The 57,671-nt window shown below is 38.1% G+C and carries 62 protein-coding genes (2 of these 62 running past the window's edge); 54 read left to right on the forward strand and 8 right to left on the reverse strand.

All coding sequences use genetic code 11. The annotated features are described in order from the left end of the window. From ACFPYN_RS10265 to mtnN, 6 genes are all read left to right on the forward strand, one after another. Positions 1–518: the 3' end of a peptidase U32 family protein gene (locus ACFPYN_RS10265; RefSeq protein WP_377733976.1), read on the forward strand. The gene continues 760 nt to the left of window position 1, outside the view; 518 of the gene's 1,278 nt are visible here — the last part of the coding sequence; the start codon falls outside the window, past its left edge; it ends in the stop codon at positions 516–518. Then, a complete protein-coding gene (gene udk, locus ACFPYN_RS10270; RefSeq protein WP_377733977.1) occupies positions 515–1,153 on the forward strand; it encodes a uridine kinase in 639 nt (212 codons plus the stop codon). The genes ACFPYN_RS10265 and udk overlap by 4 nt, the downstream gene beginning before the upstream one ends. Before the next feature lie 109 nt (positions 1,154–1,262). Next, complete coding sequence (gene greA / locus ACFPYN_RS10275; protein ID WP_377733978.1) at positions 1,263–1,739, forward strand: transcription elongation factor GreA; 477 nt, start codon at positions 1,263–1,265, stop codon at positions 1,737–1,739. Positions 1,740–1,826: 87 nt separating this feature from the next. After that, entirely contained in the window at positions 1,827–2,300 is a 474-nt protein-coding gene (greA, locus tag ACFPYN_RS10280) for a transcription elongation factor GreA (protein WP_377733980.1), read from the forward strand. A 224-nt stretch (positions 2,301–2,524) separates the two neighbouring features. After that, positions 2,525–3,313 (forward strand): YrrS family protein, encoded by a 789-nt coding sequence (locus ACFPYN_RS10285; protein ID WP_377733981.1) that lies wholly within the window; start codon positions 2,525–2,527, stop codon positions 3,311–3,313. A gap of 148 nt (positions 3,314–3,461) precedes the next feature. Then, on the forward strand, positions 3,462–4,154 hold the full coding sequence (gene mtnN, locus ACFPYN_RS10290) for a 5'-methylthioadenosine/S-adenosylhomocysteine nucleosidase (protein WP_377733982.1): 693 nt from the start codon (positions 3,462–3,464) through the stop codon (positions 4,152–4,154). A gap of 8 nt (positions 4,155–4,162) precedes the next feature. On the opposite strand, the gene sigK is transcribed toward mtnN, so the two are convergent. Both sigK and pssA read right to left on the reverse strand, forming a co-directional pair. Beyond that, on the reverse strand, positions 4,163–4,921 hold the full coding sequence (gene sigK / locus ACFPYN_RS10295; RefSeq protein WP_377733983.1) for an RNA polymerase sporulation sigma factor SigK: 759 nt from the start codon (positions 4,919–4,921) through the stop codon (positions 4,163–4,165). 85 nt (positions 4,922–5,006) lie between these two features. Next, positions 5,007–5,546: a CDP-diacylglycerol--serine O-phosphatidyltransferase gene (pssA, locus tag ACFPYN_RS10300; RefSeq protein WP_377733984.1), complete on the reverse strand. Its 540-nt coding sequence runs from the start codon at positions 5,544–5,546 to the stop codon at positions 5,007–5,009. 95 nt (positions 5,547–5,641) lie between these two features. On the opposite strand from pssA, the gene ACFPYN_RS10305 reads away from it, so the two are divergent. The 9 genes from ACFPYN_RS10305 to ACFPYN_RS10345 are packed head-to-tail and all read left to right on the forward strand — an operon-like array spanning position 5,642 to position 11,443. Next, positions 5,642–6,424 carry a phosphatidylserine decarboxylase gene (locus tag ACFPYN_RS10305; RefSeq protein ID WP_377733985.1) on the forward strand — a complete coding sequence of 261 codons (783 nt, stop codon included), beginning with the start codon at positions 5,642–5,644 and terminating at the stop codon, positions 6,422–6,424. A gap of 36 nt (positions 6,425–6,460) precedes the next feature. Further along, on the forward strand, positions 6,461–6,982 hold the full coding sequence (locus ACFPYN_RS10310) for a YqeG family HAD IIIA-type phosphatase (RefSeq protein ID WP_377733986.1): 522 nt from the start codon (positions 6,461–6,463) through the stop codon (positions 6,980–6,982). Continuing rightward, entirely contained in the window at positions 6,979–8,082 is a 1,104-nt protein-coding gene (gene yqeH, locus ACFPYN_RS10315) for a ribosome biogenesis GTPase YqeH (protein ID WP_377733988.1), read from the forward strand. Before ACFPYN_RS10310 ends, yqeH begins: the two co-directional genes overlap by 4 nt. Positions 8,083–8,095: 13 nt before the next feature. Continuing rightward, positions 8,096–8,938 (forward strand): shikimate dehydrogenase, encoded by an 843-nt coding sequence (aroE, locus tag ACFPYN_RS10320; protein ID WP_377733989.1) that lies wholly within the window; start codon positions 8,096–8,098, stop codon positions 8,936–8,938. Continuing rightward, entirely contained in the window at positions 8,925–9,224 is a 300-nt protein-coding gene (gene yhbY / locus ACFPYN_RS10325) for a ribosome assembly RNA-binding protein YhbY (protein ID WP_377733990.1), read from the forward strand. Before aroE ends, yhbY begins: the two co-directional genes overlap by 14 nt. 2 nt (positions 9,225–9,226) lie before the next feature. Beyond that, positions 9,227–9,793 (forward strand): nicotinate-nucleotide adenylyltransferase, encoded by a 567-nt coding sequence (locus ACFPYN_RS10330; RefSeq protein ID WP_377733991.1) that lies wholly within the window; start codon positions 9,227–9,229, stop codon positions 9,791–9,793. Continuing rightward, complete coding sequence (yqeK, locus tag ACFPYN_RS10335; RefSeq protein ID WP_377733992.1) at positions 9,786–10,355, forward strand: bis(5'-nucleosyl)-tetraphosphatase (symmetrical) YqeK; 570 nt, start codon at positions 9,786–9,788, stop codon at positions 10,353–10,355. Before ACFPYN_RS10330 ends, yqeK begins: the two co-directional genes overlap by 8 nt. Next, positions 10,356–10,706: a ribosome silencing factor gene (gene rsfS, locus ACFPYN_RS10340; protein WP_377733993.1), complete on the forward strand. Its 351-nt coding sequence runs from the start codon at positions 10,356–10,358 to the stop codon at positions 10,704–10,706. It abuts the gene before it with no gap. Continuing rightward, positions 10,706–11,443, forward strand: a complete 738-nt coding sequence (locus ACFPYN_RS10345; protein WP_377733995.1) for a class I SAM-dependent DNA methyltransferase — start codon at positions 10,706–10,708, stop codon at positions 11,441–11,443. Before rsfS ends, ACFPYN_RS10345 begins: the two co-directional genes overlap by 1 nt. A 144-nt stretch (positions 11,444–11,587) precedes the next feature. On the opposite strand, the gene ACFPYN_RS10350 is transcribed toward ACFPYN_RS10345, so the two are convergent. Then, complete coding sequence (locus ACFPYN_RS10350) at positions 11,588–11,734, reverse strand: hypothetical protein (RefSeq protein ID WP_377733996.1); 147 nt, start codon at positions 11,732–11,734, stop codon at positions 11,588–11,590. Positions 11,735–12,199: 465 nt separating this feature from the next. Here ACFPYN_RS10350 and ACFPYN_RS10355 point away from each other — a divergent pair, with 465 nt between their 5' ends. The 3 genes from ACFPYN_RS10355 (at position 12,200) to ACFPYN_RS10365 (ending at position 15,739) form a co-directional block, all read left to right on the forward strand. Continuing rightward, entirely contained in the window at positions 12,200–12,787 is a 588-nt protein-coding gene (locus tag ACFPYN_RS10355) for a helix-hairpin-helix domain-containing protein (RefSeq protein WP_377733997.1), read from the forward strand. Between the two features lie 73 nt (positions 12,788–12,860). Further along, positions 12,861–13,442, forward strand: a complete 582-nt coding sequence (locus ACFPYN_RS10360; RefSeq protein ID WP_377733998.1) for a ComE operon protein 2 — start codon at positions 12,861–12,863, stop codon at positions 13,440–13,442. 56 nt (positions 13,443–13,498) lie between these two features. After that, positions 13,499–15,739 (forward strand): DNA internalization-related competence protein ComEC/Rec2, encoded by a 2,241-nt coding sequence (locus ACFPYN_RS10365; protein ID WP_377733999.1) that lies wholly within the window; start codon positions 13,499–13,501, stop codon positions 15,737–15,739. A gap of 88 nt (positions 15,740–15,827) precedes the next feature. Here the strand turns inward: ACFPYN_RS10365 and ACFPYN_RS10370 are convergent, their stop codons facing one another. Beyond that, positions 15,828–15,962, reverse strand: coding sequence for a YqzM family protein (locus tag ACFPYN_RS10370; RefSeq protein WP_377734001.1), 135 nt, complete (start codon positions 15,960–15,962; stop codon positions 15,828–15,830). A 166-nt stretch (positions 15,963–16,128) separates the two neighbouring features. Between ACFPYN_RS10370 and holA the strand changes: the two genes are divergently transcribed. Continuing rightward, positions 16,129–17,139, forward strand: a complete 1,011-nt coding sequence (gene holA / locus ACFPYN_RS10375) for a DNA polymerase III subunit delta (RefSeq protein WP_377734002.1) — start codon at positions 16,129–16,131, stop codon at positions 17,137–17,139. Between the two features lie 249 nt (positions 17,140–17,388). On the opposite strand, the gene rpsT is transcribed toward holA, so the two are convergent. Beyond that, positions 17,389–17,637: a 30S ribosomal protein S20 gene (rpsT, locus tag ACFPYN_RS10380; RefSeq protein ID WP_377734003.1), complete on the reverse strand. Its 249-nt coding sequence runs from the start codon at positions 17,635–17,637 to the stop codon at positions 17,389–17,391. 207 nt (positions 17,638–17,844) lie between these two features. Here rpsT and gpr point away from each other — a divergent pair, with 207 nt between their 5' ends. The 26 genes from gpr (at position 17,845) to ACFPYN_RS10510 (ending at position 43,931) form a co-directional block, all read left to right on the forward strand. Beyond that, positions 17,845–18,894 carry a GPR endopeptidase gene (gpr, locus tag ACFPYN_RS10385; protein ID WP_377734004.1) on the forward strand — a complete coding sequence of 350 codons (1,050 nt, stop codon included), beginning with the start codon at positions 17,845–17,847 and terminating at the stop codon, positions 18,892–18,894. A gap of 32 nt (positions 18,895–18,926) precedes the next feature. Then, entirely contained in the window at positions 18,927–19,754 is an 828-nt protein-coding gene (gene spoIIP / locus ACFPYN_RS10390) for a stage II sporulation protein P (protein ID WP_377734005.1), read from the forward strand. A 63-nt stretch (positions 19,755–19,817) separates the two neighbouring features. After that, a complete protein-coding gene (gene lepA, locus ACFPYN_RS10395; protein WP_377734006.1) occupies positions 19,818–21,641 on the forward strand; it encodes a translation elongation factor 4 in 1,824 nt (607 codons plus the stop codon). A 69-nt stretch (positions 21,642–21,710) separates the two neighbouring features. After that, positions 21,711–22,850 (forward strand): radical SAM family heme chaperone HemW, encoded by a 1,140-nt coding sequence (gene hemW / locus ACFPYN_RS10400; RefSeq protein ID WP_377734574.1) that lies wholly within the window; start codon positions 21,711–21,713, stop codon positions 22,848–22,850. Between the two features lie 93 nt (positions 22,851–22,943). Beyond that, on the forward strand, positions 22,944–23,981 hold the full coding sequence (gene hrcA / locus ACFPYN_RS10405) for a heat-inducible transcriptional repressor HrcA (RefSeq protein WP_377734008.1): 1,038 nt from the start codon (positions 22,944–22,946) through the stop codon (positions 23,979–23,981). Positions 23,982–23,994: 13 nt separating this feature from the next. Further along, positions 23,995–24,567, forward strand: coding sequence for a nucleotide exchange factor GrpE (gene grpE, locus ACFPYN_RS10410; RefSeq protein ID WP_377734009.1), 573 nt, complete (start codon positions 23,995–23,997; stop codon positions 24,565–24,567). 36 nt (positions 24,568–24,603) lie between these two features. Then, positions 24,604–26,436 (forward strand): molecular chaperone DnaK, encoded by a 1,833-nt coding sequence (gene dnaK / locus ACFPYN_RS10415; RefSeq protein ID WP_377734011.1) that lies wholly within the window; start codon positions 24,604–24,606, stop codon positions 26,434–26,436. 181 nt (positions 26,437–26,617) lie between these two features. Then, positions 26,618–27,733: a molecular chaperone DnaJ gene (gene dnaJ, locus ACFPYN_RS10420; protein ID WP_377734013.1), complete on the forward strand. Its 1,116-nt coding sequence runs from the start codon at positions 26,618–26,620 to the stop codon at positions 27,731–27,733. Positions 27,734–27,746: 13 nt separating this feature from the next. Further along, positions 27,747–28,694: a 50S ribosomal protein L11 methyltransferase gene (gene prmA, locus ACFPYN_RS10425; RefSeq protein ID WP_377734014.1), complete on the forward strand. Its 948-nt coding sequence runs from the start codon at positions 27,747–27,749 to the stop codon at positions 28,692–28,694. A gap of 6 nt (positions 28,695–28,700) precedes the next feature. Further along, positions 28,701–29,438 carry a 16S rRNA (uracil(1498)-N(3))-methyltransferase gene (locus tag ACFPYN_RS10430; protein ID WP_377734015.1) on the forward strand — a complete coding sequence of 246 codons (738 nt, stop codon included), beginning with the start codon at positions 28,701–28,703 and terminating at the stop codon, positions 29,436–29,438. Positions 29,439–29,621: 183 nt separating this feature from the next. Beyond that, positions 29,622–30,293, forward strand: coding sequence for a deoxyribose-phosphate aldolase (gene deoC / locus ACFPYN_RS10435; RefSeq protein ID WP_377734016.1), 672 nt, complete (start codon positions 29,622–29,624; stop codon positions 30,291–30,293). Positions 30,294–30,394: 101 nt separating this feature from the next. Continuing rightward, positions 30,395–30,568, forward strand: a complete 174-nt coding sequence (gene rpsU / locus ACFPYN_RS10440) for a 30S ribosomal protein S21 (protein WP_016426884.1) — start codon at positions 30,395–30,397, stop codon at positions 30,566–30,568. A gap of 516 nt (positions 30,569–31,084) precedes the next feature. Then, on the forward strand, positions 31,085–32,407 hold the full coding sequence (locus ACFPYN_RS10445) for an NfeD family protein (RefSeq protein WP_377734018.1): 1,323 nt from the start codon (positions 31,085–31,087) through the stop codon (positions 32,405–32,407). Positions 32,408–32,409: 2 nt separating this feature from the next. Beyond that, positions 32,410–33,420, forward strand: coding sequence for a flotillin-like protein FloA (gene floA / locus ACFPYN_RS10450; protein ID WP_377734019.1), 1,011 nt, complete (start codon positions 32,410–32,412; stop codon positions 33,418–33,420). Between the two features lie 35 nt (positions 33,421–33,455). Continuing rightward, complete coding sequence (locus ACFPYN_RS10455) at positions 33,456–33,896, forward strand: hypothetical protein (protein ID WP_377734020.1); 441 nt, start codon at positions 33,456–33,458, stop codon at positions 33,894–33,896. Between the two features lie 51 nt (positions 33,897–33,947). After that, a complete protein-coding gene (locus ACFPYN_RS10460; RefSeq protein ID WP_377734022.1) occupies positions 33,948–34,190 on the forward strand; it encodes a hypothetical protein in 243 nt (80 codons plus the stop codon). Then, a complete protein-coding gene (locus ACFPYN_RS10465) occupies positions 34,190–35,308 on the forward strand; it encodes a sporulation protein YqfD (protein WP_377734023.1) in 1,119 nt (372 codons plus the stop codon). Before ACFPYN_RS10460 ends, ACFPYN_RS10465 begins: the two co-directional genes overlap by 1 nt. Before the next feature lie 2 nt (positions 35,309–35,310). Further along, positions 35,311–36,273 carry a PhoH family protein gene (locus ACFPYN_RS10470; protein ID WP_377734024.1) on the forward strand — a complete coding sequence of 321 codons (963 nt, stop codon included), beginning with the start codon at positions 35,311–35,313 and terminating at the stop codon, positions 36,271–36,273. Positions 36,274–37,349: 1,076 nt separating this feature from the next. Continuing rightward, a complete protein-coding gene (locus ACFPYN_RS10475) occupies positions 37,350–39,455 on the forward strand; it encodes an HD family phosphohydrolase (RefSeq protein WP_377734025.1) in 2,106 nt (701 codons plus the stop codon). Positions 39,456–39,467: 12 nt separating this feature from the next. Then, positions 39,468–39,959 carry an rRNA maturation RNase YbeY gene (gene ybeY / locus ACFPYN_RS10480; RefSeq protein WP_377734026.1) on the forward strand — a complete coding sequence of 164 codons (492 nt, stop codon included), beginning with the start codon at positions 39,468–39,470 and terminating at the stop codon, positions 39,957–39,959. Beyond that, entirely contained in the window at positions 39,946–40,311 is a 366-nt protein-coding gene (locus tag ACFPYN_RS10485) for a diacylglycerol kinase family protein (protein WP_377734028.1), read from the forward strand. Before ybeY ends, ACFPYN_RS10485 begins: the two co-directional genes overlap by 14 nt. A 12-nt stretch (positions 40,312–40,323) precedes the next feature. Further along, positions 40,324–40,734 carry a cytidine deaminase gene (locus ACFPYN_RS10490; protein WP_377734030.1) on the forward strand — a complete coding sequence of 137 codons (411 nt, stop codon included), beginning with the start codon at positions 40,324–40,326 and terminating at the stop codon, positions 40,732–40,734. Beyond that, the gene (gene era / locus ACFPYN_RS10495; protein ID WP_377734032.1) at positions 40,718–41,632 is read left to right on the forward strand and encodes a GTPase Era; all 915 of its coding nucleotides are present in this window, start codon (positions 40,718–40,720) and stop codon (positions 41,630–41,632) included. The genes ACFPYN_RS10490 and era overlap by 17 nt, the downstream gene beginning before the upstream one ends. Positions 41,633–41,650: 18 nt before the next feature. Then, a complete protein-coding gene (gene recO / locus ACFPYN_RS10500) occupies positions 41,651–42,445 on the forward strand; it encodes a DNA repair protein RecO (RefSeq protein WP_377734033.1) in 795 nt (264 codons plus the stop codon). A 567-nt stretch (positions 42,446–43,012) separates the two neighbouring features. Continuing rightward, positions 43,013–43,153 (forward strand): hypothetical protein, encoded by a 141-nt coding sequence (locus tag ACFPYN_RS10505; protein ID WP_377734035.1) that lies wholly within the window; start codon positions 43,013–43,015, stop codon positions 43,151–43,153. A 115-nt stretch (positions 43,154–43,268) separates the two neighbouring features. After that, positions 43,269–43,931, forward strand: coding sequence for a DUF2711 family protein (locus tag ACFPYN_RS10510; protein ID WP_377734036.1), 663 nt, complete (start codon positions 43,269–43,271; stop codon positions 43,929–43,931). A 612-nt stretch (positions 43,932–44,543) separates the two neighbouring features. Here ACFPYN_RS10510 and ACFPYN_RS10515 read toward each other — a convergent pair. After that, complete coding sequence (locus ACFPYN_RS10515; RefSeq protein WP_377734037.1) at positions 44,544–45,926, reverse strand: glycine--tRNA ligase; 1,383 nt, start codon at positions 45,924–45,926, stop codon at positions 44,544–44,546. 334 nt (positions 45,927–46,260) lie between these two features. On the opposite strand from ACFPYN_RS10515, the gene ACFPYN_RS10520 reads away from it, so the two are divergent. The 8 genes from ACFPYN_RS10520 (at position 46,261) to ACFPYN_RS10555 (ending at position 55,148) form a co-directional block, all read left to right on the forward strand. Beyond that, complete coding sequence (locus ACFPYN_RS10520) at positions 46,261–46,899, forward strand: helix-turn-helix transcriptional regulator (RefSeq protein ID WP_377734038.1); 639 nt, start codon at positions 46,261–46,263, stop codon at positions 46,897–46,899. A 12-nt stretch (positions 46,900–46,911) separates the two neighbouring features. Further along, positions 46,912–47,715, forward strand: coding sequence for a pyruvate, water dikinase regulatory protein (locus tag ACFPYN_RS10525; RefSeq protein ID WP_377734039.1), 804 nt, complete (start codon positions 46,912–46,914; stop codon positions 47,713–47,715). 217 nt (positions 47,716–47,932) lie between these two features. Continuing rightward, complete coding sequence (dnaG, locus tag ACFPYN_RS10530) at positions 47,933–49,744, forward strand: DNA primase (protein ID WP_377734040.1); 1,812 nt, start codon at positions 47,933–47,935, stop codon at positions 49,742–49,744. A 29-nt stretch (positions 49,745–49,773) separates the two neighbouring features. Next, the gene (gene rpoD, locus ACFPYN_RS10535) at positions 49,774–50,910 is read left to right on the forward strand and encodes an RNA polymerase sigma factor RpoD (protein WP_024534483.1); all 1,137 of its coding nucleotides are present in this window, start codon (positions 49,774–49,776) and stop codon (positions 50,908–50,910) included. A gap of 286 nt (positions 50,911–51,196) precedes the next feature. Beyond that, complete coding sequence (locus tag ACFPYN_RS10540; protein WP_377734041.1) at positions 51,197–52,336, forward strand: acyl-CoA dehydrogenase family protein; 1,140 nt, start codon at positions 51,197–51,199, stop codon at positions 52,334–52,336. 142 nt (positions 52,337–52,478) lie between these two features. Continuing rightward, positions 52,479–52,847: a cytochrome c550 gene (gene cccA / locus ACFPYN_RS10545; RefSeq protein ID WP_377734043.1), complete on the forward strand. Its 369-nt coding sequence runs from the start codon at positions 52,479–52,481 to the stop codon at positions 52,845–52,847. A gap of 484 nt (positions 52,848–53,331) precedes the next feature. Further along, on the forward strand, positions 53,332–54,033 hold the full coding sequence (locus ACFPYN_RS10550; protein ID WP_377734046.1) for a tRNA (adenine(22)-N(1))-methyltransferase: 702 nt from the start codon (positions 53,332–53,334) through the stop codon (positions 54,031–54,033). Then, positions 54,030–55,148: a Nif3-like dinuclear metal center hexameric protein gene (locus ACFPYN_RS10555; protein ID WP_377734047.1), complete on the forward strand. Its 1,119-nt coding sequence runs from the start codon at positions 54,030–54,032 to the stop codon at positions 55,146–55,148. The genes ACFPYN_RS10550 and ACFPYN_RS10555 overlap by 4 nt, the downstream gene beginning before the upstream one ends. Positions 55,149–55,187: 39 nt before the next feature. On the opposite strand, the gene ACFPYN_RS10560 is transcribed toward ACFPYN_RS10555, so the two are convergent. Next, positions 55,188–56,165 (reverse strand): 4-hydroxy-3-methylbut-2-enyl diphosphate reductase, encoded by a 978-nt coding sequence (locus tag ACFPYN_RS10560; RefSeq protein WP_377734048.1) that lies wholly within the window; start codon positions 56,163–56,165, stop codon positions 55,188–55,190. A gap of 65 nt (positions 56,166–56,230) precedes the next feature. Further along, positions 56,231–56,698 (reverse strand): VrrA/YqfQ family protein, encoded by a 468-nt coding sequence (gene vrrA / locus ACFPYN_RS10565; protein WP_377734049.1) that lies wholly within the window; start codon positions 56,696–56,698, stop codon positions 56,231–56,233. Between the two features lie 125 nt (positions 56,699–56,823). Between vrrA and ACFPYN_RS10570 the strand changes: the two genes are divergently transcribed. Then, positions 56,824–57,671 carry the 5' portion of a DEAD/DEAH box helicase gene (locus ACFPYN_RS10570; RefSeq protein WP_377734051.1) on the forward strand. It continues 454 nt past the right edge of the window, so 848 of the gene's 1,302 nt are visible here — the first part of the coding sequence; its start codon is at positions 56,824–56,826; the stop codon falls past the right edge of the window.

Consider the following 57,671-nt stretch of genomic DNA (forward strand, 5'->3'; position numbering starts at 1 on the left):
CTCGCATGATTGAGCTCGGGATTGACTCGTTGAAAATTGAAGGGCGAATGAAATCGATTCATTACGTAGCTACTGTAGTAAGCGTATATCGAAAAGTAATTGACGCTTATTGTGAGGATCCAGAAAACTTCCTAATCAAACGTGAATGGTTAGAAGAACTTGAAAAATGTGCCAACAGAGGTGCGGCGACTGCTTTTTTCGAAGGAGACCCTTCGTATGAAGAACAAATGTATGGTGTCCATGGCAGAAAAACAACGACAGATTTTATTGGTTTGGTGATCGATTATGATAATGAAACCAAAATGGTCACACTGCAACAGAGAAATTACTTTACAAAAGGTCAGGAAGTAGAATTTTTCGGACCTGGTATTGAAAATTTCCGCATGACGATTACCGATTTATGGGACGACAAAGGAAACGATTTGGATGTCGCACGTCATCCATTGCAAGTTGTACGTTTTAAATCCGAAATTCCAGTTAGACCAAATAACATGATGAGAAAGGAGCTTGTACGATGACATTTAAGCGCCCTATTGTTATTGGTATCGCTGGTGGCTCTGGTTCAGGGAAAACGAGTGTTACTAAGGCAATCTATGACGTATATAAAGAAAAATCAGTTGTAGTGATCGAGCAAGATTACTATTATAAAGATCAAAGTCATTTACAATTTGAGGAACGCCTAGCAACAAATTATGACCATCCTCATGCATTTGATAATGACTTACTTATTGAACATATTAATCAACTTTTGACCCGACATTCAATTGAAAAACCAGTTTATAATTATGAGATTCATACCCGCTCGCCCGAAAAAATTGTAATTGAACCACAAGATGTTATTATATTAGAAGGTATTTTGGTTTTAGAAGATGAACGTTTGCGTGAATTAATGGACATCAAATTATTTGTTGATACGGATTCTGATTTACGTATCATTCGACGGATCATGAGAGATATCAATGAACGTGGACGTTCAATTGAATCTGTAGTCGAACAATACTTATCAGTAGTCCGACCAATGCATAATCAATTTATCGAACCAACAAAACGATACGCGGACATCATCATACCTGAAGGTGGACAAAACCAAGTTGCAATTGATTTGATGGTTACAAAAATTAAAACAATTCTTGAATCTGATATCATTGTGTAATATGATGGTTGCAGACTGACAATATTATCTAAATATTATGCCGCATATTCAGACTCGACAAGGCATACTATTTTTATGAGCTAGTAAGTAGTTGAAGGAGTGAAAGTAATTGGCAACTGAAAAACAATACCCAATGACGATTGCTGGAAAGCAAAAGTTAGCGGACGAATTAGATTTTCTGAAAACTGTAAAACGTAAAGAAGTTGTGGAACGTATTAAAGTTGCACGAAGCTTCGGAGACTTATCTGAGAACTCAGAGTACGATTCTGCTAAAGAAGACCAAGCATTCGTTGAAGGTCGTATTGTAACTTTAGAATCTATGATTCGCAATGCGGTAATTATTGAAGGAAACGAGAAAGACAATGATATCGTATCCCTTGGGAAAACGGTTTCCTTTATTGAAGTTCCAGATGGTGAAGAAGAAACTTATAAAATCGTGGGATCAGCGGAAGCAGACCCAATTGAAGGCTTAATTTCAAACGATTCACCAATCGCTAAAAGCTTAATCGGCCGTTCAGTCGGAGATCAAGTAAAAGTGCTAACACCAGGCGGCGAAATGGACGTAAAAATTACATCAATAAATTAATGTGAATACTTAATCCACTCCCTTCGAACCGGGAGTGGGTTTTTTCAATACGCTGCAGTTATCTTGTTTAGGCTAAGGGAGATATTTATGACAGTTGAAAAAAAACAATCAATCACACAATTTGGTCTGACAAACTTACAAGAAGAGTTGGATTATTTGATATCCATAAAACGTAAGGAAGTAATAGCACGGATTAAATCATCTCGTTGTTTCGGATTAATCGAAAATACTGATTATGAAACCGCACGTGAAGACCAAGCATTCGTAGAAAGTCGCATCTCTGCAATTGAAGCAATTATTCGCAATGCAGTAATTATTGAACCACCTAAACTGGACTCGCAGATTGTCCAAATAGGGAGTACAGTAACCATTCAAGAAATCCCGGATGGGGAACTTGAGACTTACACTATTGTTGGCTCAGCAGAAGCGGACCCACTGGAAGGCCGCATCTCAAATGATTCACCCATCGCTCAACAAGTTTTGGGGAAACAAGTTGGGAAACAAGTGATTGTGAAAATACCGAACGGGAAAATCACTTTTCAAATCATGTCAATCTCTTAATAGTTAGGAGGTAATTGGATCGTTGCAACGAAATCGGCAAAGTTGCAACGTAATTCCTTTTTCCCAAAACACCACGAGGGAGTATTTGGATGAAATCCCAATCTCAAGAAAAGTTAGCTTATTTCACTCAAACTTTCACGAAAATGAAACATTTCTTTAACCTGTTCGTCTAATTTGTCATGACCATTTATGGTATCATGCTGTATATAAGGGGGAGTACGCAGATGGCAAACACACAGCGTCGATATACCTCAAGAAGTAATCGACCACATAAACCAAATCGCACGAACAAAATATTGAATGCACTTATAGGTGTTGTTATCGTTTTGATTGTCATTACTGGCGGATTTATTTTCCTTAGTAAGGATGATTCAGAGCAGGCTAAGTCGAATTCGAAAGAGTCTCAATCAGACGTGAGCAACTCGCAGGATGAGTCTGAACCAGGGACAACAGGCGTTCCAGAGGCGGATGAATCATCAGAAGAAGTGAGTTCAAAAGAAATTGAAACTGATGAAGATGCCGAGGCAGCTAAAGAAGCAGCAGCTAAAGAGGAAGCAGAAGCTAAAAAGAAAGAAGAAGCTAAAAAGGATGAAGTAGCTAAAGAAGAAGCAGAAAAGGAATCAACTGAAGAGGAAGCAGCTACAGAAGATTCAACTACTGGCGGAACCGTTACTTCTACACCTTCAAATGACCCATTAGTTTCTGAAAGAGTAGTAAATACTGCATGGAAGCCAGTCGGTACATCACAATCTGGTCAACATACATCTATCTATAGTGAAGGTCACGTGGATTGGACAGAAAAACTAAACGCGATAGCCTATACAACTGGTTTATCAGCGGATAACATGATTGTATGGCGTATACAAAATGGTGGAGATCCTCAAAAATCCATCGGTGTTGTCTCATCAAACAATAAAGAAGAAAAATATCGTGTGTATTTACAATGGGTGGACGGCGAAGGCTGGAAACCTGAAAAAATGGAAACTTTAAAAACATTAGACGGCGCCTATTGACTTTCGGCGCCGCTTTTATTATTTTTAGGGAAGTGTTTTTGAACGCTAAAAGATAAAGTTTTATCAGCCATTTGTTTTACTAAAATATAAGCTAGCACTTTTGAGTGTGTAATCGGTGTTCTACTAACCAGAAAAGAGGCGGACATAAATGAAAATTGCAGTGATCGGCGCGATGGAACAAGAAGTTGAAGCGTTACGTTTAGCCATTGAAAATCCACAAACTACAGTCATCGCTAATAGTGAATATACAGAAGGTACATATGCAGGTCACGATGTCGTATTACTGAAAAGTGGCATTGGGAAAGTAAATGCAGCGATGTCAACATCCATTTTACTTCATCATTTCAAACCAGATGCAGTAATTAATACAGGTTCAGCAGGTGGATTTGATTCGTTATTAGAAGTAGGAGCAATCGTAATTTCTGATGAGGTTCGTCATCACGATGTGGATGTTACTGCATTCGGGTATGAAATGGGACAAGTTCCTCAGCTTCCAGCAGCATTCATTTCAGATGCTAAACTTCGTAAACTCGCAGAAGAGGCAGTAGAAGAATTAGGACAACATCAATTCGCTTCAGGTCTAATTGCGACAGGAGATTCGTTTATGAGCGACCCAGCACGTGTTGAGAGCGTTCGAACTCATTTCCCTCACATGAAGGCAGTTGAGATGGAAGCAGCTGCTGTGGCGCAAGTGTGCCATCAATTTGACGTGCCATTTGTTGTGATCCGTGCATTGTCGGACATTGCAGGAAAAGAGTCTTCGATAAGTTTTGAAGAATTCTTACCAACTGCAGCTGAACATTCAACACAAATCGTTTTACACGTTATCAGCAAATTATAAAACGTCCATTAAAATTTAGGTTTTTTAGACTGTTGATTGGCGGCTCTTTCGATATCCAGTGAATCGAGAGAGTTTTTTTCATGTTTAAACAATTGATAGAGCTTTACTAATGCTCGTTTTTCAATTCTAGAGACGTAGCTCCTAGAGATGTTTAATTGCTTAGCAATTTGCTTTTGCGTCATGGGTTCGAAATGATGTAAGCCATAACGCCGTTCAATAATTTCGATTTCACGCTTTTCGAGCCGATCCAAATGTCGATATAGCCTTGCCATTTGTTCTTTTTGTTCAAGTGTTTGTTGAGCAGTATCTTCGTCGGTTTGTAGGAGATCTGTAATTTGGAGTGAGTGACCGTCTTTATCGGTCCCGATGGGTTCGTAGAGTGAGACATCTTTTTGTACTTTTTTCTGTGAACGTAAATGCATGAGGATTTCGTTTTCAATACAGCGTGCTGCATAAGTAGCGAGGCGTGTTTTTTTATCAGGGGTGTAACTAGCTACGGCTTTCATTAATCCGATGGTGCCAATTGAAATGTAATCATCAAGTTGCTCGTGTTTTGGATGGAATTTTTTGACGATGTGTGCGACAAGTCGCATATTCCGTTCAATTAATTCATGTTTCGCTTCTTCTTCACCAGCTAAACAACGTTCTACATATATCGCTTCTTCTTCAAGTGAGAGGGGCTTTCTAAACGCCTGACCTTTCAAATACCCAAGAAAAGCAGGGATTTCAATCCATAGTTGCAGGACAGCAGACAGTAAACTACTCATGATGACGTGCACCTCCATGTCGTCTTTTGTCACTATATGATTGAGCTTCTAATTGCATGAAAAAAACGACCGCAATTTGCGGTCGTTAAACTTTTTTCAAAGTGAATGTACTAATCATTAAAATGGCTAAGATCAGCATGAAGAACATATAAAAAACTGGAGAGAATAGGGACAATCCAAAATAAGAAAGCGTAAGTAACGTTCCTGCAGCGGTAATCGGTAGTCCGGTAAAGTAGCCATCAGAATCCATAATGTTAAAGCGCGCTAAGCGAAAAGCTCCACTTGCTATATAAATAATGGTAATGGCCATTCCAGCTGTTCCAAATTCAAATAAATCAACCATATAAATAAGAATCGCTGGCGCAACGCCGAATGAGATAATATCACTCATAGAGTCGAGTTGCTTACCAAGCTCAGATTCTTGACCATATTTACGAGCAACCATACCGTCGAAACGATCGAGTAGAGCTGCAATAAATATAAACAGAACACTATAACTATAAGATTCGTTTAATGTGGTCATGATGGAGGCACCACCAAAAGATAAATTCCCAATGGTGATCATATTTGCTGCATTTGCTTTCATTTTTTTGATTGTGTGATCCAGTCGTTGAAATAGAAACAATGGACGACACTCCTTCGTGTGTACAGTATTAGTTTATTATACTTCTTTCAACTAAAAAAAGGTAGAACATATTTATTTAGAACAGGAGGGATTCCGTGAAACAGAAAGTGTATCAATCGCTTATTGAATTGACGAATGGCAAATGGTCATCCCAAGCGATACAACGATTTGCTAAATCACCAGTGAGTCGAAAAATAATTCCATCGTATATCCGTACATACAAAATACAAATGACAGAGGTTTCACAATCTATTGAAACGTTTCCAACATTACATGATTTTTTCATTCGGAAAATCGATTCTCAACATCGTCCAATCGTCCAGGGTGAGCTGTTTGCAAGTAGCCCTGTAGATGCAAAAGTAGAATCCGTTGGGTCAATTACATCAAACGGGACATTTTTAGTGAAAGAAAAATCATATACTTTGACCGATCTTCTCGGTAATGTTGAACAAGCTTCCAAATATATAGACGGCACATACATGGTGTTTTATTTAAGTCCTGCCGATTATCATCGGATTCATAGTCCGGTTGACGGCCATGTAAAACAACAAGTAACGCTTGGAGAAAAATCGTACCCTGTGAATCAAGCGGGATTAACCTATGGAAAAACACCGATTAGTGGTAATTATCGTCAAGTTACACATTTAGTATGCCCAAATTCCAAAACTTGCGCGGTAGTCAGTGTTGGCGCTATGTTTGTTAATTCAATTCAGATGACTAACTTATCTCGAGACTGGAAAAAAGGTGAAGAAATTGGCTTTTTCACTTTTGGTTCGACAGTTGTGCTACTATTCGAAAAAAATGCTTTTCAATTAGATTCATCTATTATTGCAGGAAGTCGTGTGCGAGTGGGTCAGAAAATCGGTAGTATGTTATAATCATTACAGAAAAAAGGTTGAACGGAGTGTGTCACGGTGTACAAAAAATTTTTACCAAGCGAATTTGTGAAAAGTGTATTCGACATTTCACCAGAACGATTGCTTGAAAAAGGAATTCGTGGAATCATAACAGATTTAGACAATACACTAGTCGAATGGGACAGACCAGAGGCAACGCCAAAACTTGTCAACTGGCTCAAGAGTATGAAGGACGCAGGGATTCAAGTAACAATTGTATCCAACAACAATGAACTTCGAGTTAAATCTTTTGCAGACCCACTCGGAATTCCATTCATATATAAAGCGCGCAAACCAATGGGTAAAGCATTCGTTAAAGCACTTCACACCATGGATGTAAAACGTGAAGAAGTAGTCGTCATTGGTGATCAACTGTTGACGGATGTTGTTGGTGGTAATCGCATAAAACTGCATACAATTTTAGTTTTACCTGTCGCAAAATCAGACGGTTTCTTCACACGATTCAATCGATTGGTCGAACGACGAATTTTTAAAGCATTAAAAAGAAGAGGTTTCGTAACTTGGGAGGAAGAAGTTTGACAACTACACCATCATGTATCGGATGCGGTACTAAAATACAAACAATTGATCCAAAAACACCTGGCTATGCACCACCATCTTCATTAGAAAAAGAAGTGGTGATTTGTCAACGCTGTTTTAAATTGAAAAATTATAATGAATTACAACCAGTGTCGTTAACAGACGATGATTTCTTACGTATTTTAAATAGCCTTGGTAATGAACAAGGACTAATTGTTAAAATCGTAGATATTTTCGATTTCAATGGTAGCTGGTTACCTGGTTTACATCGTTTCGTTGGGAACAATCCAATATTGCTTATAGCTAATAAAGTGGATTTACTGCCTAAATCAGTTAAAAAACATCGCGTCATTAAATGGTTACAACAAGAAGCTAAAAAACTAGGATTGAAACCAGTTGAAGTCATGTTAGTTAGCGCTCATAAAGGCACTGGTATGGTTGAAGCGATGGAAGCAATTGATCGTCTGCGCGAAGGCAAGAATGCCTATGTAGTAGGTTGTACAAACGTTGGTAAATCAACATTCATCAACCGTATTATCAAACAAGTAACAGGTGAAAAAGAAGTAATAACCACTTCTCACTTCCCAGGAACTACTCTTGATTTAATTGAAATACCTTTAGATGATAACCAATCATTATATGATACACCGGGGATCATTAATCACCATCAAATGGCACATTTCTTAGATCCATCTGAACTTAAATGGATTACACCTAAGAGTGAAATTAAACCGAAAATATTCCAATTAAATGCTGGACAAACATTGTTTTTAGGCGGTTTAGCTCGATTTGATTTCATGCAAGGTGAGCGATCGTCATTTACAGTTCATATTTCAAATGATCTAAATATCCATCGTACAAAACTCGACAATGCGGATAATTTATATGCAGAACATTTAGGTGGCATGCTTGCACCTCCATCTGCACAATTTAAAGACCAATTGCCGCCATTAGTTCGTCATGAGTTTTCAATTAAAGCTGGGAAGACGGACATTGTGTTTTCAGGCTTAGGTTGGATTACTGTCAATCAACCAAATGTGGTTATAGCAGCCTATGCGCCTAAAGGTGTGGAAATTCAAATCCGTCCATCACTTATCTAGGAGGCATCTGATTTTGAAAAAATGGTACGCTGTAATCGGTGATCCCATCTCTCATTCGATGTCACCAAGTATGCATAGTCAGTGGTTTTCCGATTTAACAATCGATGCCACTTACATTCCTGTACATGTCAAAAAAGAAAATTTGGCTGAAGCTGTTGAATCATTGAAATCATTAGGGGCAAGTGGTTGGAATGTAACGATTCCACATAAAGAAGCCATTTTGCCGTTATTAGATAAAATCGATTCATCGGCGGAACAAATGGGCGCTGTGAATACAGTCGTTGTTGAAGCGAATGGAACATTAACTGGGTACAATACGGATGGAATTGGCTTCGTTAATTCTTTAGAAGAAGCAATGGGGACAAACCTTAAAGAATTGTCTATTTTAATCATTGGTGCTGGTGGTGCTGCCAGAGGAATTGCTTTTGCATTAAAAGAGCAAGGCTATGTAAATTTAGTTTGTGCAAACCGCAGCTTTTCAAATGCACAACGTTTAATCACTGATTTGAAAAGTGGTCGTGCCTTAACACTTGATCAAGCAGAAGCCCAACTTGCAGACTTTCAAGTCATCATACAAACAACGCCAGCGGGCATGATAACATCAAATGTCGATATGCCGTTGTCACTAAAAAATGTAACATCTTCAGCAATTGTTGCAGATATTGTGTATAATCCATTATTGACGCCATTTTTGGCTGAAGCAAAAGATCGAGGAGCACGTTGTTTAAATGGAGTCGGCATGTTCGTGCACCAAGGTGCATTGTCGTTTCAAAAGTGGACAAATCGCAAACCAGATACGAAGCAAACTATAGAGCAAGTCGAACAACTACTAGGAGGTCCACATGTTAACAGGTAAACAAAAACGTTTTTTACGAAGCGAAGCTCATCATTTGTCAGCTATTTTCCAAGTTGGAAAAGGCGGAGTAAATGAACATTTGATTAAACATATTGAAGAGGCTATCGAAACTCGTGAATTAATCAAAATTAGCATTTTGCAAAATTGTGAAGACGATAAACAAGAAGTAGCTGAACAATTAGCAAAAGGTACAAAATCACAACTAGTTCAAGTGATTGGTTTAACGGTTGTATTGTATAAGCAATCAAAAAATAATAAAAAAATCGTCTTGCCAACTAGAGGCTGACGATGAAAAAAGTGTGCATTTTTGGTGGAACCTTTAATCCTCCACATATTGGACATTTAATTATGGCAAATGAAGTGTATCATGCACTTGATTTTGATGAAATTCGATTTATGCCGAATGCAAAACCGCCGCATAAAGAAGCGACTCAGTTAGCTACGGGTGAACAACGACTTCATATGTTGGAGCTTGCTGTTGAACCATTCTCGTATTTTACTGTAGAATCGCTTGAGATCGTGCGTGGTGGGTTGTCTTATTCGTTCGATACGATGATGGAATTGCAAAAGCAAGAACCACAAACGCAATTCAGTTTTTTGATTGGTGCGGATATGATTGCCTATTTAGATCAGTGGTACAAGATTGATGAGCTTGTGAAACATATTCAATTGATTGGTGTTCGTCGTCCAGGATACGATGATAAGTCAGCATATCCTGTTACTATAATCGATGCACCTTTAATTGACTTGTCATCAACGATGTTACGTAATCGTTTACAACAAGGAAAAGATGTCTCCTTGCTTATTCCTGAAAGTGTACAATCTTATATTCGTCAGGAGAAGTTGTATGAATAAAGATGATTTGTTAAATGCCATACGTACAAGAATGCCTGAAAAACGTTTTGTCCATACTATAGGTGTCATGGAAACAGCTATTCAATTAGCAAAAGTGTATGAAGTAGATGAAAAAGAAGCAGAACTTGCTGCTATTTTACATGATGTCGTGAAATTTGCAGATCGAGACTGGATGAAACAGACCATAATCGAACAACAAATGGAGCCAACACTTTTAACATTTCACCATGAATTGTGGCATGCTCCTGTGGGGGCATTCGTAGCTCAGCAGGAATTTGGGGTAACCAATCAAGATGTCTTAAATGCAATTTGCTATCATACCACTGGTCGTAAATTTATGTCCAAACTGGAGAAAATCATTTATTGTGCTGATATGATTGAACCGAATCGAAAATTTTCAGGTGTCGATGAATTAAGACAGCAAGCTGAACAAGGACTCGAATTATTAATGAAGGCTTGTGTAAAACATTCCATTCAATTTTTAATAAAAAAAAATCAACCGGTATATCCGGATTCCATTCATTGTTACAATGATTTGGTTACACGAAAGGAAAATGACTGAATGACAGAACCAACTTTATTAGAAATCGCTTATAAAGCAGCAGATGACAAACGCGCAGAAGACATTATCGTATTAAATATGCAAGGTGTATCTTTGATTGCCGATTATTTTGTTATTTGTCACGCAAATTCTGATCGCCAAGTACAATCTATCGCACGAGAAATGGCAGATCAAGCAGGACAAGCAGGCTACGATGTAAAACGTTTAGAAGGATTTGACGCAGCACGTTGGGTATTGGTAGATATGGGTGACGTTGTTGCACATGTATTCCATAAAGACGAACGTCAATTTTATAACTTAGAACGTTTATGGGGAGACGCACCAATAATCGAAGTAGATTTAGAAGCGTAATGTCTAGCTATAAAGAGTTTGCTTACATTTATGATGCGTTAATGACGGACATACCTTATGACAACTACGTTCATAAGGTTGTTTCTTATGTTGAAAATGTTAAAGGTAAATCTTTATTAGATATTGGCTGTGGAACCGGAGTCCTGTCTGCAAAATTTGCAGAGCAGGGTTTTGTTGTTCAAGCTGTCGATTTGTCTGAAGAAATGCTAGCGATGGCATCTGATCGTTTTCAAAAAGAGGGGTATCATATCCCGTTATTTCATTTATCAATGACAGAATTAGAAGGCTTCCATGATATGGATGTGGCTATTCTTGCTATTGATTCATTGAATTATCTTGAAGATGAAAAGCAAGTTCTCCAAACATTACAAGGCATCTATCAGTCATTAACACCAGGCGGTCAGTTATTCTTTGATGTTCATTCAATTTATAAAATGGATGAATTGTTTTTAGATGGACCTTTTACATATGAAGATGAACAAGTTGCCTACATTTGGCATACGGAACAAGGAGAGCATCCTCATTCTGTTTATCATGATTTAACTTTTTTCATGAAAAATAAAACGGGTTCTTATGACCGCTTTGAAGAAAGTCATTTTCAACGTTCTTTTGAGATCGATAGCTATCTTGCTTGCTTACATCAAGTCGGTTTTTCGCAAGTTAAAGTAACTGCAGACTGGACGAATGAATCACCCAAGAACAATAGCGAACGTATTTTTTTCCATGCAACGAAGTAACTGTTGCATGGGATTTTTTTAGTTAAATGGCTCTGATCTTCCGTTAAAGCGGAAGATGATTTAGTTGTAAATTTAGCGAGTTTAGTTGTAAAAATGGGATATTTAGTTGTGATTTTTGCCGATTTAGTTGTAAAAGTCACGAGTTTAGTTGTAATAGTAAAATAATAGAATAATAAAGAATGGTGTCACCAATAGAAAAGGCTTTTGGCGGAGATAGTAGGCATCTACTGCTTCTTTATATCGGGGTGATACATCTGTAAATGAAGATGTACATGCAAGTGTCGAAGCCATACGTTGAATCCCTCGTCATGATGATTAGGAAACGGGATGTTATACAGTTTCCGTTCACCATGAAGTGTGCAGAGGATATATAGGATTGGCGCATTTTCTGTAATTTTAGTTGCTGTATTTTGTACGATGGTTTCTCTGATAATATAGTAGGAAGCAATGACAGATGATATGGACTGAAACGGAATTTATCGCTCGGATCCATTCTATTGATTTCTTTTTACAGCGCATTATCATGTTTACAAGCGACGAGGAAACTTGGCGCACGTCATGGGAAAGTGTAGCAGTTTAGAGGATTATCAAGAAACAATTCTTAAGATAATAGAAGAAAAACTTTCCAAATATTCGCAATTCGTTTATAGTATGGGTAGCTCTATAAGAACTGCTCCCTGTAGGAAAGGATGACCCAATCTGAATCCTGCATGGTTAAAAAAACATTCAACTAAACTCGTGCTGATAAGTGCTGTAGTGATTTTGTATGTTGCATTATTTAAACCGTTTTCCCACAATCCGGCACCCCCAATTGCCGGTACGCTTGAAACCATCCAAAACCCAATCGCAAGTCCAATCCCAACAGAAGAACAAGTTGAAACAAATCCAACCGAGACAGAAATAAATGAATCCGTTGTCGTCGATGTAAAGGGACAAGTCCATACACCAGGCGTTTATACATTACCTGCTGGCAGTCGAGTGTTAGATGCACTTCAACTCGCAGGAGGGATACTCCCAACTGCAGAAGAAAAAGCATTGAATTTTGCTGCGAAGTTAGTCGATGAAATGGTCATTTATGTTCCTTTAATTGGTGAAACTGAAGTACCACTACCTATTGCAACGAGTCCAAGTACTTCTGAATCTCAATCTGCACTCGTCAATATTAATACGGCTGATGAAACGACTTTAATGAGCCTCTCGGGTATTGGTCCCTCTAAGGCTAAAGCCATTATCACGTATCGCCAAGAAAAGGGGCTTTTTACATCTATTGAGGATATTAAAGACGTAACAGGTATTGGTGATTCTACATTTGAAAACTTGAAAGAATTTATTTCGGTCAATTAACACCACAATCAATTGACGTAAGAAACGTGTACCTACTAAACTAAAGAAGAGTTTACAATCAGGGGGCGTTTTTATGGAGCGAATAACATGGGATCAATTCTTTATGGCACAAAGCCATTTACTAGCACTGCGAAGCACATGTACAAGGTTAGCTGTAGGTGCGACAATCGTTCGTGATAAACGAATAATGGCAGGGGGTTATAATGGTTCCATTTCTGGTGGAGATCATTGTATTGACCAAGGATGTTACGTTGTAGATCATCATTGTGTCCGTACGATTCATGCGGAAATGAATGCCTTACTTCAATGTTCGAAATATGGTATTTCAACGAATGAAGCTGACCTTTATGTGACTCATTTTCCTTGTTTGCCTTGCACGAAATCAATTATTCAATCAGGCATTCGACGTTTATATTATGCGAAAAATTATAAAAACAGTGAATATGCGATTCAATTATTGGCGCAAGCAAATGTAGAAGTCGTCCATGTTCCTTTTGATGAACGAAAAATCGATTTCTTAAGCGATAAAAAAATCACTTTGTATTTAGAAATGCTTCAAAAATTAAGAGAGAATGGAGTTTCTGCTGAAGAATTGGCTTCATACGAAGCGCAGGTGAATGATCTATTTGGCAAAACTATTGGAATCAACGTGTAATCTATTTAGCAATTGCAGCCATCGTATCGACTAGCTCGATCATTGGGTCAATGCTTATGCTATTTGTGCATGTTTTTATTATGATGTTATTTATTTGGAAACGGTGGCCGGTCGTATTTATTTTGAGTTATGTACTGACGGCTATTTTTTTCTTCTTTTATTCAGAAGAAAAATTGTCATCTGTTCATCGTGAAGTTGTCCAAGACAGCTTGTTTAAATGGACTTCCACTTATTCTATTAATGGTTCAAAATTACGGGGTTTTGCATTATCTGACGAAAAGGACAAGTGGTATATTACATACACGTTTGCGTCAGAAGAAGAGAAGTTGATGTTTCAACAACAATCCTTAACAGGTGCGACATTTAAATGGGCTGGACAAGCGGCAGAAGTGCCTCTGCGAGCTCATGATTATGCGTTTAGTATGTCAACGTGTTTAACTAGCCACGGGGCTGTGGGGATGTTGTCAGCTGCCTCCTTAATAAAAGTGTCAGAACCAAGTGGCGTTCTAGGTTGGATAGCCAGTAGACGCTTTCAAATGGAAAAACAAATTGAAAGCTATTTTCCACTTTCCCTTCAACCAGAAGCAAAATCCTTATTACTTGGCTTGCGTGATGACGTGGATCCACAACAGACACGCGCCTATCAAATACTTGGAATTACTCATTTATTTGCTATTTCGGGATTACATGTGGCGTTTTTAACATTCATTTTTTACCAATCCTTGTTAAGACTTATGATTAGGAAGGAACGAGCGATTTGGTGTTTGTTAATTTGTTTACCGATTTATGCATGTTTAGTAGGTGGTGCACCATCAGTATGGCGGGCGGTAGGAGTAGTTGAAATTCTGCTTCTGTCTAAGCAATTGAATAAACGACTATCAATTGAAGACGCATTTGGGCTTAGTTTATTGATATTTATTACTATACAACCAGGCGTAATTTTGCAAATTGGTTTCCAACTATCTTACGTTGCCGCAGCCGCTTTGCTTTTTTCTTCGCCTTTCTTAAAAACTCAAACGACTGTTCTTAAACAATCTTTTTGGATTACCTTTCTTTGTCAGATTGGGGTATTCCCGATACTCCTCTTTCACTTTTACGAAATTTCACTATCCTCTTTTGTCGTCAATTTAGTTTTTGTTCCACTCTTTTCAGTTATTATTTTACCCATCAACTTATTTTTGTTTCTTCTTTCATTTGTCATGCCTTTCTTTTTAGATTATCTGTTTATGATGTATGAACCTTTACGCTTGGGTTTAACAACTGTCATCTTAAAAATCGCATCGATTCCATATCAACTATGGAATCCTGGAAAACTATCCAACTGGCAGCTTATTGTGGCCTTTTTAGGCGTTGTCAGTTCGTTCTTAGTACTAGAACTACAACATCCCATGCGAAAACTGTTTGTAACGCTTGGCTTACCTATTGTTATTATTCAAGCAACGCCATATCTTGATCCATCCATTGAAGTGTCATTTTTAAACGTTGGCCAAGGTGATGCGACAGTTATTGAACTTCCACATCAGCAAGGCGTCATCCTGATTGACGCAGGTGGGTTACTACGTTTCGACCAAGCTTTTTGGAAACAATCAGATACGGCTTTTGAAATTGGGCGAGAAGTAATTGTGCCATTTCTAAAAGGTCGTGGCATTAACCGTATTGATACTTTTATTTGGACACATGCAGATAGTGATCATATTGAAGGGGCAGAAGAAATTTTAGAAGAAATAAAAGTGGAAGAAATCCATGTGACTCCTGGTGCAATTTATGAATCCACTTTACAAGAAGCCTTTCAAACAGCAATCAACCAGAACATTGTAATAAAAGAACAAATGGCAGATACTAATTGGCAAGTTGGACATACACAATTTATGTATGTTTCCCCTCAAGATACCAAGTATGAGGGAAATGATGATTCACTCGTTTTGTATATGAAGCATGGTTTATTTACAGCTTTGTTCACAGGTGATTTAGAAAAAGATGGGGAAGAGGACATGCTAAGAAAGTATGAAGGGATGCAAAATGTAACTATCTTAAAAGCTGGGCATCACGGCAGTAAAACGTCAAGCTCAATCGAATTGATTAACCAATTAAACCCTGAACTCACCATTTTTTCTGCTGGGAAAAACAATCGCTATGGCCATCCTAGTCAAGAAATTGTTGATAGGTTTAAGGAAAAGAACATCCCAACACTGACAACGGCAGATGTTGGTTCTGTGCATATTCGGTATGATAAAGAAGAAATGACGACACGAACCACTTTAGAAAAAGGCATGAAAAAAAGAGACTTATCGCAATGACGAGTCTCTTAGATAATAAAATTAAGCAGTAAAAGAAAGACATCAGCTTGCGCCAATAAGGATGCAAGCTGTGTGTTTTTCTAAATACTTATGTTGTAATGAAGTCAATTACAGTCGCAATGGTGAAAATCGCTGCAAAGAAGACGAAAGATACAACGAAACCAATACCTGAGTCAACTACATCGTTACGTCTAGATTGGACATTTTTTTCAAATTCGTTCATTGCTACCCCTCCTATATTCAAATTAATTATAAGTGATTACTTAAAAAAAATCCATAAACAACGAGTTTTTTTCCGCAATTTCAATTGGAAGACACATTTTGTTCAAACCCCAGCGTAATAAGATTTAAGGTATACTAGTAAAGCATGTGTTATTAGGAGGTTTATTATGTTTTCAAAAGTATGGAAAAAGATTCAACAAGGTGATTTCAGTCCTATTTATCTACTTGTCGGCACAGAGCATTACTTTTTCGACGAAACGGTTCGTCGTATAAAAGAATCGCTCAATAAAGATGGAGAAACGGATATCCTATATTTTGATTTAGACGAAGTCCCAGTTCAACATGTCATAGAAGAAGCAGATACCGTTCCTTTTTTTACGGACCGAAAATTAATTATCGCTAAAAATGCCTCATTTTTAAAAGCAACGGAAAAAGGGAAAGAAAAAATAGATCATGATTTAAAAGCTTTCGAAAGTTGGGTGCAACATCCTTCAGAAACAGCGATTACTATTTTTATTGCACCTTATGAAAAACTCGACGAACGAAAAAAAGTAACGAAACTCATGAAAGACAAAGCTTTATTACTTGAAGCAAAACCGCTCGATGGTAATGATTTAGTGGTGTGGGTTAAATCTACAGTTGCGAATGAACAAAAAGTGATGACAGACGAAGCGGTTGGACGATTAATTGATACCGTTGGCCAAGATCTTGTTCAATTGCAGTCGGAAATACATAAAATGGCTACCTATGTGGGAGAGCAACAAGAAATCACCAAAAGTGATGTTGAATTATTGATGACACGTACATTGGAGCAAGATGCATTTCAGTTATTGAATGCTTACTTACGTGGGGATACGACAACTGCATTAACGGTTTACCATGATTTATTGCGACAAAAAGAAGAACCAATTATGCTAACAGCATTACTTGCTTCTCAAATTCGTTTAATGTCGAATGTGCGCTATTTACAGAAAAAAGGATATCACGCTCAAGCTATTGCAAAACAATTAAAGGTAAATCCATATCGAGTGAAATTAATTGTGGAGAGTAGACAAAAGGTCGGAGAAGACCGTTTACTCGATGTTTTACACAGACTTGCTAGCGCGGATTATCAATTAAAAACAAGTAGCGGCAAACGAGAACGAATATTAGAATTGTTTTTAATGAATAGACTATAACGAAAAAGGATTTGAATCGCTATATTGGCGAATCAGGTCTTTTTTTATTTTGAGTGGGTAGGAATTAGGAGGAAATTGGATAGTTGCGACAATAATGATGAAAGTTGCGACAATATCGGAAGAAGTTGCGATGATAACGAGGATAGTTGCGACGATATCCAAGAAAGTTGCGACGATATCGAAAAAACCTTCCGATTAGTACATATAAAAAAGACTGGATTCGAATTTCGAATCCAGTCTTTCATATATTTAAGCTTTTTTCATTAACTGTGACTTTTTACGAGCCGCAGTGTTTTTATGCATTAATCCTTTAGAAGCTGCTTTATCTACTTGCTTGATAGCAGTAAGGATAAGGTCTTTTGCGTTTTCTTCATTGTTAAGAGAAGCAGATTCAGCTTTCTTAACTGCTGTACGCATTGCAGATTTTGTGTGAGAGTTTTGTGCGTGAGCAGAAGCATTCGTTTTTACACGTTTGATTGCAGATTTGATGTTTGGCATGTTCTTCACCTCCTAAAAAAGGTCCGAGATACGTAGATTCTCGAGTTGAAACTTTGCGCAATTAATTAGCGCTGTTTGCTATAAGTATTAGATAATATTCTCAATACAACAAGCATTATAATATCAAATCAAAAGTTAAATTGCAATAGATTAACGCAAAGAATATTTACTTGACACCTTGGGCAAACTTTTTTTGAGGTGATATGGATGGATAAATTAAATTTAATGCGTACAGATTTAATAGATGAAGCAACCGAAGTGGTTCAACATCGAACAGAAAAAGAGAAAGATACTTTATATGAATCACCAGGAATTCAAATGAATGAAGAGCGTAAAGGGAGAGTGATTATAACGCATATCGAAACAGATGCCAGTGGTGCTGAAACAATCGGCAAAAAGGAAGGAACGTATATAACGTTATCTGTGCCCACGTTGACAGCAGAAGACGCCGATGGATTTGAGCAACTTGAACAACAATTTATTTTATCATTGCACGATATTCATCATCAGTTACATTTAACTCCACAGTCAAAAGTTCTAATTATTGGTTTGGGAAATCGTACTATTACGCCGGATGCAATCGGCCCGCTTGCTATTGATCGTTTCCATGAAGAGATGTTTTCATTACCATTTGAACATGGTCAAGTTGTTTTTTATGCACCTGGTGTTACTGGTCAGACCGGTTTAGAAACGGGTGAATTTGTAAAAGCGATTGCCGATAAAGTAAAACCCGATTTAATACTGGTCATTGATGCGTTAGCTGCACGGAATCAAGATCGTTTATGTAAAACCATTCAACTCACAAATACAGGGATACACCCAGGTTCAGGCGTAGGAAATGCCCGTAATGAGATATCATTCGAATCTCTAGGTGTTCCAGTAACAGCAATTGGAGTGCCGATGGTTGTCGATGCTCCAGTACTTGTGGTAGATGCAATCGAAACTGTGTTTAAAGTTATTTCTAGCCAAATTGGGGAAGCGACTAAACCATCATCCGCTTTATCAGTGGGATCTTGGTTAAGAAGTACAGAGGCGCCGATTAATGTAGAGGCGATTAAGCCGATTTTTGGTGAATGGTCAGGGTGGTCATCTGAAGAAATACGTGCTTTATTACAAGAGGTATTACCGCCTCATCATCAACAATTATTTGTAACGCCAAAAGAAACAGATACTTGGGTGACTAGACATGCTGACATGATTCAGTCGGGTGTTACGAAATGGTTGCAAGACGATGTTTTTAGTTCTATCTCTCCTTAATCCTACGTACGTTGTAGGAGGAGGGGTGAAGAATGCGCAAAACAATGCAGAAGGTCATGAGTTTCTATCTTTTTTTATTTTTACTACCTATATTGCTAATTAAACTCCCTATGCTCGCGTTTGGAGTAGATGCACCGAAACAAGTTGAAACACAACCAGTAGCATACGCTGCAAATGTGACCAAAGAAATAACCAAAGAAATACCTGTCGTGGAAGAAACGTCGCCGTTAAACGTTTTATTATTATTCACGCATTCTCATGAAGCTTATCATCCCATTGTTAAAGGGGTAATTGGAGTAAATACCAATTATGACCCGTCAACGAATGTTACAGACATAAGTGATTTGGTTACTCATCACTTACAGTTAAATAATGCACAAGTTGACGTTCTGCCATACGATAATATGAAAGAAATGAAAGTGACAAATCGACCCTTTTATCAAGCGTATGCAGCGATACGCCCAATCTTACAACAACAAATAAATGCTAAATCATATGATCTAGTTCTAGATATCCATCGAGATTCTGCCAACCATAAAGTAACATCACTTAAGTCGAATAATGAGTCTTTCGCGCGAATTGCATTAGTAGTTGGTACTGAACATGCAAACTATAAGTTAAATGAGGCGTATGCAAAAGCACTATCGGTAGAAGTGAATCGACTAGTACCGAATATGTCTCGTGGTGTCATGAAAAAGACCAAGGATGATGGCAATGGCATCTATAATCAAGACTTGTCACCAAAGTCAATTTTAATTGAATTAGGTGGAATTGAAAATACAGAAGAAGAAATCAATCGGACCCTTGCGGTAATCGCAAAAGCGATTTCAATCGTATTTGAAAATAACACTGCAACCTAACATTGAAGTAAAGCGTGTTCACTGCTATAATTTTAAGTAGTTTAATTAGGAGTGGACATACGCATGAATCGAGAAGAACGCAATAAACGCCAACAAAATATTAGAAACTTTTCAATTATCGCCCATATCGATCACGGTAAATCAACATTAGCCGATCGAATTTTAGAACAAACGAAAGCATTGACTTCAAGAGAAATGAAAGCACAACTTCTCGATTCAATGGATTTAGAACGTGAACGTGGAATTACGATTAAATTAAATGCTGTACAATTGAACTATCGAGCGAAAGATGGCGAAGATTATACCTTACATTTAATTGATACACCTGGACATGTCGATTTCACATATGAAGTATCTAGAAGTTTGGCCGCTTGTGAAGGCGCTATTCTGGTAGTTGACGCTGCACAAGGTATCGAAGCACAAACACTAGCTAACGTTTATTTAGCTTTAGATAATGAGCTAGAAATCCTGCCTGTCATTAATAAAATTGATTTACCTGCTGCTGATCCAGAACGTGTACGCGCTGAAATTGAAGAAGTGATTGGTCTTGATGCTTCTGAAGCAGTACTTGCATCTGCAAAATCTGGTATCGGTATTGAAGAAATATTAGAGCAAATCGTAGCTAAAGTACCTGCACCTACTGGGGATCCTGAAGCACCATTAAAAGCACTTATTTTCGATTCGCTTTATGATCCTTACCGTGGTGTAGTCGCATATATCCGTGTAATGGAAGGAACAGTTCGTCCAGGAGATAAAGTTCTGATGATGGCAACTGGAAAAGAATTTGAAGTAGTTGAAGCGGGTGTGTTTACACCTAAAGCCACTCTTCGTGACGAATTAACAGTAGGTGACGTAGGGTTTTTAACTGCGGCAATTAAAACTGTTGGTGATACGCGAGTTGGGGATACCATTACTGGTGCTGCAAATCCTGCAACAGAATCTTTACCAGGTTATCGACGATTGAACCCGATGGTCTATTGTGGACTTTATCCAATTGATAATACGAAATACAATGATTTACGTGATGCACTTGAGAAACTTGAATTAAATGATGCTGCGCTTCAATTTGAGCCAGAATCTTCTCAAGCACTTGGCTTTGGTTACCGATGTGGTTTCTTAGGATTACTTCATATGGAAATTATCCAAGAACGTCTTGAACGTGAATTTAACATTGACTTAATTACCACTGCACCAAGTGTTATTTACGATGTTCATATGACCGACGGCACTGTTAAAAAAGTGGACAACCCTTCTATGATGCCGGATCCACAAAAAATCGATCGAATTGAAGAACCTTATGTTAAAGCAACAGTTATGGTACCTAATGACTTCGTAGGTGTTGTAATGGAACTTTGTCAAAAGAAACGTGGGAACTTCATGAACATGGATTATTTGGACAAAACACGTGTTAGCATCATTTATGAAATTCCGCTTTCTGAAGTAGTCTATGATTTCTTTGATCAATTGAAGTCAGGTACCAAAGGGTATGCTTCATTTGACTATGAGTTAATTGGTTATAAACCGTCTAAACTAGTGAAGATGGATATATTATTGAATGCAGAGCAAGTCGATGCATTAAGCTTTATCGTGCATAATGAATTTGCGTATGAGCGTGGAAAAATTATTGTTGAGAAATTAAAGAAATTAATTCCAAGACAACAGTTTGAAGTGCCAATCCAAGCAGCGATTGGGCAAAAAATTGTCGCACGTTCTACAATTAGTGCCATTCGTAAAAACGTACTTGCTAAATGTTACGGAGGAGATATTTCACGTAAACGTAAACTTCTTGATAAGCAAAAAGAAGGTAAGAAACGTATGAAACAAGTAGGCTCAGTCGAAGTTCCTCAAGAAGCATTTATGGCTGTTTTGAAAATGGACGAAGATTGATCATATATTTGAAGTAAAGGGGGCTGCTAGTTGGCCCCTTTTTTCTATAAGGAAGAAGGAATGAAACCTATGATTAAAGGAGCTTATATTCACATTCCTTTTTGTCATCAAATTTGTCATTACTGCGATTTCAATAAAGTGTTCTTTAAAAATCAACCAGTGGACGAGTATATTGAAACGCTAGGAATAGAAATGGAAATGTTTGTAGAAAAGTATCGTGATCAATTACATATTGAAACTATTTTTTTAGGTGGAGGTACACCTACTGCACTAAGTGCTCCACAATTGCAGCGTTTATTTGAACTTATTAAGCAACATCTTCCTCAAACTCACCTTCAAGAATTCACGAGCGAAGCAAATCCTGACGAGTTAACCTATGACAAATTAGTGGTGATGAAAAATAATGGAATCAATCGCTTAAGTTTAGGTGTTCAAAGTTTTGACGAGGATATTTTAAAGCGTTTAGGACGTACTCATTCAAATGAACATGTTTACCACACCATTCAAATGGCAAAAGATATAGGCTTTACGAATATTAGCATCGATTTAATGTATGGATTGCCAGGTCAAACGATGGAACAGTGGAAACATACATTAGAAAAAGCCCTTGAACTAAATTTGCCACATTACTCCGCCTATTCATTAATTGTCGAGCCGAAAACGGTTTTTTATAATTTAATGACGAAGGGTAAATTGATTTTGCCTGGAGAAGATTTAGAAGCCGATATGTATGAAGTATTAATGACGGCAATGGAATCTAAAGGGATTCATCAATACGAAATCAGTAATTTTGCACAGCCAGGATTGCATTCAATGCACAATAACTTGTATTGGGATAATGTTTCATATGCAGGATTTGGTGCCGGTGCTCACGGCTACGCGAAAGGCAATCGTTATGCAAATATTGGACCAATCAAAAAATATATGGATGCAGTCACAGCTGGCGAATTCCCAATCAATTCAAGTCATGAAGTTACAGCAACGGAAAGCATGGAAGAAGAAATGTTCTTAGGCTTGCGTAAAGTAGCTGGAGTGAATAAGAAACAGTTTGCAGAAAAATTTGGTGTATCTCTAGAAGATGTCTATGGACAAGTACTTTCAAAGTATATGGAAACCGGTTCAATTCACAGTAACGAAGATGCAGTCGCCTTAACAAAAAGAGGTAGATTTATTGGCAATGAAATTTTTCAATCTTTTTTAATTGATTAGCCAATCGTATTCGTTGACTTTTGCCCATGGATTTGATAATTTATGTATAGTATTAGCACTCGCAAGTGATGAGTGCTAACAGAGGTGATAAACTTGTTAACGAATCGACAATTGCTTATTCTACAAGTAACAGTAGATGATTTTATTCAAACTGCTCAGCCTGTGGGGTCACGACAACTTTCTAAAAAAGTGGAAGTTCCATTTAGTCCCGCTACTATTCGTAATGAAATGGCTGATTTAGAAGAAATGGGTTATTTGGAAAAAACGCATACGTCGTCAGGTCGAATTCCGTCTGAAAAAGGATATCGATTTTATGTTGATCATTTATTAACGCCTCAACTTGCATCATCCGATGACATGCTACAAATTCAATCTGTATTCCAAGAACGCATTACAGAGACCGAACAAGTAATTCAAAAAACGGCCATGATTTTGTCCGATTTAACGAGTTATACGTCGATTTTGCTTGGACCAGATGTTCGTAAGCATCGAGTCAAACGATTTTCGATTGTTCCATTGTCGAATGATTCGGCAGTAGCCATCATTATTACTGATTCTGGACATGTTGAAAATCGATTGTTTGAATTACCACAAGGATTAACAGCATCAGATATTGAAAAAATGGTTAATATTTTAAATGAACAGCTGACCGGTGTTCACTTGCATGAACTTCAACGTGCTCTTGAAAAAGAAACGGCCGCTTTACTAAAGCAGCATATTGGTCGTTACGGCGAACTCATGTCTTCATTTGGGGCAGCAATCTCAAGTCCTCAAGAAGAAAAAGTATTCTATGGCGGCAAATCCAAATTACTTCATCATCCGGAGTTTAAAGACTTGCAAAAAGCACGTAGTTTAATCACGATGATGGATCAAGCAAACCAAATATCAACGTTGTTTTCACCGAACCAAGCGGGTATTCATATTCGCATAGGTTCTGAAAATACCTTATTGGCAATGGAAGACTGTAGTGTTATAACAGCATCCTATACCATAGGGGAAGAACAAATGGGTTCAATTGCAATTATTGGACCTACAAGAATGGATTATCGACGAGTAGTCACTTTATTAGATTTAATGAGTGGCGATTTGTCTCGTGAGTTAACACGGATTCTGCGTGGTTCACGATCATAAGGAGGAATTAAATTTGTCACAATCTGAAGAAAAAGAAACAGTTTTAAACACTGAGAATCAGCAAACTGCAACACTTACTGAGGAACAAGATAGCTCTTCTATTGAAGAAATTAGTCAAGAAGCAGGCACAGAAGAACCTAATGAGCTTGAATTACTTCAACAACAATTAGATGAAGAAACAAACCGTCATTTACGCTTACGTGCTGACTATGAGAACTTTAAACGTAGAGTGCACTTAGATCGTGAAGCGGCTGATAAATATAAAGCACAAAATTTGCTTTCAAATTTGTTGCCAGTACTTGATAATTTCGAGCGTGCTATGCAAGTTGAAACGGAGTCTGAAGAGTCACAATCTCTTCGTAAAGGCTTAGAAATGGTTTACAAAACACTTATAGAAGCAACTGAAAGAGAAGGCTTGCAAGTGATTGAAGCAAGTGATGTAGCATTCGATCCGAATCTTCATCAAGCAGTTATGACTGAAACTGATGACTCTAAAGAATTGGGTATGGTTTTACAAGAGCTTCAAAAAGGGTACAAATACAAAAATCGTGTGCTTCGACCAACAATGGTAAAAGTAAACGAATAACATAAACTTTCAAACATATTAGGAGGAAATTATAGAATGAGTAAAATTATCGGTATTGACTTAGGAACAACAAATTCATGTGTAGCAGTTCTTGAAGGTGGAGAACCAAAAGTAATTCCAAATCCTGAAGGTAACCGTACAACACCATCTGTTGTAGCGTTTAAAAATGGCGAACGCCAAGTAGGGGAAGTTGCTAAGCGTCAATCAATTACGAACCCTAACACAATTCAATCAGTTAAACGTCATATGGGTACAGACCATAAAGTAAAAGCTGAAGATAAAGAATACACACCACAAGAAGTTTCAGCTATGATTCTTCAATACTTAAAAGGCTACGCTGAAGATTATTTAGGCGAAAAAGTAACAAGAGCTGTTATTACTGTTCCTGCTTACTTCAACGATGCTGAACGTCAAGCAACAAAAGACGCTGGACGTATCGCTGGTCTTGAAGTTGAACGTATCATCAACGAACCAACAGCTGCTGCACTTGCATACGGCTTAGACAAAATGGATCAAGACCAAACAATTTTAGTTTATGACCTTGGTGGCGGTACATTTGACGTGTCAATTTTAGAACTTGGTGATGGTGTATTTGAAGTTAAATCAACTGCCGGCGATAACCGTCTTGGTGGAGATGACTTTGACCAATTACTAATGGATTATTTAGTTGCTGAATTCAAAAAAGATAACGGTATTGATTTATCTAAAGATAAAATGGCGATGCAACGTTTGAAAGATGCTGCTGAAAAAGCGAAAAAAGATCTTTCAGGTGTAACTTCTACTCAAGTTTCATTACCATTTATCACTGCTGGTGAATCAGGTCCCCTTCACTTAGAAATTACATTAAGCCGCACGAAATTTGATGAATTAACGGCTTCATTAGTTGAACGTACAATGGTACCTACACGTCAAGCATTGAAAGATGCAGCGTTAACACCTGCACAAATCGACAAAGTTATTTTAGTTGGTGGATCTACACGTATCCCAGCTGTACAAGAAGCAATTAAAAAAGAAACAGGAAAAGACCCACATCGTGGCGTTAACCCTGATGAAGTAGTAGCAATGGGCGCAGCAGTACAAGGTGGCGTATTAACTGGAGATGTTAAAGATGTTGTTCTTCTTGACGTAACTCCACTGTCACTTGGTATTGAAACAATGGGTAACGTGTTTACGAAGCTAATTGAACGTAACACAACAATTCCAACGTCTAAATCTCAAACATTCTCGACAGCTGCAGATAACCAACCAGCAGTAGACATTCACGTTCTTCAAGGTGAACGCCCAATGTCAGCAGATAACAAAACATTAGGTCGCTTCCAATTAGCGGATATCCCACCAGCACAACGTGGCGTTCCTCAAATTGAAGTAACATTTGATATTGATAAAAACGGTATTGTAACTGTTAAAGCAAAAGATTTAGGTACTCAAAAAGAACAAAACATCACGATTCAATCAAACACAGCTTTAACTGACGAAGAAATTGATCGTATGGTAAAAGAAGCAGAAGCTAACGCGGACGCTGACAAAACTCGTAAAGAAGAAGCTGAATTGAAAAACGAAGCTGATCAAATGGTCTTCATGACTGAAAAAACGTTAAAAGATCTTGAAGGCAAAGTTACTGAAGAAGAGCAAAAAGAAGCTGAAGATGCTAAAGCTGAATTATCAGCAGCACTTGAAGCAGGTAACTTAGAAGACATTCGTACGAAAAAAGACAAATTAAACGAAATCGTTCAAGCATTGACAATGAAAATGTATGAACAAGCAGCAGCTGATGCTCAGGCAGCAGAAGGCGCTGAAGGTTCTAAAACAGATGACGGAGTCGTAGACGCTGAGTTTGAAGAAGTTAACGACGAAGAAGTTAAAAAGTAATTTTTGACTAAGACAACCGAAAAGTCAAAGCCTGGATTTCCAGCTTTGGCTTTTTCAATGTCTTTGGCATTGGAGATAACTGCGTGTTACAATATGACGTATCGTGAATTTAATGTGACCCAAATGGTTGCGACTAATCTAGTCAGCAACTAAAGTGAAAGTTTGAGCAGGAGTGTGACGGATGAATAAAAGAGATTATTATGAGGTACTTGGACTAACGAAAAGTGCTTCCAAAGAAGAGATAAAAAAAGCATATAGAAAATTGTCAAAACAATTCCATCCTGATATTAACAAAGAAGCGGATGCAGTTGATAAGTTTAAAGAAATCGCAGAAGCATATGAAATCTTAAGTGACGATCAAAAGAAATCACAATATGATCAATATGGTCACGCGAATCCTAATCAAGGATTTGGCGGCGGTGGAGCAGATGGTTTCGGATTTGATGATATCTTTAGTTCATTCTTTGGTGGTGGAGGTTCTCGACGACGTGATCCAAATGCACCGCGTAAAGGAGAAGACCTTCAATATTCAATGACGATCGAATTTGACGATGCTGTTTTTGGTAAAGAAACAGAAATCGAAATTCCGAGAGATGAAACATGCGAAACATGTAAAGGAAATGGCGCTAAACCTGGTACTACTCCTGAAACTTGTCACCACTGTCAAGGGACGGGACAACTGAACGTTACTCAAGATACTCCGTTTGGCCGTATGGTTAATCGCCGTGCGTGTCATCACTGCCAAGGTTCAGGAAAACTGATCAAAGACAAATGTGTGACTTGTCATGGTAAAGGTAAAATCAATAAACGTAAAAAAATCAAAGTTACGATTCCTGCAGGTGTAGATGACGGACAACAATTACGCGTCACAGGACAAGGTGAACCAGGTAAAAATGGTGGCCCTGCTGGTGACTTATATGTCGTATTCCGTGTAAAACCACATGCTCGATTTGAACGTGATGGAGATGACATTTATTTCGAATTGAAATTAACATTCCCACAAGCATCTTTAGGTGATGAACTCGAAGTACCTACTGTGAGTGGTAAAGTAAAATTAAAAATTCCAGCTGGTACTCAGTCTGGTACGACTTTCCGATTAAAAGGAAAAGGCGTGAAAAATGTTCATGGTTATGGCATTGGTGATCAACATGTAGTAGTGAAAGTTATGACACCAGCTAAACTTACTGAAAAACAAAAACAACTACTCCGTGATTTTGCTGAAATAAGTGGCGATATTCCGGAAGAACAAAGTAGTTCGTTGTTTGATAAAATTAAACGCACAATTAAAGGTGATTAAGGGGTTGACGCAGGTGAAATGGTCAGAGCTATCTATTCATACGACACATGAAGCAGTTGAAGCAATTTCGAATATTTTGCATGAAGCAGGAGCGAGTGGCGTTGTTATTGAGGATTCAATGGAATTTGCACGGGAACGTCAAGACATGTTCGGTGAAATTTATGCATTAGATCCAAATGATTTCCCAGCAAAAGGAGTTATTCTAAAAGCTTATTTACCTGTTTCTAGCTTCTTAGGAGAAACTGTGGAAGAAGTGAAGCTCGCGATCAAAAACCTTAGCACCTATGGTATCAACGTTGGCGAAAATGAAGTTGCGATTAGTGAAGTCAACGAAGAAGACTGGGCGACTGCATGGAAAAAATACTATCACCCAGTAAAAATTTCAGAACGCTTTACAATCGTACCTACTTGGGAAACGTATGAACCAGTTTCGACCGATGAGCTCATCATTGAACTGGATCCAGGGATGGCGTTTGGTACGGGTACTCATCCTACAACGGTGATGTGTTTACAAGCGCTTGAAAAGACAGTTAAATCAGGAGACTACGTAACTGATGTAGGTACTGGATCTGGCGTGTTAGCTATTGGTGCAGCGTTACTTGGGGCTAAACATGTGCATGCATTAGATTTAGACGAAGTAGCTGTGCGTTCTGCAAAAATTAATGTCAAACTAAATAATGTTGAGCATATTGCCGATGTTGTTCATGGCAACTTGCTAGATAATGTGGAGCAAGAATCGGACGTTGTTGTTGCAAACATATTAGCTGAAATTATAATGTCATTTACAGATGATGCATTCCAAATTGTTAAAGAAGGCGGAATGTTTATCACTTCTGGCATCATTGGAGCTAAAAAAGAAGATGTTAAACAGTCACTTGAAACTGCTGGATTTATCATAGTAGAAGTTATGATGATGGAAGACTGGGTTACGATACTTTCAATGAAGCCTTTAAAGGAATAAATAGGTATGCAAAGATATTTTATTCCCCAACCATTTAATGATGGGATTTCAGTAATTTCAGGTGATGACGCGAAACATATTCAAAAAGTGATGCGCATGCAAGTAGGCAATACCATAATTGCAGTGTCAGAAGGTCAAGCATTTGAAGCGAATATTGAGGCATTTGAAGGCCAAGATGTACGGATTAAAAAATCATCAGAGCCTTTACGTTCAAATGAATTACCGAAAAAAGTCACCATTTGTTGTGGATTGCCAAAAGGTGAAAAACTAGACTTGATTACGCAAAAAGCGACAGAACTTGGAATGTATGAACTGATTCTCTTTGAAGCTGAACGGTCCATTGTAAAATGGGATGCACAAAAAGGTAGTAAAAAACAACAGCGCTTGCAAAAAATAGCTAAAGAAGCTGCAGAGCAATCACATCGAAATGTGGTACCAAACATACACGATATTTTGTCGTTCAAAGAGCTCCTACAGCAGTCAAAAAAATACGATGTATTGTTTGTGGCTGATGAAGAAGATGCAAAACAAGAGAAAAGAACTCGTTTTGTAGACATGTTAGCGAAAACACATGATCAACAATCCATACTTGTCGTATTCGGACCCGAAGGTGGGTTATCAAGAAAAGAAATAGACGCACTTATGAAGCATGGTTTTCATTCGATTTCTTTAGGGCCACGTATACTAAGAGCTGAGACAGCACCACTCTATGTGCTCTCTGCGATGTCTTATGAATTTGAATAACAGTGCCTTTGAATAATCCAATCCAAATGTAGGTAGGCTTAAAATGGATTGAGTGATCAAACTACAAGTCGTAAAGAGAAATCAATCCAGTGCATTCTAGTGCACTGGATTTTTTTAATGAAAAGAAACTTGAATCATGGTAAAATAAAGAGGTACGGACAACTTCCGAAAGGGTGAACCCATTTGACTACAAATATTGCGTCAATGATCGATCATACATTATTAAAACAAGATGCTACAAAAGAGCAAGTTAAAAAATTATGTGCAGAAGCGAAAGAATATACATTTGCATCTGTCTGTGTAAACCCAACTTGGGTAAAGATTTCTGCTGAACTTTTAACAGGCACTCCTGTAAAAGTATGTACAGTTATTGGTTTCCCTTTGGGTGCATCTACACCTGAGACAAAAGCATTTGAAACGACAGATGCCATCAACAATGGCGCTGGGGAAATCGATATGGTTTTAAACGTAGGGGCTTTGAAGTCACAAGACCTTGAATTAGTTAAACGCGACATCGAATCAGTGGTAAATGCAGCAAAAGGAAAAGCAATCGTAAAAGTAATTTTAGAAACTTGTTTGTTATCAAAAGAAGAAATTAAAGTTGCAAGTCAACTTTCTAAAGATGCTGGAGCAGATTTTGTTAAAACATCAACTGGTTTCTCTACAGGTGGAGCTACATTTGAAGACGTAGCATTAATGCGCGAAGTAGTAGGACCAGACTTAGGTGTGAAAGCATCTGGTGGCGTTCGTAGTTTAGAAGACGTTCAAAAAATGATCGAAGCGGGTGCTACTAGAATTGGTGCAAGCTCTGGCGTTCAAATCATGCAAGGCTTAACTTCTAATTCAGACTATTAATTAATGATTATGTATTGACCTTAATGATATGATACGATATAATTTTGGAGTACATAACACTAGGTTATGTATGACGTGTGTTCGGAGGGAGGGAAAAAGAGATGTCAAAAACTGTCGTTCGCAAAAACGAATCGCTTGAAGATGCTCTTCGCCGCTTCAAACGTACTGTTTCTAAAAGTGGAACAATACAAGAGGTAAGAAAACGCGAGTTTTATGAAAAACCAAGTGTTAAGCGTAAAAAGAAATCAGAAGCAGCGCGTAAGCGTAAATTCTAATTTAATAACTTTACGTTGCTTGAATCGCGATTTTCATGGTAACCAAGCGTAAGCGTAACAAGAAATCAGAAGATGCGCGTAAACGTTAGTGATCAATTCCTTTAATCCCTACGTTCATAACACGTACTACTTGATGACTAAAGTAAGTTAATATGTAAGCCAAGAAATCTTTTGATTTCTTGGCTTATTTTATTTTGTCTTGAAATCAAGTTAAATTCGAAAATCTGCTCGAATGGCCAGGAATTCAAGTTGAGTGGACGAAAACTAAGGTTGGGCGGACAGCAAACCAATGCATGTGGACAAAAAGTCCATGTGAATAGACGCAACTCAATCATTAAATCATCGTTCTAATTTTCGCAGCTTTTCCGCTGTCCTCTTCTTTTCTACTCATCGCACTACGCTTTCTTCTCTAATCGCCAATAATCATTTATATTTTAAATTATTATGAAACTTTTTATCTAGTCATCCGTACATACTAAGGGAAGCCGATTTGTCACATAGATAAGGAGGATCGTTATGAAGTGGACACGGGTTATAAGTGGATATCTATTACTTTTAATTTCTGTTCTATTAATTTTGCCTAGCTTGCCCGTTAGCGCATCAGAAGTTTACCGTATTCCAATAAAAGATGAAGTCGAAAAAGGCTTATACGCATTCTTGCAACGAGCTTTTGAAGAAGCAGAAGAAGCGGGTGCAGAGGTCGTTATATTAGATATAGACACACCTGGTGGGTTTGTAGATACTGCTGGTGATATTGCGAAGTTAATGGATGAAACTCCATTAAAAACGATTGCTTTCATTAATAGTGATGCATTATCAGCGGGTGCTTTTATAGCCTTACATGCCGATGAAATTTACATGGTGCCAAGTGGACGTATTGGTGCAGCGGCAGTTATTGACGGTGCAGGAAATGCGGCTGAGGATAAAGCGGTAAGCGCATGGTCAGCTGCGATGATAACGGCAGCGGAGTCTTCTAATCGAGATCCTCAGTATGCCCTTGCCATGGCCGATAAATCAGTTGATTTACCTGAATATCGTGCGCCAGAGGGGAAACTCTTAACATTGTCAGCGAATGAAGCGGAAAAAGTGAAATATTCAGAGGGAACTGTGGCTTCTTTCGAAGAATTAATTTCGACATTAGATCTTTCCGAGGCGACGGTCACTTCATTAAATGAAACACTTGCAGAAAAAGTGGCTCGTTTTGTGACCAATCCAATTATCGTTCCTATTCTATTGTCAATTGCGAGTTTAGGACTGATTGTTGAGTTATATTCACCAGGTTTCGGAATAGCAGGAACCATGGGATTATCCGCTATGGGATTATTCTTCTTCGGACATTTGGTTGCAGGCTTGGCTGGTTATGAATCGATCATTCTCTTTATCATCGGTGTGGCGTTTATTATAGCCGAACTTTTCCTTCCAGGAGCAATTGCGGGTATAATAGGTTTAGCATTAATTATTGGTAGTATACTTCTTGCGGGAGGCAATGTGGTTCACATGGGAATCTCCGTGTTAATCGCGTTATTCGTCGCAATTGTAGGAATGGTGATTATCGTGAAATTCTTTGGAAAGAATATGAAGTTCTTTAACAAGATTATTTTGAAGGATGCGACAGATACAGAGCATGGCTATGTATCCAACATCAACCGTTACGAATTAATAGGCAGAATAGCGGTAAGCATGACACCTCTTCGTCCTTCGGGAACGATTATGTTAGATGGTGAACGAATTGATGCAGTCACTGAAGGTGGCTATGTTGATTCTAATAAAGCAGTAAAAATTATTAAAGTTGAAGGCTCTCGTACTGTGGTACGTGAGGTCAAAGAAGGGGAGGAATAAACATGATTGAAGGAATTACAGCAGGCACAGTCGGTATTGTAGTGGCCATTATTGCCGCATTTATTCTTTTGTCGATTTTCTTAACGTTTGTACCAATCGCGTTATGGATTTCTGCAATTGCAGCTGGAGTAAAAATAAGCATATTAACATTAGTGGGGATGAGACTACGTCGAGTTATTCCATCTCGTATCGTAAATCCATTAATAAAAGCACATAAAGCAGGAATTACTGTTACAAATAATCAACTGGAAAGCCATTACTTAGCTGGTGGTAATGTTGACCGAGTTGTAAACGCTTTGATTGCAGCTCATAGAGCGAACATCGAATTACCATTTGAACGTGCCGCTGCGATTGACTTAGCTGGTCGTGACGTATTAGAAGCTGTTCAAATGTCAGTAAATCCGAAAGTAATTGAAACACCATTTATAGCAGGTGTAGCAATGGATGGTATTGAAGTGAAAGCAAAAGCACGTATTACTGTTCGAGCGAACATTGATCGTTTAGTAGGTGGTGCTGGTGAAGAAACAATCGTAGCCCGCGTAGGTGAAGGGATTGTTTCGACAATCGGTTCTAGTATTAACCATAAAAAAGTGCTTGAAAATCCAGACATGATTTCTCAAACTGTTTTATCTAAGGGTCTTGACTCAGGTACTGCATTTGAAATCTTATCCATCGACATCGCGGATGTGGATATAGGTAAAAATATTGGTGCAGAACTTCAAACAGAGCAAGCTGAAGCTGACAAAAAGATTGCACAAGCAAAAGCTGAAGAACGTAGAGCAATGGCAGTTGCAACTGAACAAGAAATGATTGCTAAAGTTCAAGAAATGCGTGCAAAAGTTGTAGGTGCTGAAGCTGAAATTCCACTTGCAATGGCCGAAGCATTACGTGAAGGAAATATCGGTGTAATGGACTATATGAATTACAAAAATCTACAAGCTGATACAAGTATGCGTGATTCAATCAGTAAAATCGGTGGCGAAAAATCAAAAAATGATCTAACTAAAGATTAATCCTGATTAGGTAGCCCTTGAAGGAGGAATTTAAAGTGGAAGTTATAATTTTTGCGATTATTGCATTTATCATTAGTGCGATTTCTAAACGTAAAAATCCGAATGATGGTGGCGACAAAACGAAGCCTTTCATGCCAAATCAGCCTAATCAACGACCTGCAAAAAAACTCGAAGATTACGCAAAGGAAATTTACGGAGATGTGCAAAAACAAATTTCTGATAGACAGGCTCGAACACAATCAAAACCTGATGTGATAAGTCAAATGGAGCAAGTCAAAGCTTTACCGTCAAAACAGCAGTTGAAAGATGAACAACGAGCTGCTAGACGTCCAGGAAGACTCTCAACACATCAGTCAAGTGATGTTGTTCGTATTTCGGCATCGGATCAGGACTCGCTTGTGCCAACGACTCAGAACCAATTGCGTCAGGCGATTATTTTCTCTGAGCTCTTAGCACCGCCAAAATCTAAACGATAACTCATGACCTCCTCACTATCAGCATATGCTGATGGTAAGGAGGTCTTTTATTTGTTAAACAATCATCTTCAATTGACTCCATTTATACATATTGACAACTTTGATAACATTCGTGTTAATGGACCTTTTGAATTAATCCTTTTAAGTCCTCATTCATGTCAACTAAGTGGAAATGGATATACGCTGACAATTGAATCTACTGACACGACTATTAACTCCATGAATGTAGAAGAAATTACGATAAAGGTCCGAGACTTGATAAGACTTGAGCTGCGGAAAATGGATATGGTCTAATGGCAATGAACAGTCGGAAAATCACTTGCCATATGAAGACTCACGAGCACCTATATCCATTTATTCATGCATTAAAAGATAATGGAGTTTACATAATAAAATTATCTCCTAATAAAACAGGTGCCACGTTTACCATCTATGAAAAAGATTTAGCCATCGTTCGGCGGATACGGAAAAAATATAAGTTACCTATTCACTTTACGAGGCCGGATGCAAACCACATCATCCATTTTCATTGGAGCATGCTTTTGGGTTTGCTAGGATTTATCATTATTCCTTATATATGTTCCTTATTTTTGTGGCAAATTTCCATTGATGATCTCTCGGATGAAAGAAAAGTTAGACTGGAACAAGAATTACATGATTTAAAAGTAGATGAAAGAAAAATGTTAACTAGTCTTGTTAGTGATGCTGATATTAGACAAGTGCTGCTAGCGAATAATCATGATCTTTCATGGATTCATATTAAAAGGACTGGCTCTAAAATGAATATTACTTCTGTGCCAGCTCCTATCGTCATTCGAGAAAAAATCGATAATCAGGTACCTTCAAATTTAGTCGCGTTACGAAGAGGTGTCATTACACATTATGATCTTCGCTCAGGTGAGCGTTTAGTGCCACTTAATCAGACTGTGAAAAATGGAGATATGCTTGTAACTGGAGTTTTGAAACAAGGAAAAAAATATTTACTTGTCGGTGCAGAAGGTCAAGTGTTTGCTGATTTTTGGCTCGAAACTTCTTTTGAAATACCAACGAAAATTGTCTATGACAAATTTATATCGAAACAAGTGAAAATATTTCAAGTTCAATCACCATGGAAAAAGTTCAAGAAAGAACCAAGCAAAGATCATCTAGTCAAGTTAATCCAAAGTGTTTTTGAAATTGAGCATCACACGATTGTAGAAAAATCTACAGTGACCGTAAATGAACAATGGATTAAAGAAGCGTTTTTGCCAATGTTAAGAATGAGAACAGCTTCCAGTCTGTCTCCAAAAGGGAAGATTAAGGATGAAAAGATTTTACACATGACGTGGTCAAATGATACAGTAAAAGGGAAAGTATTGTATTACATGAATGACAACATCGCAGGCAAAAGACCGATTCATCAAGGAGACTGAGTATGCAGGAAGAACAATTGACGGAATTACACGTTCAAGACCCAAATGAAGCCATCTTACTGCTCGGAATTTCAGATGGTAATATGAAGTTAATCGAACATGAGCTAGGTGTTAAAGTCATCACTAGAGGCGAATCAATTCGTCTAGTTGGAGAAGTAGAAAATACAGCGAATGCGAAGATATTAATTGAACAACTATTAAAAGTGATTCGAAAAGGAATAAATATTAATCAACGTGATGTTAGTACAGCACTTGAAATGAATAACGCTGGTACTTTAGAGTATTTTGCCGAATTATATGATGAAGAAATTGCAAGGAATGTAAAAGGTAAAGCGATTCGTGCCAAAACAATTGGCCAACGTGAATATATTCAAGCTATGCGTCATAAAGACTTAATCTTTTGTATCGGTCCTGCTGGTACTGGTAAAACTTATTTAGCGGTCGTACTTGCAACACAAGCATTAAAAAATGGTCATGTAAAACGAATCATCTTAACTCGTCCAGCAGTTGAAGCAGGAGAGAGCTTAGGGTTCTTACCAGGCGACTTAAAAGAAAAAGTGGATCCTTACTTGCGACCTTTGTATGATGCACTACATGATGTGCTAGGAACTGAGCAGACAGCTCGATTTTTGGAAAGAGGCACCATTGAAATTGCACCCCTTGCCTATATGCGCGGTCGTACTCTTGATGATGCGTTTGTCATTTTAGACGAAGCTCAAAATACGACTAAAGCTCAAATGAAGATGTTCTTAACTCGCTTAGGCTTTGGCTCTAAAATGGTCATCAACGGAGATAAAACTCAAATCGATTTGCCCCCACGTATGGAGTCCGGGCTTAAAGTGGCTGAGAAAATTTTGCATAACGTTAGTGGCATACACTTCCAAACGCTCGAGCAAGGTGACGTTGTCCGTCATCCACTCGTTGCGAAAATTATTCAAGCATACGAGGAACAGCAGTCTGAATAAGGCTGCTGTTTTTTTCTGTTTAATAGCTCAATTAAACTATCCTGTTGTTTTATCGTGCATTTGCGCTTGCGCTTACGGCATGCTCCACATCCAGTGTTTCAGGTGTTTTGGACAAAAAGATGATTCATTAATATTGTTGATTTCCGTTTCAACGCCCTTTCATGTTTCGAAGCTAGCGTAGCGATGCAGAAACAGGCGGACGCTTTCCGCGGGGCGGGCGGTGAGCCTCCTCGGTCGCTTCGCGATCTGCGGTGTCTCACCTGTCCCGCTGATCCCGCTGGAAAGATAGTGGACGAACTGTAATTCGTCCAATATCTTTGCGACGAGTAACCGCAGGAGCATATGTTTTCACACCGCCTTCCACTACAATCCATGAAGTGTGTAGTAACCAACAAGAAAATCTATCAATTGCTTATTGCTAAGACACGAATAAATGATTCTAAGTTAAGCTAGATTTAAAACCAACCTATAATCTTTAGTTGCCATCTAAATTAGTTGATTGAAGTGGAGGTGGCGACTTCTGCGGGAATAGCAGATGTTTTCTGCACCGAAAGCGAAGCGACAGGTGCATGAGCTGAAGACCCCAGGAAAGATACTGGTCAAAGCCAGTATCTTTGCGACGAGTAACCGCAGGAGCATATGTTTTTGCAGTGACGAGGAGACTGAAGCCATGCCCGCGAAAAGCGTCCACCGTAGCGGAAATCAACAGTCCACTATGGTTACTCTTCTTAAAAGGACCGGGCGCACTTTGCCCGGTTTTTCTTACGGCCCGTTAACGATCTCTTTTTTTATTCAATATCAGCACCAGTATTATCGTTTCATTTCTTTAGATTCAAGTTAATTGTGGTTAGATAGTAAGGGAACTGCGGAAAACCTCTGATCCTGTCTTTGCATTGCGTGATTAGTCGGAAATGGAGCATATTCCCACTTTTTTATTTAAGGGTCTAAAAATTATCTCGACTGCTTCTATGTATAAATAGAAGTGATATATTGCGTATTTCTTGAATGTTTTACAATATTCGGTGTAATGATTGAATATTCTTGATATGATAGGTGGTAGAAGATGGGGTGATACAGTGAATAGCTGGTTTAAAAAAATGCAGTCACTAGTGGGCTACCGAACTTTTAACTATTTAACGATTGTGATTACGGCCTTACTCCTTTTCTTGCTCCTTATAAATGGTGTGCGTCCTGAAAAATATGACATTCAGCAGTTTAATCCGTCGAAAGATACCATTCGTTCTATAAAAACAGTGGAAGATCCTGTTAAGACGGAAGAAGAGCGAGAACGAGCGGCTTCAGAAGTGACAAGTGTCTATCAATTCTCAGAAGAAGTTGGAGAAAATCGTGCAGCCATCGTTACTTCCGTTTTTGAATATGTGATGGAAGTGCAAGGAGAATCAGAAGGTGAAAGATTTACAATCGAAGAACAAGTAGATATGTTGAAGGAAGACTTACGTGTTCTCGAAACAGAGGGAGAAGGTATTCGTTTTTCAGACGACGCCTTAACTACATTACTTAATGCAGATAGTGATACATTAACCAATGTACGAGACTCCATTACAACATCAATACGAGATATTATGAGCAAACAAATTCGTTCTGAACAAGTAGCAACGGCAAAAAATGAAATCGAAAAACGAATTCGTAGTAATTCAGCAATTCCAGCAAACATTTTACAAACTGCCGTGTTGATCGGTCGTTATGGTATTAATGAAAATGAAATGTTAAACGAAGAGTTAACTCAAGCTCGTATCGCACAAGCTAGAGAGAGCATTGAGCCAACCCGCATTCTGCAAGGGCAATTAATTGTTCAAGAAGGCCAAATCGTCGATCGGGAAGTGTATCGGCAACTTAAACTCTTGGGAATGTTAACTAATCAGTCTTCGTTAAAACCCATTTTTGGACTAATTCTTTTCATATCGCTTTGTATGTGGCTCGTACATATGCAGGTATCTAAATGGAGAACTGACAAAGATGAGCGTCAATCTGCGTTATTAGTCGTCATGCTCGTATTTATTCTTTCAGTCATTGGCATGATACTAATTAGTTTGGTGTCAGGTAACTTTGAGGTCACCATTGCTTTCTTGTTTCCAACTGCTCTAGCACCGATGCTTGTCCGTTCTTTAATTAATGAACGCTTTGCTATTTTAATCGCATTTTTAACAGCTTCTGTAGCAGGTATTGTGTTCCAAGAAGGATATTCAGTTGTGTTGCAAATGGAAATTACCTTGTATATTTTATTTGGTGGGTTGGCAGGCCTATATGTGATTCAAGGTGCTGAGAAACGGTCACACTTATTACAGACAAGTATGACTGTGGCGGGTGTAAATGTTGTATTCATGGCATTTTATTTACTCATGACACAATCAGATTACGGAGTTAGTGAGCTTCTCTTTTACGGCATCGCTGCTTTCACATCTGGATTGTTATCAGGAGCTTTGACGATTGGTTTATTGCCTTTCTTCGAATCAGCTTTTGGGTTGATATCTGCTATGAAACTTATCGAACTATCAAATCCGAATCATCCTTTGTTGAAAAAAATCTTAACTGAAACACCAGGAACTTATCATCATAGCGTAATGGTTGCAAATCTAGCCGATGCAGCTTGTGAGTCTATTGGAGCAGATGGGTTACTAGCCCGAGTTGGTTGTTACTATCACGATATTGGAAAAACCAAACGACCTGGATTTTTTATCGAGAATCAGATGAGTCATGCGAATCCTCATGATTCCTTACCCCCTGAAACAAGTAGAGATATTATTTTAGCCCATGGAAGTCATGGAGCAAAATTACTACAAAAGCACAAAATGCCGAAAGAAATTATTGATATTGCACAACAACATCATGGAACTACTTTATTAAAGTATTTTTACCACAAAGCAAAAGAGGATGGCAAATTAGTAAAAGAAGAAGAATATCGCTATGCAGGACCAAAACCTCAAAAGAAAGAGACCGCCATTATAGCGATTGCAGATAGTGTAGAAGCTGCAGTGCGCTCAATGAAACAGCCTACCGCAGAGAAAATTAAAGAGATTGTGCAGTCAATCATTAAAGATAAATTGCATGATGGACAGTTCGACGAATGTGATTTAACGTTAAAAGAGCTTAAAACTGTCGAACGCGTTTTGTGTGAAACGTTAAATGGTATTTTTCATTCACGGATTGAATACCCACAATAAAGGAGAATATGTATGCACTTAACCTTAGATTTAAACGATCAAACAGAATCTTTATCATCGGAAAACTTGCAATTAATTGAAAAGATGTTGCATCATGCTGCAGAGGATCAAGGTATTGAAGCAGGTAGTGAATTGTCTGTTACCTTTGTAAATAATGAAGAAATCCAACAAATAAACAACGATTACAGAGGCAAAAATGTGCCAACGGATGTCATTTCATTCGCCATGGAAGAACTGGGTGAAGGTGAAATTGCTATCAACGTGCCAGGTGCACCACGTATGCTCGGAGATATTATTATTTCAGTCGAACGAGCAAAAGAACAAGCAGCTGATTATGGACATAGTGAAGAGAGAGAACTAGGTTTTCTAGCCATTCATGGCTTCTTGCATTTACTCGGTTATGACCATATGGAAGATGAAGATGAAAAAGAAATGACTGAAAAACAAGAGGCGATTCTGCAGTCTTTTGGATTGAGACGTGAACAACAGGATGAAAAACAATAATTTTATCTCTTCATTCAAATTTGCTGTTGAAGGAATCATTCATGCGGGTAGGGGAGAACGTAATTTCCGCTTCCACTTATTTGCAGCCATAATAGTTCTTGTTGCTGGGATTTTCAGTCAAGTTTCATTGATTGAATGGATGATTTTAATTTTATGTATTTCAGTCATGTTAAGTTTAGAATTAATCAACTCTGCTATAGAAAGAGTGGTTGATTTAGCATCACCCGAAATTCATGATTTCGCTAAGCAAGCAAAGGATATGAGTGCTGCTGCAGTTCTTGTATTTGCCTGTGCAAGTGCTATAATCGGAATACTCATCTTTTTACCTAAGTGGATGGAAATATTTAATTGAGGTGTTTGAACAGTGGAAAAGATACAATTAATGGAAGAATCTAAAATCGCACGCGAAAATGCGTACGTACCATATTCGAAATTTAAAGTTGGCGCTGCTTTATTGACAAAAGAAGGAAAAGTTTACCACGGTTGTAATATCGAAAATGCAGCTTATAGCATGACGAACTGTGCAGAACGTACAGCAATGTTTAAAGCAGTTTCTGAAGGCGAACGTAACTTTGCTTCTATGTCAGTTGTAGCAGACACAGACGGCCCCGTATCGCCTTGTGGAGCTTGCCGACAAGTAATTGCCGAGTTTTGCGAACCGAACATGCCTGTGTATTTAATTAACTTAAAAGGAGATGTACAGGAAACGACAGTTGCACAATTGTTGCCTGGTGCATTTTCTCCGGAGGATTTAGCTTATGCTGGAAGCAAATAAAGGATACAAATCAGGATTCATCTCAATTATTGGACGTCCTAACGCTGGTAAATCAACGTTCTTAAATAAAGTGATCGGACAAAAAATTGCGATTATGAGTGATAAACCACAAACAACAAGAAATAAGGTTCAAGGTGTTTTAACGACAGATAAACAGCAAATTATTTTTATCGACACACCAGGGATTAATGAACCTAGACATAAACTAGGCGATTTCATGTTAAAAGTAGCTAAAAACACACTACGTGAAGTGGATGCCATTTTATTAATGGTGGATTCAGTAGACCGAATTGGGAAACAAGATCGATACATTTTAGAGATGTTAAAAGGCAATGAAACTCCAGTATTTTTAGTGATGAATAAAATTGATTTAATTCATCCAGATAAATTATTGAGTGTCACGGAAGCGTTCCGTAAAGAATTTGATTTCGCAGACGTAATACCAATTTCTGCATTAGAAGGAATCAATATTGATGGATTACTTGAAGTGTTATCAAAACATTTACCAGAAGGACCTCAATATTATCCTGCTGATCAAGTAACAGATCATCCTGAACGATTTATCATTTCGGAATTAATTCGTGAAAAAGTGCTTCACTTAACTCATGAAGAAATTCCTCATTCAGTTGCAGTAGTAATTGAAAAAATTAAAAGAGAAGAAGATAGTGAAAAGATTCGAGTAACCGCGACTATCATGGTTGAACGTGAATCACAAAAAGGGATGGTTATCGGTAAAAAGGGAGCACTTTTAAAAGAAGTAGGGGTGCGTGCTCGTAAAGATATAGAAATGTTATTAGGTAGCAAAGTATACCTAGAGTTGTGGGTAAAAGTTCAAAGAGATTGGCGTAACAAACAAGTCCATTTACGTGATTTTGGATTCCGCGACGACGAGTATTAATAAGGAGCGTGTGGGCAGTTGCTGAATCGTATAGAAGGCATTGTCTTAAAAACGCAAGATTATGGGGAAGCCAATAAAATCGTTACTCTTTTCTCTCGTGAAGGTGGCAAAATTACAGCAATGGCCAGAGGTGCAAAAAAACCTGCAAGTCGCCTAGCAGCTATTACGCAACCTTTCACGCATGGTTCTTTTCTTATTCAACAGGGCCGCGGAATGGGAACGATGCAACAAGGGGAACAACTGGAGTCTTATCGACACATTCGGTCAGATATTGAAGCGACTGCTTATGCGAGTTTTGTCGTGGAGCTCATTGATCGAGCTGTTGATGATCGTACTCCACAACCTTCCATTTTTAATTTGCTGCAACAAGCGCTACATGCCATTTCAGAAGAATATGACCCTGAAGCAATTGCTTTATTCGTCGAATGGAAGATGTTGCCGGTTACTGGAATTTATCCAACCCTACACCAATGCACGAATTGTGGTGCTACGGAAGGTGAATTCGCATTTTCTTTTCAACAAATTGGTTTCTTATGTCACAGATGTTTTAGCATAGATCGCTATATTATTCGGTTAACTCCTGCCCAAGTAAAGCTCATTCGAACCTTTTACACAGTTCCGATTGAGCAAGTAGGGAAGTTAACCTTAAAAAAAGAAACGAAAACATTTATTAAAAAAATTGTACGAACTATTTATGAAGAACAGACTGGTATTCGTTTAAAGACACGATCTTTTCTCGATCAACTTGATCGTTCACCAGAATACTTTCCTAAAAAGGAAAATCCGTCTACGTCTCCTGAAGAAGGAGTGTAGACGGATTTTTTTAGGCTCTGTTAAGTATTACGTTAGATTACCAATGTTTGCTCAACTTGACTAATCGTATGCAAAAGAAGGGGATGTTTAATAAGTCACTAATATAAAATAAATGGGGAGGAATGTAACGGTTTCTGTTTACGAGTACACTAAATTACCACACCAATTCGCAGTCCAATTCAGTGCGGACTATACTTTTTTGTTGATTTGTAGGGGGTTTTAAACCTAATTGAGTGTAAATTAGAACCCCCTTAAATAGATTAATAGGAGTTATTGTCATTGTGCGAATTCGAATGTTAATTTTGATGCTAATAGAGGTTTTAATTGTAAGAAGTTTAATGGATATTTATGTTAAATTAAAAAGAAAACTAAATGAACTAACGCGGCAGGTTAGTTCGATTACAATTTATATAAACACCACCTTTAGAGTTCCATCCGATACAAAACTTTGGGAAGGTTCACAAAAAAGAAACAAACCTATTCTAAGAAGTTAAATCTCATTAGTAGTGCCTTCGAGGTGGTACATTTATAGTTGAATTGGCAACGTGTCCAATAGAAGGTGTAACAATGAATTGCGGAGTAAAAATCCCACCTAACAAAGTTTCTGCTCATCATCTAAACAATCGATTTAGATTAGGAGCAAAATCAGTAGATGAAGATGGTTTGATTTTGAAAATGCAAAAACAGAAGACGATTTTGAGGATATAGCTTCAAGTGTTGTGGGTTTATTAAATACATCAAACCGTTTATGGATTTCTATGTTATTGAATTAACCATTTGTTAGTTGAACAATATAACAAGTTAAAGGAGAATTAGAATTTATATGCTGGAATATATAGGGTTAGATGACTCACCTATTTTAAGCCAAATACCGAATCAATTTAGATCAGCAGCTTTTCTTCTCCATCCATTTGTTCATATGCCTGATGGGTGGGAAAAAAGGAAACGGGAAAGACCTTTTCAACACATCTATCCAAGCGACGAAGAAATATTAAACATTGGCAAACCAATTCCGTGGAATCATATCAGTCAGCAAAGCGGCTTAACCTTGCACGAGGTAGGAATAGCACTACACGATCATCGAGATAATAGACCTGATTTAACGAATCAACTTCTCGTCTGCTTTGATACTGATTTATACTTCCCTATGGAAGACAAGCTCTCGGTATTTTTACTAAATGATATCTCGAAGGTCCTTGGTTCCAATGGAGCTGATTTTGTATTATACTCTGAACCGATTGATGGCAGAAAAGGTAGGTTGAAAATAGAGGAAATAAAACCAGAAGAGGTGTCAGATTTAACACCTTCGGTAATTATGCTTATGGATGAAAACCTCGAGTTCGCTTTTATAAGTGAATATGATACCTACACTACGTTATTCTTAACGAAAGATGATAATATTGCTGAAATTATACGAAGGATGAATTGGGAAGCGATCATTTGTGATAATAAAACAACTCCTACTTGGTTTTTACAAAAAAGTTAGTTGTATTATTTCTTAAGCTATTTTGTTTGGAGTCTAGGTATTCGTATTTTCAAAGAACAATGTCTTAGTTCAAACAATTTCCTTTTTAAGCTAACGGGTTTAGTTCAACAATGTCCTATAAGTAAAAGGCTTGGAGCCATATGTCTCCAAGCCTTTTCTGTGCTAAGTTGCTTTCCAAACAGCTTACGAATCTTAATGAGAATTTAAATGCTAAAAGCACGGTTAATTCGATGGTTGTCTTTCAAATGTGAACCCGTTAATAAAAATGAGTCTTTTTATTTGCACTACATTCGAACACTGTAAACAGTAATAATTATCTGTTTTGCATCTGATTAAGGAGTGGAAAACGGCGACTCCAGCGGGAATAGCATGAGCTGAAGACCCCGCAGACAACAAGTTGTGCATTTTTTTGCACAACTTGTTTGCTCGTCGAGGAGGCTGAGGCCATGCCCGCGGAAAGCGTCCGTTTGGAACGGAAATCTACCTCTATTAAATATAAAAAAGAACTGCCCCTTAGTCATATTTCATGACTTTTAGGACAGCTCCTTCCTTCATAAATTTATAGACGTGCTGAGCGCCTGAAGCACTCAGTAGCTTCAAAACTTTAATAAATTAAAATTCTAAGTGTTTTTCAATGTAAGCTTTAACATCAACGATTGGCATACGTGTTTGTTGCATAGAATCGCGGTGACGTACTGTTACTTGACCGTCTTCTACTGAATCAAAGTCATACGTAATACAGAAAGGTGTACCAATTTCATCTTGGCGACGGTAACGTTTACCGATCGATTGAGAATCATCATAATCCACCATGAACGATTTGCTTAAATCAGCAAATACTTCGTTAGCACCTTCAGCTAATTTTTTAGATAAAGGCAAAATCGCTGCTTTTACAGGAGCTAAAGCTGGGTGGAAGCGTAAAACGGTGCGTTTATCATCGCCTTCAAGAGCTTCTTCTGCGTAAGCATCACACAAGAATGCAAGTGTAACTCGGTCAGCGCCTAGTGAAGGTTCAATACAGAAAGGCACATAGCGTTCGTTTGTTATAGGATCGATGTAATTAAAATCTTCACCTGAATGTTCCATATGTCGTTTTAAATCGAAGTCCGTACGATCTGCAATGCCCCATAACTCGCCCCAACCGAATGGGAATTTATATTCTACATCTGTTGTAGCAGAAGCGTAGTGAGACAGTTCTTCAACGTCGTGATCACGCAAACGGATATTATCTTCAGTTAAACCTAGGTTTAATAACCAATTCTTACAATAATCGCGCCAGTAAGCGAACCATTCTAAGTCTTCACCTGGTTTACAGAAGAACTCAAGTTCCATTTGCTCAAATTCGCGCGTACGGAAAGTAAAGTTACCTGGTGTAATTTCATTTCTAAAACTTTTACCAATTTGTGCGATACCAAAAGGCATTTTTTTACGCATTGAGCGCTGAACATTTTTGAAGTTAACAAAAATCCCTTGTGCTGTTTCAGGACGTAAGTAAATATCATTTGATGAAGCTTCCGTAACACCTTGAGAGGTTTTAAACATCAAATTAAATTGACGAATGTCTGTATAGTCCTGTGCTCCGCAATCCGGGCAAGTAATCGTATGTTCTTTAATTAGTTCTTCCATTTTTTCAAATGGAAGGCCATCAACGATTAGCTCAATTCCTTTTGCGTCAAGAGCATCTTCAATTAATTTATCGGCACGATGACGTGCTTTACATTTTTTACAGTCAATCATTGGGTCATTAAAGTTCCCGATATGACCAGAAGCAGACCATACTTTAGGGTTCATTAAGATGGCAGCATCTATTCCCACATTGTATGGAGATTCTTGAACGAATTTGCGCCACCATGCTTTTTTAATATTGTTCTTAAGTTCGATTCCTAGTGGGCCATAATCCCATGTGTTGGCTAAGCCACCGTAAATATCAGAGCCAGGAAAAACAAAACCTCTGTGTTTCGCTAAACTAACTACTTTTTCCATTGTAATTGTCATAAAAATCCCTCCAAAATAAAAATAGCACTCGTCCCCGGACAATTAATGTCCGGGGACGAGTGCATTATACCCGCGGTTCCACCCCAGTTGATTGCACAAACTTCTGCAATCCACTTTCATAAATCATGACTCCAGGACGCCTTTTCATGTCCGATGCAGACTTTCACTATCTCTGCTCGCTTCAGTGAACATTACTTATTTTCCTATCTTCGTCTATATAATTGAGTACATCATAGCATAATCATTTAAAAAGTGCTACTCAGGCTAGACACTAGATAACAAGTCTTAAATAGTATATAATATTTAACATTGAGTATAACACATTTTTGAGGCGGTGAGTCCGATCGAACTCAACAAACGTCAAGAGGAAATTTTGGTAATTGTTAAAGGAAATGGTCCGATTACGGGAGAGCAAATTGCAGAACGATTGCATTTAACAAGATCTACACTACGACCGGATTTAGCGATTTTAACGATGGCTGGATTCCTAGATGCAAGACCACGTGTAGGATATTTCTATTCAGGTAAAAAAACAGGTCAAGCTGTCACGGATAGCATGATGAATATGAAGGTAAGAGACTTTCAATCGATCCCCGTCGTAGTAGCGGAAGATATGACGGTTTACGATGCAATTTGTCATATGTTTTTAGAAGATGTAGGCACTTTGTTTGTTGTTGATAAAAATGCGTATTTAACAGGCGTATTATCAAGGAAAGATTTACTTCGTACGAGCTTAGGTCAACAAGACTTGAATAAAATTCCTGTTCATATTATTATGACCCGGATGCCAAATATAACGTTTTGTTTCAAACATGATTCATTGCTTCATGCTGCGAAGAAGTTGATAGATAAACAAATAGATGCTTTACCGATAGTGAAAGAACATCCAGATGGATTTGAAGTTATAGGTAGACTGACGAAAACTAACATTACAGGTGCTTTTCTATCATTAGCTGAAAATCACGATTTGTGAGGTGATAAAACCATGAAAAAACTGCATATATTTATTGTTTCCGATTCAGTAGGAGAAACAGGAGAATTAGTTGCGAGAGCAGCAGTTAGCCAGTTTAGACCTGGTTTACAAGACACATCATTAAAACGCTTTCCACATATAGAAACGATTGATCATGTAATTGAAATCGTGTACTTAGCAAAAATGCAACATGCTATGATTTTATTTACACTCGTTCAAAAAAATATGCGAGCGACGTTAAAAAAAGAATGTGCAAAACATGGTGTTCGGTACATTGATCTAATGGGTCCATTAATGGATTCGCTTGAAGAAGAATTAAATGAGGTTCCATTTGAAGAACCAGGTCTTGTGCGAAAACTTGATGACGATTATTTTAAAAAAATCGAAGCTATCGAGTTTGCAGTAAAATATGACGATGGACGTGATCCACGAGGGTTACTACTGGCGGATATCGTCTTAATAGGGGTATCGCGTACGTCGAAAACCCCAATGTCTCAATATCTAGCGCACAAACGCTATAAAGTGGCAAATGTCCCACTGGTACCAGAAGTAGAGCCACCGGAAGAGTTATTTTTAGTAGATCCTGCAAAATGTTTTGGTCTCGTTATTTCTCCGGATAAGCTAAATTCCATTAGAAAAGAACGCTTAATTGCTTTAGGATTAAATGATGATGCGAGCTATGCAAAATTAGAGCGTATAAAACAAGAAATCGTGCATTTTGACAAAATTGTTGAACGCATTGGTTGTCAAGTCATTGATGTAACGAATCGCGCTGTAGAAGAAACAGCAAATGTGATTTTAAACAAAATCCAGTAAGTGAAAAACCATCCCGTCGTTGGGAAGGTTTTTTCTTTTGAAAAGGTAATTATTTTGTAGATATTTTTCTGAAAACGTTTTATAATGAAAATTTGTGGTAAAAATATTCAATAAGAGTTGTCATTTCTCAAGTTTTTAAATTCTTTGTCGAAACTTGCAGGATTTTCTTCAACTATCTCGAATTCAATATATAGCCTATAAAGATGGTGATGACTACGTGCAACGAATTCCTGAAGAAACAATTGAACACATTCGCACAAGTAATGATGTAGTGGATGTCATTAGTGAATATGTTCAGTTGACAAAACGTGGACGCAACTGGTTTGGTCTTTGTCCATTTCATAGTGAACAGTCTCCATCTTTTTCTGTATCTCAAGACAAGCAGATTTTTCATTGTTTTGGATGTGGCGCTGGAGGAAATGCCATTACTTTTGTAATGGATATCGACAATCTTTCTTTCCAAGAAGCTGTCAGTAAGTTGGGTTCACGTGTGGGTGTTGATATCGATATTGAACCACAAACTGGTGAAACCACCATGATTTCAAAAGAAGAAACGCGAATGAAAGAAGCACACACATTTGCGATGAATTATTATCACCACTTGCTACTAAATACCGAAGAAGGAGAAAAAGGCCTTCATTATTTAGAAGAAAGAGGATTTTCCCGTGAGCTTATTGAACAATATAGAATTGGCTGGTCTCTTCCTAATTGGGATGCATTAACTACTTTACTTGAACGTAAAGGATTTAATTTAGCTGAAATGGCTCAGAGTGGACTGGTTATCCAAAAAGAAAATAAAAATGAATACTTTGATCGATTCAGAGAACGGATTATGTTTCCAGTTCGAGATGAAGCGGGGAATGTCATTGCATTTTCTGGGCGAGTATTGAATAAAGACACGCAAGATGCTAAGTATATGAATAGTCCTGAATCTCCCATTTTTCAAAAGAGCAAAGTTCTATACAATCTAGATGTTTCTCGACCGATTATTCGGAAAAAACATAAAGTGATTGTCATGGAAGGATTTATGGATGTTATAGCAGCGGCAAAAGCGGGTATCATGAATACTGTAGCCACAATGGGTACTGCACTCACAAAAGAACATATTAATAAGTTGAAACGTTTAACTGATTCAGTCACTATTTGTTATGATGGAGATTCTGCAGGTTTTGACGCTGCTAAACGAGCTGCACAGCTTTTAGTACAAGTTAAAATGAAAACCGAAATTGCGCTGTTACCCGATCAGATGGACCCTGATGACTTTGTTCAAAAAAATGGGGCTGAGGCCTTTGAAAAACAGATCATTGACCGTCCACATGCATATTTAGCCTTTATGATGATGGTAGCAAGACGTAACAAGAATTTTCAATTTGAAAATGATACGTTACAATATGTGCAAGAAGTTCTCGAACATTTTGTAGGAAATTCTTCACCTGTTGAACGAGATTTATATATTCGGCAATTAGCAAAAGAAACCAATATTTCTGAAGAGGCGATTTATCAACAATTCAGAAAAATTGAAGGTAAAACAATCAAGCAAAACTCGAGACAACAAGCTCCATCAGTTGCACAAAACCTGCCTGTCAGTAAAAAGCTGGTACAAGCAATTGATAGGGCAGAAAAATTGTTGCTCGCCCATATGTTATACGAAGTTGATATTGTCGATCGATTACATCAAGAGCATGGCCTTCACGTATTCATCCACGATTCATATGAAGCGATATTTGTTCGTCTCATAGGTTTCTACGACACATATCCTCAAGCAGATACACATCGTTTTCTAGAAATTTTAGAAGACACAGATTTACGTAAGTTGGTAATGGAAGCAACGTTAACAGAACGAGACCCGGAACACGCACGTGAAGAAGTCTCAGACTGTTTACGACAAATAAATAAACACAGAATTGAGCTTCAAATTCAAATCAAAATGCACGAGTCGAAAGAAGCAGAAAGAATGCAGGATATGACGAGTGCTTTAGCGTTAGCAAAACAAATAATCGAATTAAAGAAATCGTTATCAACGATGTAACTTGATTGGTTTTTAAAGGAGGAAGACTTATGGCGGACAAGTCTGAACGTTCAAATTCAAAAGAGGCTGAAACTGAGGTCAGATTAGAAGAAGCAAAAAAATCTCTTCTCGAGATGGGTAAAAAAGCGGGAGAGTTAACGTTTGCTGACATAGCTGAAAAATTATCTGTATTTGTATTGGAATCCGATCAAATAGAAGAATTTATAGAACAGCTAGAAGCACAAGGTGTAGAACTAGGTCGAAAAGATGGCGATGAAGAAGACTTAGAAAAGTTAATGAAAAAAGGGCAAGAAGAAGAAACATTCGACTTAAACGATTTAAGTGTACCACCGGGCGTTAAAATTAATGATCCTGTGCGTATGTACTTAAAAGAAATTGGTCGTGTTGACTTACTTTCTGCTGATGAAGAAATCGCACTTGCTCAACGAATTGAAGTAGGCGATGAAGAAGCGAAAAAACGTTTAGCTGAAGCAAACTTACGACTTGTTGTTAGTATTGCAAAACGCTATGTTGGACGCGGAATGTTGTTCTTGGATTTAATTCAAGAAGGTAATATGGGGCTTATTAAAGCAGTTGAGAAATTTGATTTCCGTAAAGGATTCAAATTCAGCACCTATGCGACTTGGTGGATTCGTCAAGCGATAACTCGTGCTATTGCTGACCAAGCTCGTACAATTCGTATTCCAGTTCATATGGTGGAAACGATAAATAAACTGATTCGAGTACAACGTCAGTTGCTGCAAGATTTAGGTCGCGAACCTTCTCCAGAAGAAATTGGAGAAGAAATGGAGTTACTAGCTGAAAAAGTGCGTGAAATCTTAAAGATTGCACAAGAGCCTGTATCACTTGAAACACCGATTGGTGAAGAAGATGATTCACACTTAGGTGACTTCATTGAAGACTCGGATGCTCAATCTCCATCTGATCATGCTGCGTATGAACTATTAAAAGAGCAGTTAGAAGACGTTTTAGATACATTAACAGATCGGGAAGAAAATGTACTGCGCTTGCGCTTCGGTCTTGATGACGGCCGCACACGTACGTTAGAAGAAGTAGGAAAAGTATTTGGCGTAACTCGTGAACGAATTCGTCAAATTGAAGCGAAGGCTTTACGCAAATTGCGTCATCCTTCTAGAAGCAAACGTTTAAAAGACTTTTTAGAATAGAATTAGTCAGAGACATTCACTTCTGTGAATGTCTCTTTTTTTAGAAATAGAAGTATAAGTTTGGAGTGCCTGACACTATTCACTTTTTCACTGATGATTGTAACAAAGGCTGATAATGAATGAAGTAGAGTGTGGATAATGTAGGGTTAAAAATATTTTTTCTATCTACTTGTGAGATATTATGAGATTGCTATACGTTTAAATAAGAAAAATAGTTGTTAATGTGAGAATATTACCTTTATAATGAAAATTGAAAGCGTTTTATAAATTAAAGGGGTTGAATGTAGTGAATTTTGATTTATCGCAAGAACATCAGATGATTCGCAAGACAATGAAGGAGTTTGCGGATAAAGTTGTAGCACCAGGCGCGATAGAACGTGACCGCACGAAAGCTTTCCCTAAAGAAATCTTTAAACAGTTAGCCGACATGGGGATGATGGGCGTACCGTTTTCAGAAGAATATGGCGGAGCAGGTTCAGATACGATTAGTTTTGCTATCGTTACAGAAGAATTAAGCCGTGCTTGTGGTTCTACAGGGATTACCTATTCAGCACATATTTCATTAGGTGGAGCTCCACTTAATTTATTTGGAACAGAAGAACAAAAACATAAATACTTAGCACCTATATGTTCAGGAGAGTCTTTCGGAGCTTTTGGCTTAACTGAACCAAATGCAGGGTCAGATGCGGGTGGTACACAAACACGCGCAGTTGAAGATGGTGACGATTTTATTATTAACGGCAGCAAAGTATATATTACGAATGCAAGCTACGCGAAGCATTTAGCGATTACGGCAATTACAGGTATGAAAGATGGTAAGAAAGAAATTAGTGCAATCATCATACCTACTGATGCTGAAGGGTTCACAGTGATCGATAATTATGAAAAAATGGGCTTGAATGCTTCTAATACAACTGAACTTGTACTCGAGAATGTGAGAGTACCGAAAGCGAACTTATTAGGGAAGCGTGGAGAAGGCTTCCAACAGTTTTTAATCACTCTTGATGGTGGTCGAATTGGTATTGGGGCAATGGCAGTTGGAATTGCACAAGCAGCCTTTGATAAAGCATTACGCTACTCAAAAGAGCGTCAACAATTTGGCAAACCATTGGCTCATTTCCAAATTACTCAATTTAAATTAGCTGATATGGCTATGAAAATCGAGTTAGCTCGTACAATGGTTCATAAAGCGGCTTGGTTAAAAGATCAAGGGCGACCATTTACAAAAGAAGCATCGATGTGTAAATTGTATGCGTCAGAAATGGCAATGCAAGTTGCCGATCAAGCTGTTCAAATTCATGGTGGCTATGGCTATATGAAAGAATATGAAGTAGAACGCTATATGCGTGATGCGAAATTACTAGAAATTGGTGAAGGAACTTCTGAGATTCAACGAATGGTTATTGCTCGTCAAATTGGATGTTAATATTCATTAAATTGTCGAATTTCTGACAATCCACGAAAACTTCTGTGATAAGACTTTTCGTTTGAAGTAGAATGCAGTACAATAACAGTGTTGACTGATTCTATTATAGAAAAAGAATGAACGAAAAGAAGGAGGTTACATGATGCAAAAAAACCCAATCGTACCTTTCATATTAATTATGGCATTTGGTATTGGTCTTATTTTCTTCTTATCAATTCAAGGTGCTGATAAGAAAGAAGAAATTGCTGCTGGACATGAAGAAGGCGCTAAAGAAGAAGGCGGCGAAACTGCAGAAGAATTTGATGCAGAAGCTGTTGCTCAAGGAAAATGTATCTCTTGTCATGGTGGAGATCTTGCTGGTCAAGGAAACTTCCCATCATTAGTGGATACAAAACTTTCTCAAGAAGAAATTGCTGAAGTTATCACAAACGGTAAAGGCGCAATGCCTCCAGGTTTGGTAGACGCAGCAAATGTAGAAGCAATGGCTGAATATATTCATACACTAGAATAGTTCTGCTGACCCTTATCCTAACCATGGATAAGGGTTTTTTTGTAGGCTTGTTAAAGAAGGTTAATAGAGTCAACTTCATAATTCGGATGTAACACAAACAGACTAAAAACAGAGATTCTGTCGATTTCTATTAAGGCGATCACTTTCCGGGTGTGGTCCGCTCTCTGTGGAGTCACACCTGGACACACTTTTCAATTTGGAAAGATATTGGACGATCTGTCAATCGACGCAACACCTTCAGGACCTCATGACCCACTTCCTTGGGCTCATTCGGAAATCAACTGTACGATAACAGAAATATCATTATAGTTCACAAGTTTTGAAAGTCTGGACATCAACTATCTAGGCTTTTTTTGAAGAGACAATTAAACATTCAACTTTGAACATGAAAAATAAATACAAATAGCAGTCGGTTTAACTCGACTTGCTGCGTCTTTCTCGTTCTATGGTACAATCTTGATATAAAAGAAAGGAGAGGATTTCGTTGAACGCACAACGTCTCTCAGAACGTTTAACGCGTGTAGCATCTTATGTAAAACCAGGTGCTATTGTCGCTGATATTGGCAGCGATCACGCTTATTTACCTTGTTACCTAATTCACCACCAAATCGCAGAAAAAGCAATTGCGGGGGAAGTGGCAAAGGGTCCTTATGAATCAGCACGAAATCAAGTCGTTCAAGAACAATTAGAGGATAAGATAACGGTACGTTTTGCTAATGGTTTGCAAGCAATCAGCCCTGAAGATTTAGTTGATACAGTGACCATCGCCGGAATGGGTGGTCCGTTAATTGCTACAATTTTAGACCAAGACAGCGACAGATTAGCAACTGTTAATCGATTAATACTGCAGCCAAACATTCATGCCAAAGCCATTCGGGAATGGGCAATTGCGAATGATTGGAAGCTTGTGGCTGAAGAAGTGTTACAAGAAGATGATAAAATCTATGAAATTCTTGTTCTTGAAAGAGGCAAGATGACGTTGTCACATACGGAAGCTTTGATGGGCCCGTTTTTAATTACAAATGCTCAAAATGAGGTATTTCGCTTAAAATGGGGGAAGGAAACTGCAGAATGGACGCGGATTTTAGAAGCTATTCGAGTGGCAGAATTATCAACAGAAGTACAGATGAAAAAAGATGAATTAGAAGATAAGTTGAAAATTGTAAAGGAAGTGCTTGGTGCATGAAAACAGCGAATGGACATGAAATTATACAATTATTCGAGTCCTGGTCGCCAAAAACCTTTGCATTAGAAGGCGATCCTATTGGATTACAAATCGGTCAGTTAAATCGACAAGTTCAACATGTATTGGTAACACTCGATGTTACGTTAGAAGTGGTACAAGAAGCAATTGACCAGAACTGTCAATTAATTCTAGCGCATCATCCACCCATTTATCGCCCGTTAAAAAACCTTCGAACGGATACACCTACTGGTAAAATAGTTGAGTTATGTATGAAACATGACATCGCAGTATACGCAGCACATACAAATTTGGATGTTGCACCTGGTGGCGTAAACGATTTATTAGCTGAAGCACTTGAATTGCAAAAAATCAGCATGTTGGATGAAACCTATTCAGAATCAATGATGAAATTAGCCGTATTTGTACCTCATTCTCATGCGCAAATTTTGCGAGAGCAATTAGCCTTGGTTGGTGCTGGTAAAATAGGCAATTATGATAGCTGTAGCTTTTCGTCTCTTGGTACTGGTCGATTCCAACCTCTCGATGGTTCAAATCCTGTCATTGGCAAAATTAACTACCTAGAAGAAGTGCAAGAGGAAAAAATAGAAGTAGTATTTGTATCTACTAAAAAATCTAAAATCTTGAAAGCTATGTATGAGTATCATCCTTATGAAGAAGTAGCTTTTGATCTATGGACGTTAGAATCTAAAACAAGCCAACAAGGCATTGGACGAATTGGTATGCTTGAACAACCGATGGCTCTTGATGACTTTGCTAGTAAGTTAAAGGAACAGTTACATGTACCTTTTGTGCGCATTGTCGGGGATGCATCGAAAATTATTCGCAGAGTGGCAGTGCTCGGAGGAGACGGCAATAAATACATTCAAACAGCCAAACGTGCAGGAGCGGATGTATTAGTTACGGGAGATTTATATTTCCATGTAGCACAAGAAGCTCAAACGCTAGGTCTTTCTGTAGTAGATCCAGGTCACCATGTAGAATCGATAATGAAATCAGGCGTTTCAGTAAAAATGAATAAGATGTGTCAAGAAAACAAGTACAACTGTCGGTTTATTCCTTCAAGTATTTCGACAGAACCATTCCGAGTGAAATAGAAAAGAGGCTATCCAGTAAATGGATAGCCTCTTATTTTGTTAAGAAATTGGATATGGTTCGATACGTACCACAGGTTGTGGGTGCTTAATTTTAGGTAAAATCTTGTCGATCGTTACCGTTCGGTCAAGAAGATGCGTTTGAGGATCAAGTGGATCGTATTTCTCTAAAAATTTAACGACTTCTTTTACGATAGGTGTTGGTGTTGAAGCACCAGCAGTTACCGCAATTATTTCAATACCTTCAAGCCATTCTAACTTGAGCTCAGATAAATCTGAAATACGATAAGAAGGAGTCGCGGCAATTTCTTCAGACACTTGAGTCAGTCGATTTGAATTGTTGCTCATTGGGTCTCCGACGACAATTAACAACTGGGCTGCGCCAGCTTGATCGGCTACCGCTTCTTGACGAACTTGGGTTGCTAGGCAAATTTCTTTATGCACTTCAATATGAGGGAATTTTTGTTCTAGTTTTTTCATCAGTTCTACAACATCCCATTGACTCATGGTTGTTTGATTCGTGACAATTAATTTTTCTGCTTGAATATTCAACTTCTCTACGTCTTCGACAGTTTGAACGAGATGTACAGCGTTAGGAGCTACACCAATAGCGCCTTCAGGTTCAGGATGTCCCTTTTTACCAATATAGATGACTTGGTAGCCTTCATCCGTTTTTTCGCGAATTAAGTCATGAGTAACTGTAACGTCTGGACATGTAGCGTCAATTGACACTAGCCCTTTTTGTTTGGCTAACTCTCGAACTTCAGGTGACACACCATGTGCAGTAAAGATGACAGTACCGCCATTCACCTTATCTAAAATTTCTTTTCGGTTTTCACCATCCAACGTAATAATACCGTCATTTTCAAAGGCATCAGTTACGTGTTTGTTATGGACGATCATACCTAATATATATATCGGACGTGGAAGGGATGTGTCCATCGCAGCATTACGAGCGATAACCATTGCATCCACTACACCGTAACAATAACCACGTGGGGTAATTTTGAGCACTTGCATATGTAGCACTCCTCTCAGAAGTTGTTAATCTCTATTATAACGGAGAGAAGTGCTGAATTCAAAAATCAAAGAGGTGGTTGAAAAATTCTTGGTATTGAAGCTCCAGTAGTTCGAGGAACTGAAGAGGCAGCTGCACTCACACTTCGAGCTACTGTGCTTGTGGTCGTGGCATCTGGCATGTTTTGAAAGCCCCGGTAAATTTTCCAAAGAGCTGGAATATTTTGAACCATAGGAGCTACTTGCTGAACCATAGGTGTCAATCTTTGTGCAGTGGATAAAAATTGATCAGCGGTTTGTAAATATTGTTCCATACGATTTGCTACTGGTGGAATTCCCGCACCTCCAGTACCTCCCAGACCAAAAGGAGATGGTCCGCCACCAGGGAAACCATTAGGAGCTTGTGGTGTGCCTGCATTTCCTGCTCCAAATGATTGAGAAAGCCCTCTTAAAAAGCTGTTTCGAGGAGCTTGAAATTGTTGCGGAATAGGTGGAGCTTGTTGCTGTGAAAAAGGATAAAAAGATTGATATCGCATAAAATCCTCCTTTCAAAATAAATAGTTAATTGACGCAATGGCCATACTACAACTATGATAAACTGATGGTCTTTAAAACAGACGAAAGAACATGCTACAATGAAAGTACGTAAGGAGGGGCAAAAATGTCCAAATATACTGATTATGATTTCCAGCCTTTTTTACAAGATGCCATTAGTAAATTAGGTTTCACAGAACCTACACCCATTCAAAAAGAAATAATTCCTTTGATTTTAAAAGGGAAAAGTGCGATTGGCCAAGCACATACGGGTACAGGGAAAACACATAGTTTTTTAATTCCGATTGTTGAGCGTATTCAATCAAACAAAACAGAATTACAAGCTATTATTACGTCTCCAACACGTGAACTTGCTTCACAAATTTTCGAAGAACTAAGTAAGTTAACTGAAGGTACAGAAATTCAATCTAAATTGTTTATTGGTGGTACTGATAAACAGCGTTCGATTGATAAATTAAAAACACAACCACATATCGTAGTGGGAACTCCTGGACGTATTCGTGACTTAGTAAAAGAAAATGCTTTACTTGTTCATACTGCACCCATATTAGTAGTAGATGAAGCCGATCTTGCTTTTGACTTAGGCTTTATTGAAGATATTGATACGTTTGCAGGAAAAATGCCAAGTACTTTAGAAATGTACGTGTTTTCTGCTACCATTCCAGAACGCTTACACCCATTTTTGAAAAAATATATGGCTTCACCGGTACACATTCATATCGGAGAAAAGCGCCCTGCTGCTGAAGGTATTGAATTTAATTTAGTACCGGTTCGTAGTAAATCTAAAAAGAAACGTTTAGTAGAAGTTATGGAAGGAATCAATCCTTACCTAGCGATTATTTTTACGAACACTCGTAAGAATGCAGATGACGTTGCTAATTATTTAGCTGAAGCTGGTTACCGCGTAGGACGTATTCATGGAGACTTAGCACCACGTGAACGTACTCGTATGAT

Source organism: Paenisporosarcina macmurdoensis (genome assembly GCF_042658845.1).
In the GTDB taxonomy this organism is placed as follows: Bacteria; Bacillota; Bacilli; order Bacillales_A; family Planococcaceae; genus Paenisporosarcina; species Paenisporosarcina macmurdoensis.

What these genes read in the sequence shown, in the direction of transcription:
- vrrA (WP_377734049.1), bottom strand. Translation starts at nt 56,698, where the DNA reads ATGCGATATCAATCTTTTTATCCTTTTTCACAGCAACAAGCTCCACCT.
- ACFPYN_RS10555 (WP_377734047.1), top strand. Translation starts at nt 54,030, where the DNA reads ATGAAAACAGCGAATGGACATGAAATTATACAATTATTCGAGTCCTGG.
- ACFPYN_RS10560 (WP_377734048.1), bottom strand. Translation starts at nt 56,165, where the DNA reads ATGCAAGTGCTCAAAATTACCCCACGTGGTTATTGTTACGGTGTAGTG.
- ACFPYN_RS10430 (WP_377734015.1), top strand. Translation starts at nt 28,701, where the DNA reads ATGCAAAGATATTTTATTCCCCAACCATTTAATGATGGGATTTCAGTA.
- rpsU (WP_016426884.1), top strand. Translation starts at nt 30,395, where the DNA reads ATGTCAAAAACTGTCGTTCGCAAAAACGAATCGCTTGAAGATGCTCTT.
- dnaJ (WP_377734013.1), top strand. Translation starts at nt 26,618, where the DNA reads ATGAATAAAAGAGATTATTATGAGGTACTTGGACTAACGAAAAGTGCT.
- cccA (WP_377734043.1), top strand. Translation starts at nt 52,479, where the DNA reads ATGCAAAAAAACCCAATCGTACCTTTCATATTAATTATGGCATTTGGT.
- hemW (WP_377734574.1), top strand. Translation starts at nt 21,711, where the DNA reads ATGATTAAAGGAGCTTATATTCACATTCCTTTTTGTCATCAAATTTGT.
- ACFPYN_RS10350 (WP_377733996.1), bottom strand. Translation starts at nt 11,734, where the DNA reads ATGGCTTCGACACTTGCATGTACATCTTCATTTACAGATGTATCACCC.
- lepA (WP_377734006.1), top strand. Translation starts at nt 19,818, where the DNA reads ATGAATCGAGAAGAACGCAATAAACGCCAACAAAATATTAGAAACTTT.
- ACFPYN_RS10470 (WP_377734024.1), top strand. Translation starts at nt 35,311, where the DNA reads ATGCAGGAAGAACAATTGACGGAATTACACGTTCAAGACCCAAATGAA.
- ACFPYN_RS10365 (WP_377733999.1), top strand. Translation starts at nt 13,499, where the DNA reads ATGCTATTTGTGCATGTTTTTATTATGATGTTATTTATTTGGAAACGG.
- spoIIP (WP_377734005.1), top strand. Translation starts at nt 18,927, where the DNA reads ATGCGCAAAACAATGCAGAAGGTCATGAGTTTCTATCTTTTTTTATTT.
- ACFPYN_RS10525 (WP_377734039.1), top strand. Translation starts at nt 46,912, where the DNA reads ATGAAAAAACTGCATATATTTATTGTTTCCGATTCAGTAGGAGAAACA.
- sigK (WP_377733983.1), bottom strand. Translation starts at nt 4,921, where the DNA reads ATGAGTAGTTTACTGTCTGCTGTCCTGCAACTATGGATTGAAATCCCT.
- greA (WP_377733980.1), top strand. Translation starts at nt 1,827, where the DNA reads ATGACAGTTGAAAAAAAACAATCAATCACACAATTTGGTCTGACAAAC.
- ACFPYN_RS10285 (WP_377733981.1), top strand. Translation starts at nt 2,525, where the DNA reads ATGGCAAACACACAGCGTCGATATACCTCAAGAAGTAATCGACCACAT.
- ACFPYN_RS10505 (WP_377734035.1), top strand. Translation starts at nt 43,013, where the DNA reads ATGAATTGCGGAGTAAAAATCCCACCTAACAAAGTTTCTGCTCATCAT.
- ACFPYN_RS10515 (WP_377734037.1), bottom strand. Translation starts at nt 45,926, where the DNA reads ATGACAATTACAATGGAAAAAGTAGTTAGTTTAGCGAAACACAGAGGT.
- ACFPYN_RS10360 (WP_377733998.1), top strand. Translation starts at nt 12,861, where the DNA reads ATGGAGCGAATAACATGGGATCAATTCTTTATGGCACAAAGCCATTTA.
- ACFPYN_RS10465 (WP_377734023.1), top strand. Translation starts at nt 34,190, where the DNA reads ATGGCAATGAACAGTCGGAAAATCACTTGCCATATGAAGACTCACGAG.
- yhbY (WP_377733990.1), top strand. Translation starts at nt 8,925, where the DNA reads ATGTTAACAGGTAAACAAAAACGTTTTTTACGAAGCGAAGCTCATCAT.
- ACFPYN_RS10345 (WP_377733995.1), top strand. Translation starts at nt 10,706, where the DNA reads ATGTCTAGCTATAAAGAGTTTGCTTACATTTATGATGCGTTAATGACG.
- ACFPYN_RS10445 (WP_377734018.1), top strand. Translation starts at nt 31,085, where the DNA reads ATGAAGTGGACACGGGTTATAAGTGGATATCTATTACTTTTAATTTCT.
- ACFPYN_RS10370 (WP_377734001.1), bottom strand. Translation starts at nt 15,962, where the DNA reads ATGAACGAATTTGAAAAAAATGTCCAATCTAGACGTAACGATGTAGTT.
- rsfS (WP_377733993.1), top strand. Translation starts at nt 10,356, where the DNA reads ATGACAGAACCAACTTTATTAGAAATCGCTTATAAAGCAGCAGATGAC.
- ACFPYN_RS10485 (WP_377734028.1), top strand. Translation starts at nt 39,946, where the DNA reads ATGAAAAACAATAATTTTATCTCTTCATTCAAATTTGCTGTTGAAGGA.
- yqeK (WP_377733992.1), top strand. Translation starts at nt 9,786, where the DNA reads ATGAATAAAGATGATTTGTTAAATGCCATACGTACAAGAATGCCTGAA.
- gpr (WP_377734004.1), top strand. Translation starts at nt 17,845, where the DNA reads ATGGATAAATTAAATTTAATGCGTACAGATTTAATAGATGAAGCAACC.
- dnaK (WP_377734011.1), top strand. Translation starts at nt 24,604, where the DNA reads ATGAGTAAAATTATCGGTATTGACTTAGGAACAACAAATTCATGTGTA.
- floA (WP_377734019.1), top strand. Translation starts at nt 32,410, where the DNA reads ATGATTGAAGGAATTACAGCAGGCACAGTCGGTATTGTAGTGGCCATT.
- ACFPYN_RS10330 (WP_377733991.1), top strand. Translation starts at nt 9,227, where the DNA reads ATGAAAAAAGTGTGCATTTTTGGTGGAACCTTTAATCCTCCACATATT.
- rpsT (WP_377734003.1), bottom strand. Translation starts at nt 17,637, where the DNA reads ATGCCAAACATCAAATCTGCAATCAAACGTGTAAAAACGAATGCTTCT.
- udk (WP_377733977.1), top strand. Translation starts at nt 515, where the DNA reads ATGACATTTAAGCGCCCTATTGTTATTGGTATCGCTGGTGGCTCTGGT.
- ACFPYN_RS10510 (WP_377734036.1), top strand. Translation starts at nt 43,269, where the DNA reads ATGCTGGAATATATAGGGTTAGATGACTCACCTATTTTAAGCCAAATA.
- rpoD (WP_024534483.1), top strand. Translation starts at nt 49,774, where the DNA reads ATGGCGGACAAGTCTGAACGTTCAAATTCAAAAGAGGCTGAAACTGAG.
- ybeY (WP_377734026.1), top strand. Translation starts at nt 39,468, where the DNA reads ATGCACTTAACCTTAGATTTAAACGATCAAACAGAATCTTTATCATCG.
- holA (WP_377734002.1), top strand. Translation starts at nt 16,129, where the DNA reads ATGTTTTCAAAAGTATGGAAAAAGATTCAACAAGGTGATTTCAGTCCT.
- era (WP_377734032.1), top strand. Translation starts at nt 40,718, where the DNA reads ATGCTGGAAGCAAATAAAGGATACAAATCAGGATTCATCTCAATTATT.
- mtnN (WP_377733982.1), top strand. Translation starts at nt 3,462, where the DNA reads ATGAAAATTGCAGTGATCGGCGCGATGGAACAAGAAGTTGAAGCGTTA.